This window comes from Wolbachia endosymbiont of Rhagoletis cerasi, assembly GCF_018454475.1.
Taxonomy (GTDB): Bacteria; Pseudomonadota; Alphaproteobacteria; order Rickettsiales; family Anaplasmataceae; genus Wolbachia; species Wolbachia pipientis.
Genome location: NZ_JADCNC010000016.1, coordinates 57,672 through 115,342, shown reverse-complemented (window position 1 = coordinate 115,342; position 57,671 = coordinate 57,672). Strand labels below are relative to the sequence as shown.

The window sequence follows — 57,671 nt, the reverse complement described above, 5'->3', positions numbered from 1 at the left end:
TCAGTTATCCAAGTTTGACATTGAATACTTAACACTTCCTCCATTAACGCCTTTCTGTAATGTTTATCCAGATGAGACATTATATCATCAAGTAGAAGAAGTGGTGCCTTATTGTAATGAATACACCTTGCTTTTACACTGGATAAAATAATAGAAAGCAGTAATAACTTTTGTTCTCCAGTGGAGCACAGATTTATTGGTACGTTTCTTTTTTGACAAAAAACCCGAAAATTATCGTTATGCACACCAAAGGTTACTCTACCAGTCAATGAATCTTTTTCTCTGTTTTCCTTTAGACGATTCTGAAAATATTCTGCAGTATCGTCCAAAGTTAGCTGGCTGCTGAATTTCAAACTTGCCTTCGGAAAAAACTCACTGGAATGGTTATCAATTGTGTCTTGTAGTGTCTTTAAAACAGACGATCGCATACGTAAAATACTAACTGCATTAACGGCCATTATGTTTTCAAGACTAGAGAGCCAATTTTCGTCCAAGGTGTTCTCTCTCAACAGTTTACTTCGCTCACGTTTAGCTTTTCTGTGTTTCATGTAGCAGCAAGTGTAATTTTCCTCAAACAGTGAGACTATACGGTCTAAAAATTTTAATCTGTCACTTGGAGAATTAAGAAGAACATAGTCCATTTGTGGAATCAGCCATATTACATTGGATATCTTATACAAAGATGAATAACTCGATTGCGTTTTTCCATCAATTTGTATTAGTTTCTTATCAAAACTCTTTGCGATACCAATTGAATTAAAATCCATTCCATTAAAAAAATCATAGTGCACTACCCAATCTTCACTACTGAATCTATTTTGTATCTCACTGGCTTTTGCTTTTTTCATTCCATTGCTTTTAGCAAGCAACGAGATTGCTTCAAGTATATTAGTTTTACCAATACCGTTTTTGCCAGTTATTACAACTGAGCTATCATCTGAATCCAGTTCAAAGTTTGAGTGGCTACGAAAATTATGTAATTTCAGCTTTTTTATGTAGCAATGGGTAGCCATTAACCTATTCTTTAGTTTATATTCTCTTTACTTCTTCCAGAACCTCATCAACATGTCCACTAACTTTTACATTTTTCCAGATCTTCACTATTTTACCTTTTTTATCTATTAAAAAAGTAGTGCGTTCTATTCCCATATACTTTTTGCCAAACATACTTTTCTCTACCCAAACACCATATTTTCCCAACATTTCAGCATTCTCATCAGAAACTAAAGAAAACGGCAGAGAATATTTTGCTTTGAAGTTAGTGTGACATCTAACACTATCTTTTGATATACCAATTATCACTGTGTCAAGGAAAGAAAAATCATCTATTTTATCTCTAAAGCCTTTTGCCTCCATTGTACAACCCGGAGTATCGTCTTTAGGATAAAAATAAAGAACTACATTTTTTTTATCAAAAAATTCACTCAGTGATAAATTTTCACCAGAATCTGCTGGCAAGCTAAAATCGGGTGCATTATTTCCTACTGCTAATTCCATACCTTGCTCCATTAATAACACTTCCATCTATAGTAGTATATTGTAGTCAGAGTATCAAATTTTATATATAGCTAACAGATAAGATTCTTGATGGGGGCTTATTGATGAATTTCTGCCTACCTTCTCGGCTTGCCGCTTTTGATAAAGTGTGGTTTTCGTCTGATGTAAGGCCATATCAAATAGATCCTATTAAAAATCAATCGAATCTTCACATGTTTGTTCTTCATAAAAGAAGTTCAATGTTATCGTAGTACCAAGTTTTGCTTCACTTTTAATGTCAAAAGTTCCACCCATTAACTCTACTAATTTCTTGCTTAGCGGCAATCCGATGCCCGTACCTTCGTTTCTATACCCCGAATCTGCTTGGCCAAAAACAGACATAACTTTATATATGTCCTGCTGCATTATTCCTATTCCATTGTCATGAAACTCAATAGTTAATAAGTTTTTTTCTATATTTTCTTTTATCACCATTCTTATTAAACCATCTTTGGGAGTAAACTTGATTGAGTTTGATAATAAATTTATTATAACTTGTTTCATTCTCTTGGGATCTGCAATGACTAATAATTGTTTATTAGTCATCTCTTTTTTTAAATTAATCCCGGCTTCTTTTAATTTAGGTAATAGCATATTTACGCATGAATCCATTATTTTGTTCAGGTTAAACTTCACTTTTTCTACTGTTAAACTACTTGATTCAGCTTTAGAAAAATCGAGCACATCATTAATTAAGGTAAGTAAGTGTGTTCCTGCATTATATATATCGTCTGCATACTCCTTGTATTGAGAATTATCCATTGAACCTAAAGTTTTATTTTTGATCAACTCCGCAAATCCAATAATAGCATTAAGAGGTGTGCGTAATTCATGTGTAACGCTTGCAAAAAACTTTAGCTTGTTTGCATTTTCTTGCTCTAATGTCTCTTTTATCTGCTGTAATTCAATGTTAGTTTTATGTTGCTTGGCTAGCATTTGGGTATTAGAAAAGTGCAAATAGAACATTATTAATATTAAGATTATTAATAATAGGCCCAAAAATGTTAAAAACAGGCCATATGCTATAACATAAGAATTATTGTAGTTTCGAAGAATCTTCAAAAAAAACGACGGTTTAACGCTATTTTCATGGAATATAGGGAAAATAGAAGTTAATGTATTTCCTGTAGTATAAAATATTTCTTGGTTACTTAATAGTTTATCAATTTCATCGTTTGTAAGTAACTGTTCATAATCATAATCTTGAGTGTTAAAATTACTGAATATTATTCTGCCGTTTTGATCATACAGTATTAAGCTGAAATCCTTTACTTTGCTCACTGATTGTAATAATTCAGCACGTAGTTTTACTAGTTGGTTTATGTAGTCAAAATTTTTGTATTTAATGTGATGCTTTTCTATTAGTAAATAATGGTATTTTTTTATTATGCCATTTTCCAGTACGCTTTTTAAGTTTACACTTGAATCACGGTAAGAAGAAAGGAAATTACTCCTTAGTAAATGATTACAATATATCACACTGAATAAAATCATAAAGATCGATGAGAGTAATACAATAACTTTTGTGTATTTGTTTTTCTTCAACGCAGAAAACATCAATTTACCTAGCTTATACATATCCTTCTTATTGTGAAACAACGGTTTTTATGTTATTAATAATAAAATTTAGCATATAATATTTTATGATAATTTCTCCTATTTTGCCAGTTTATTCTCCTGTTAATATAAATTTTTCTCATGGCAAAGGTATCTACCTATATGATGTTGATGGTGAGCGCTACGTAGATTTTCACTCCGGAATAGCCGTTAGTAGCTTAGGTCACACTAATTCGCGATTAATTAGTGCTCTTAAATTGCAAGGAGAAAAATTATGGCATATATCAAATACCTATAATATACCTGCTGCCAATAATTTTGCAGAAAAATTAATAAACAATAGTTTCGCTGACACTGTATTTTTCTCAAATTCTGGATCAGAGGCAGTAGAATGTGGACTTAAGATTGCTAGGATCTATCAAAATGGAAAAGGCAATAAAAATCGTCACAGAATTTTAACATTTCATGGTGCATTTCATGGAAGAACCTTTTTAACTTGTGCTACAAACGATAAACAGAAATTTTCTGAATTACTAAATCCCTACATTGATTGGTGTGATAACATCGAGCCCAATATTGAGAGCGTAAAGAAAGCAATTTCAAGTGGTATAGGCGTTATATTAATAGAACCAATACAAGGGCAAGGTGGTATCAAAGTAATGAATGAAGTCTTTATGAAAGAACTAAGAAAGCTGTGTGATGAAAATGACATATTGTTATTTTTTGATTGCGTGCAATGCGGTGCTGGCAGGACAGGAAAATTATTTGCATACGAACATATAGGAGTGGAACCTGATATATGTGCTCTTGCAAAGGGAATAGGCGGCGGGTTTCCGCTAGGGGCTTGTCTTGCGACTGAAAATGCTGCTAAATATATGGCGGTCGGTATGCACGGTTCCACTTTTGGTGGCAATCCGCTTGCAACCTCAGTAGGTAATGCTGTGCTCGAAGAATTGCTCAGCCCCGGCTTTTTGAAAAATGTTGAAATTAGAGGTAAATACTTAAAAAATAAACTAGAAGACTTAGCAAGTAAATTTCCAATAATAGAGGAAGTAAGAGGGAAAGGGTTAATGCTTGGAATAAAAGTGAAAGCAGACAATCAAAAGTTTGCAGAAGAGTTAAGTCATCGCGGCTTGCTTACTGTTGGGGTAACATCAGATAACGTTGTGAGAATTTTACCTCCACTCATTATCACTGAAAAAGAGATTGATGAAGGCATCGAGATTTTGACTCAATATTTATCTGAGAAATCTTCTGATTAGATACTTGCATTAATATGAACGACAATCTGGTATGCTTAGGAATTATTACCTCTCCTCACGGAATTAAAGGAGCTGTTAAAGTAAAAACCTTTACTGAAAAGCCTGAAAATATCTTCTTATATGGTAAGCTAATAAGTGGTGATGAGAATTATAAAATAGACTCAGTATCCGTCATAGGTGATAATTTAGTAATAGCTACAATAAGCGGAGTAAATTCCCGTAATGAAGCAGAGCTTTTAAGGAATAAGAAGCTATATATAGAAAGAAGCAAGTTACCAGAGCTAAATGATGAGGATGAATTTTACCAAAGTGACCTTGTAGATATGGAAGTAAGGCTGAAAAGTAATGAATTATATGGCTATGTAAAATCTGTGTATAATTTCGGCTCAGGGGATATATTAGAAATTTTAGTTATCAGCACAAAAAAACGTATTATGCTGTCTTTCACTAAAGAGATATTTCCACATATAAATATAAAGGGGAGGTATATAGTATTAAATATACCAGAATTTATTGACTAATAAAGACTTTGATATTTATATAAAGCTATTTATAATTGTAAGATCAAACTGAAAATGTAATTATGGCAGAAAGAGCTAACGATATTAGACCAGGTCAGGTGTTGGAACATAACGGCGGATTATTTTTGGTTGTAGGTATTATGCATACTCAACCTGGTAAAGGTGGTGCATACATACAAGCTGAAATGAAAAATATCAAGACCGGAGCAAAACACTATGAAAGATTTCGTTCTGATGCAACAATCAGAAGGGCAATTTTAGATGAAGAGGAATATGTTTACCTTTTCACTGAAGGAAACATTGTAAATCTTATGCATCCAAGTAATTACGAGCAAATCACTATAAATTTGGACTTATTGGGAGAAAAAAAAATTTATTTACAGGATAACATGAAAATTAAAGTTGTAGCTTATCAAGACAAAATAATTTCTGCGCATGTGCCTGATTATGTTACACTTGCTGTGAAAGAAACAGAGTCTGTTATTAAAGGACAAACTGCTACTGCTTCTTATAAGCCTGCAATTTTGGAAAACGGAATGCGCGTTAACGTGCCTCAATTTATAAAAGAAGAGGATAAAATTGTAGTATATACTCCAGGTGACAGCTATTATGAAAGAGTGAAAGAGTAAAAGGAAGAATGTCCCTCTCATCACCACGAATTAATGTGATGCTTGATTCTGTGCGTAGTGCTTCCAGGCAGCTTATGCGCGATTTTAATGAATTACAAATCTCTAATGTTAAATCAGCAGACTTTATCAATAAAACTTATTCAAAATCCAAGCAAACCATATACGATTGCTTGCACGACTACAAACGAGACTATGGGTTTATTTCCGAAGATGATACTGATCAAGAAGTAAAAGATGACACTTATACCTGGTTTATTATGCCTATAGAGGGCAGGGAGAACTTTTCCAGTTGTATGGTTTATTTTGCAGTATCAGTCTGTCTCATTCATAAAAATAAAGTTGTGGCGGCTGTAATTGATGCTCCGGCTCTTAGAGAAACTTTTTGGGCAGAAGAAAAGAAAGGTGCTTTTCTTGAGGACTTTAGATCTCGTCATATAAAAATGCGGGTGAAAAGCCGTGAAGGGGGTCTAATAGATGTAAGTGGTAATTTGTTAAATAAATTGCTGCCTGGCAATAGTAGTGTACGCTCCATCGGTTCAACAATTTTAGGCTTTGCATACCTTGCGGCAGGAAGGCACAGAGGAATAGTTTACTCTAGAGTTAACAAATATAAAACCTTGCTCGGTAGACTTTTTCTACAAGAAAGCGGTGGAAGGCTAACGGAAGACAACGGATTGATTATTGCTGGCGATATAAATTAGGATAAACAAGCGTATCCGTTCAGCGGAGTGGCAGAATAAGGTAGACAAGGTGATCTAAAAAGATAATCATAGAGCAAAAGTGAGGTAATGTGGTAAACCTTTTAGAACTTTGCAAAAATTTACAGCAAAAAATAGAAAAGTTAGAAGCAAAAATAGAAAGGCTGGAAAGAGAGAATGAAAGTTTAAAAGCAGAGAACAAGGCTTTAAAGATAGAGAACGCTGAATTAAAGGAGAGGCTTGGTTTAAACTCAAGAAATTCATCTCTACCAAGCTCTAGAGAGTTGTACAAAATAAAAAAGGGCAAGCCAAAGAGCGACAGAAACGTCGGTGGTCAGGTTGGTCATAAAGGAAGTTTTCGCGCCAAAATGGATGCAGATGAGGTGATAAAAGTAAAGTTGTCATCTACTTGCGAATGCGGAGGAGAGATTGCAATATGTGGGAAACCTTACATTCATCAAAAAGTTGATCTTCCGGAAATCAAGCCTTATGTAGTAGAATATCAATTAGAGCATGGCCGTTGCCGGAGATGCGGGAAAAGAAGAAGTAGTAAGTTACCAGAAGGTGTTACGTCAGATACATTTGGACCAAGGGTTAAGTCAATAATTGCGGCGTTCAGCGGGTTTTACAAAAATTCAAAACGCGAAATAGCGAGTGTCGTAAATGATATCTTCAATTTGAACATAAGCGTCGGTAGCATATCAAATAGTGAACATAGAGTTGCTTCAAAATGCAAAAAAATGTATGAGCAGATCGAACAAGAGATAAGTAGGAGTAAAGTTCTACATATTGATGAAACGAGCCATTATAACAAAGGTAAACTCGCTTGGTGTTGGATGTTTGCAAGCAATACGGCAAGTTTTGTAAAATTTACAGAGTCAAGAGGAATGAAAGTTTTACAAAGTAGTAAATTCTGCAATCGCAATAGCTTAGTAGTAACCGACAGGTACGCAGCATACAACTACTTTGCCGATAAAAACAGGCAAATCTGCTGGGCACATTTATCAAGAGATTTTGAAAGGTTAGCGCATAGTTGGAATATTAAAGTCAAAGTTCTGGGCTGTTACTTAAGAAACGTAGCCACTGAATTATTTGCACTGAAAAAAGCTTTACTAAAAAGTGAAATAGATGTTTTAAGATTTGCCAGACGCGCAAGAAAATTGCGAAAGCGTACACGATGTTACTTGAAGCCGTTTACCTGAAGCAATTGGAGCTTCTCGAGTTGCGAAAAATATTTTGAAATCTGAAAGAATGATGTGGAATTTTTTAGATGACTCAGAAAATATTCCATTGACAAATAATCACGCTGAACAACAGATACGACACTATGTCGTTTACCGTAAAAACTCATATTTTACACAATCACAGCAAGGAAACACATTCCTCGAACGGATAATTTCATTATACTTAACATGGAAACAAAAGGGGCTAAACCCTTTCCAAAATCTCCTATCTATTGTTTCTTAAACCACTCTGCTGAACGGATACAACAAGCTACAGAGATAGACAACTTTTCGAGAACTTTTACAAGAGATTCTGTCAAATGCTCTATCATTTCATCGGTATGATAAGGTGTAGGGGTAATACGGAAACGCTCAGTTCCTCTTGGAACTGTCGGGTAATTTATATGTTGAACATATATTCCATACTCATCAAATAATAATTTTGATGCTTTTTTGGATAACTCTGAGTTGCCAATTATTATTGGAATTATATGAGTTTCTGTTGGAATGAAGTTAATTCCTGCATTTCTCAGTGAGTTTTTTACTTTTTCAACGACTTGCTTTTGCTTTTCCCTTTCAATGTTGCTCGATTTTAGGTGCTCAACGCTTGCCTTTGCTGCCGCTGCTAAAACAGGCGACATAGCAGTGGTAAAAATAAATCCTGGAGCGGAACTTCTTATTACATCTACCAAGCTCTTTGAAGACGCTATATACCCACCCATCACTCCAAAAGCCTTTGATAGTGTACCTTGAATAACGGTTATTCTATCCATCAGGCCTTCTCTTTCTGCAATTCCGCCACCATGTGAACCATACATGCCAACTGCGTGCACCTCATCCAAATAGGTAATTGCATTATGTTGATCTGCAAGATCGCATATTGCTTTAAGCGGCGCTATATCGCCATCCATTGAATATACGGATTCAAGTGCTATTATTTTTGGTGTCTTTTTGTCTATAGACTTGAGTAACTGCTCTAGATGATTAACATCATTGTGTTTAAATATATGTTTTGGCCTTTTTCCTGATTTTATGCCTTCTATCATCGAAGAATGGTTCTTCTCGTCTGAAAAAATTACTACGCCCGGAATAACAGACGATAAAGTGCTAAGTGTTGTCTGGTTAGCGAGGTAGCCACAAGCAAAAGTTAAAGCAGCCTCTTTTTTATGCAAACAAGCTAAGGATTTTTCAAGTTCGACAACCTCTTTTGTTGTACCAGATATATTTCTTGTTCCCCCCGCACCAATTGATGAATTTTGAATAGCAGCAATAACTTTCTCATTTTGTGACATTCCTAAATAGTTATTACTGCACCAGACTATTACTTCCCTATTTCTTTCATAGTCCATAATGTGGGGGAGCCTACCTGGTAATGACGCAAAGTGCGTAAATTCACGGTAGCGCCCCTCATCTTTTATATCTTTTATTTTATTCAAGAATATTTCTTCGTAGTTTACCAAGTCCTTATTTACCGATAATTAACATAATTATAATAAATTATTAAATGGTAAACTACTATATTTATTATACATGTACGGCAGTAGGTACTTTCCCCGTGTTGAAAGATTTTTCAACCTCGTTGTTTTCAACTTGGCTTTTAGGTGTACAGTAGTATATAATTGCAGCGGCAACCAGACAACAAGCTCCAACTGCTATCCCCACTGCTAACATTTCTAAGTAAACAAAGATAGCTATCGAAGCTACTGCAGCCACGACTAGTGTTGAAACAACTATAGTAGACAATGTGCTTTTTTTGATATTCTGTGGAGAATCATTATCTTCTTCACTTGGATCATTATCATTTTCTATATCTTTCATGAGAGGCTTGTGATCATCCAGAGTTATAGTGGAAGCACTATTAGATTGACTTATCACCATACCTATAGACTGCACAGATACACTACTATCATCCACCCCTTTGCTATTCTGCTCTAGATTATCGGCAGGTAGTTGATCACTACCATTCTTTGACACTACACCTACACTACTATCACCTGCACTTTGCAAATTAGTATTACCTTTTTCACTTGAATCATAACTCTGTACCATAGGTTGAGCTTCCAGCAAAAGTACACCATTTTGATTACTTGCAACTTCATCAGTATCTTCACTAATAGTTTCAACCAGACAACTCACATCCCCTGAAACCTGCGCATCAACATGAATAACACGCTCTCTATCCACAAAGGATAATACTGTGCTATTGTCCACATAGCCGCTGCTTTGTAAACTCACACCACTTTTTTCCACTTTATTGTTTTCAGTATCACTACTCACAGGAGTTACCTGATCACTTATAGTAGCGCTAACATCTTGTATATCTTTATTGTTTTGATTATCAGACTGTCTACCATTACTTTGAACATTATTCACTTGTCCAGAGTTTTCGTTAGCTACTGAAGGCACTGGTTCTAGTATTGGTGCTGGTTTTGTATCTTGTTCATCAGTTTTAAACGTAGAATTCTTCTCACCATTTGTGCCATTATCTAAAGGATTATCATCATTCGAAGAACCTAGACCACCCGCTTGTTCTACATATCCAGCAGGTTGGACAGGAGCTTGTTTCCTCTTACTACTATCAACTTCAGTGATTACCTTCGAGCCATCATTTTTACCAACATATAGTTCTCTAAATTGCACTTCTTTTTCTTGTTCATTTTTCTTTTTTTCTTCTTTAGATCGTTTTATGCTCTCTTTACGTTTTTTAGCACTATTTTTACCCATTTCACCCTCCTCATAATTATTACCTATAGCTTCCTCTATTGAAGCCTCTTCATTGTTCATAATATTTTTTCCTCTGTCCACAATATTTTTTTCTGTCTGCTTACTGCCAGCACTTTCAAGTCCTGGATTTTCTGATAGAATGTCACTTGTTATAACTGGAATTTCTAATTCATCTGCAACGTTATTACTTCTTTTTCGTATTATAAAAGTTCCAGGAGTTTGGCACATTTCATCCCACAAATCTTGACGTTCATGACAGGAATATTTTTGCACATCAATAGAAAATTGCAGAATATTTCTAATTTGCATTAAACTTAATATAAGATCAGTATTCTCTTGACGTTTATTGTCTTTTGGATCTTTAGTGTATTCATCATACACTATGCAAGCAGTCTGAACTAATCCATTTACAATACCTGGAAGATAGCTGTTATTATATTCACGTAAAGCTTCAGATTGTAATAATTTATTTTCCTTTTCCAGATCTTCTATGCGCTTTTCTATGCTAGATTTAAAAATCTCACACTCCTCTCGAAAAATTATGTTAATTGCATCAATTTCTGTGCATAAGTAACATACTTCCTTGACTAAGGAGTAATCTTCTTGGCCTATTGAGTAGTGTGTTGCATTTTTCAGTATATTCTGTATGACCTGCCTAATCACTTGCTCATTATGTGATGCGTTTTGATGGATTTCTTTAGTGTAAAAAAGCACCTCGACTATAACGTCTGTGTTTGTGTTTTTAACATTAGACAATGCAACTAGAGTTGATTCGCATGTGTTATCAAATTCGTTATTTTTAAGTTTATGATCAAGATAATTAATAACATCATTGCTGCACTTAGCACATTCTTTGCATAGGTGCTCGATAAATGCAATATTACCAGCATCCAATGCAGTTTTCAGAATTAAATCATAAATTTCTTTTCTGCCACGAGCTCCTATGTTTTTCAGGATTTGTTGCCCTAGTATTGTAATAACTTTATCATCCGCAAATGCTTGTTCATATACATCGTAAATGGCATGATCTGCACTATTAGTGTATCGTTTGCACAGGTATTCAATGACAGATGTGTGTTCCTGGCTTATCGCAGTTTCTAATAAAGTAACAAAACTCTTTTTTAATAACTCTTCTGTTGAGGCTTTTTTAGTTAGCTTATTAATATATCTTTCAAATGCACCCAGCACTATCGTGATGAATTCTTCATTTTTGATCAGAGACGCTGTTTCAAGCACACCATACAAAGAATCAGGATTACTTGTTTTTAACACCTGTCCAAAATCTCTTAAAACGTATTCGACAAAAACTGCATTTAATAATTCTTGCTCTTTTCTTAATGCTATAACTGAGAAAAAACCAATCTTATTAGGTTCGACAAGTTGTATAGTTTGATCTTTTAATCTTCCATAAACTCCATCGGTACCATGGAATTTTTCTATAAAAGCTTCAATATATTTTTGACCACCAACAAGGAGAGGTAAAAGACTTAAATTTCCTTCAGCAAAAAGAAAATCCTGATATTGCTCTACTAGCTTGTCATTAGCTGCAATTGCCAATAGTACCAATTCTTTTACTGAATAATCATACTTGAAACCCTCTTGATCAAATTTATATTGTGATAGTACATTTGAATATATATGTTGATGGTTGCTTCCGTTTTGTAACTCCAAATTAAGTTGATTTGAACAGAAATCTTTGAGATTTTCATTATCCAGCGTAATAGACCTGCCTTCATAATCTTCAATATTTTGTACAACCTTGTCTAATTCTTCACAATTATCTTCTTGTATAGCTTGATTTAAGATATTTATAATCTCAGCAAAAGTTAAGTTTTTAGGAATGATACCATATGAATCTTCATCTTTTAACTCTACAGTAAACGACCTATCACAACCATCAGGAAAGTTTGCAAGTATTGCATTCTCTAAACTTAGATCTTCAGGGGATGTACTACATGGAGTAGCTGGTATCTCTTGACTTTCGCTATCTAAAACTTCAAACTCTTCTTCAATACCTGAATCTTCAGAATCTGGTTTTTCAAAACCATGCCAACTTTTGATTAATCTTTCCGAACTTGATTGGCCCTGTGAAGTTGCATCCTGTGATACAAAGTCTCTAAAATTGGAACCAAACATGTTTTACCCCTAATTAATAGCTGAGCTAAGTATAGCATTAAACAACAATCTTGTTAAGCAAATTATTAACTCTCTTAGCAAACAGACTTACATCATCCATCTCTTCGCCTTCCACGATGCAAGCTTGGTAAAATAATAAATGAATCATGTCCTCCAATGTTGGGTTTTCACCATTTTCAGCGTGAGATTTCATTATACTTTTTATTACAGGATGTTTAGTGTTAATTTCAAGCACCTTTGGCGTGCGGTAATTTAGCTGCTTTTGTTCACGCAAAAAACGCTCCATGCGAAGATCCATAGCACCTTCATCAACCGCTAGGCATACGGGACTATCAGTCAATTTTTTGGAAATTTTTACGCTTTTTACTGAATCTCCAAGCACTGTGGTAAAATATTGCAGTATAGTTTCCTCAGTTTTTTCTTCATTCGATTTATTTTCTTCATCTGTCTTATCTTCTTCTGAAGAGAATTTTTCCAAATCAACATCTGCACGGGTTACAGACTTGATTTTCTGATCTTTGTATTCATGAATTACACTAGTCCAAAAGTCATCAACTGGATCAACAAATAGGAGCACTTCTAGTCCTTTACTGACGAATCCCTCAAGTTGCGGACTGTTTTTCACTGAATCCAAGCTATTTCCGGTGAGATAATAGATATGTTCCTGCTCAGGCTTCATTCTGCTTATATAATCATCAATGCTGATCAACTTCTCATCACCGGTGCTATTAAATCTGCAAATTGAGAGCAGCGCTTCTCTCTCATCAGTTGGCATAGCTTCGCAAAGACCTTCCTTTAAAACTGCACCAAAATTGGTCCAGAATTTTGTATATTCCTCTAAATTCTCTTTTGCTTTTTTACCGAGCTCTGATATCACACGCTTAGTGAGAGATTTTCTGATCTGCTCAACAACACGATTATTCTGCAGCGTTTCTCTGCTGATATTAAGAGGCAAGTCCGGTGAATCAACCACGCCTTTCAGAAAACGCAAGTATTGTGGTATAATCTGTACGTTATCTTCAGTGATAAATACTTTATTTACATATAACTTCACAGAGCAACGTCTATCTGGATGGAATAAATCAAAAGGTTTTATAGAAGGAGCATAAAGCAAATTTGTATATTCTATTGCACCTTCATTTTTATTATGCAATATCATCCAGGGCTCCCCGCCAACGTGAGCAACACTGCGGAAAAAATCGTTGTGCTCCTCTTGAGTAACGTCATTTTTTGGCTTAGTCCAAATTGCAGCCTTACTGTTTAACTTTTCACTTTTTCCTTCTTCGTCTATAAATTCAACAGGAAAATTTATGTGATCAGAGTAAGTAGTGACAATATTTTCAACACGAAATTTATCTAAAAACTCGTTTTCTTCAGGATGCATAATGAGCGTAATTTTGGTTCCGCGAGGGACTTGATTATCTGACTTGCTGATTGAATATTCCCCATCTCCTTTGGATTGCCAGATCCAAGACTCCTCTTCTCCAGCTTTTCTCGATTCTACTATTACTTCTGATGCAACCATAAAGCTTGAGTAAAAACCAACACCAAACTTCCCAATCAGCTCCACAGTTTGGCTTGAATCCTTGCTATTCTTAATCGCATCCAAGAACTTTTGCGTACCAGAGCTTGCAATTGTACCAAGATTGTCTATTAAATCCTGTCTATTCATTCCAATGCCATTATCAGTGATATATAGCTCGTTCTTATCTTTATTGGAGCTGATAGTGATTTTTAATTCGTCACTCAAATCTAGCAAATTAGGGTTTAGTTGAGATTCATAGCGCAACTTATCACATGCATCTGATGCATTTGATATTAATTCACGCAGAAAAATGTCTTTATTGGTGTAAAGTGAATGAATCACTATATTCAGTACTTTCCCTACCTCAGCGTCAAATTTTAAATTTTCAGTTTCTTGTACATTATGCATTTTGAGCTCCATTATTTGCCTACTACCCTAATAATTTAAGTATTGAATCACGATCTTTCAAGGTCACGTACACCAAAATTAATGTGGGTGTAGTTATTATGACACCCAATTTATGGGATCTCTTGCATAACAAACTTTTGGCAGCGCATTGGATGAAACGAAAAACTTCCTTGACACCCTTCGCCAGCCCCCTTATCATGAAACTGAAGCTATTTATTTATCTTCGCAATCTCTGCAGTGGATTAATGACAAAAAAACTTAATGTATTTGGCGTAAATCATGCTTAATTTTTTGCACTATGTGCACCTCATGTCTTTATCAAATTTCTAGCTACACAAGCTGAAATACGCTATTTAAAACATCAAAAAACGCCAACTTAAAAAATGGATAGTGAATAATTAGCTACCCTAGGGTTTCTTTGCCTTTTTTTCTGTTTAGTAAATTTCTTAACGTTTATAATTTAGATTAGTTGCGGCTTAAAAGCGGCTGAGTCACGGTTATTAAGCGTTTAGAATAAAAAAACGCCATACTTGAAAGTATAATGTAAGTAACTAGCCAACCATCGGGCTTTTTTTGCCTTTTTTTTCGCTTGGTAAATTTTTTAATACTTAGATTAGTTGCAATTTAAGAGACCAGAAATGGTCAGTGCTTGGCACTGGAATAACGTCCTCCTTTGTTATCCCAGTGCCCAGACACTGGGATCCAGGAAACTTAATTGCAAGTAATGCATTGGATTTGGTGAGTATGGGTTTTATGTTATAGAATGAAACACTTTTGGTGAATTTGTAAAGAAAACTGGATCCCAGTGTTTGGGCACTGGGATGACACCATTCTTTTTCCTGGATTCCAGACTGGAATGACACCATTTGTTGTGTTTAACAAAGTTCGTACTTAGCTTCATATTAGCCGTAAATATTTAAGAAATTTACCAAACGAAAAAAAAGGCAAAAGAAGCCCTGGGGTTATTATCCGCTTTAAAATATTGGCGTTTTTTATGTTTTAAACGCTTGACAAGCGAGATTCAGCCGCTTTTAATTGCAACTAACTTACGCTGCAAATGTTTAAGAAATTTACTAAGCAGAAAAAAAGACAAAGAATCTCCGAGTTAGCTAGTCTTTTACTATCTCTGTCGAGTATTGGCATTTTTTGATGTCTTGTAACGCTTTATAAGCGCGTTCAGCTTATTTAGATAAAAATCTAGATGTAGATGAAGTTTTGTAAAGACATACAGTATCTATATACTGCAAAAAATTGAACATAAGACGCCGATACATTAAGTAATCCTTACCTTTTAATCTGCAGATTGGCGAAAGCAAATACAATAGCTTCAGTTTCATGATAAGAGGGCTGGCGGAGTTTGTCAAGCAAGTTTTTTCGTTTCTATTCCCAATAAAAGTTTGTTATATGGTTATGCAAGAAGTCTAATGAATCGCGGTATGACGTCTTAGCTATAGATGCTGGTCTGTGTGATTTCAAGAGAAGCTTAGTAGATAAGTTGTGTTTTAAACCAGATTCGGTATTTTAAACTGAACATTTTCAATAATACCACCTGGCATAACTGAAATTTTTACACTCAGGTTTACTTTTAGGTAGTCCATTAATTCATCAACCAATATGTCAGGAGCGGAAGCACCTGCAGTGATTCCTATCTTTTCTACGCCCTGAAACCAGCTTTTATTTACACATCTGTAATTATCAATCAAGTAGGCTCTTTTTCCTCTAGCAGTGCACAGATCTAATAAGCGGTTTGAATTTGAGCTATTTTTACTTCCTACAACTAATACCATGTCTACAATTTCAGCTAGCTTTTTAACAGCATTTTGTCTGTTTTGCGTTGCATAGCATATGTCCTTTAAATCTGGACCTGTTATGCCTGGAAACCTTAATTTCAAGGCAGCAATAATGTCACGGGTATCGTCGATGCTTAACGTAGTTTGTGTAACATAAGACAAATTATCTGGATCTTTAACCTTTAAATCATATACATCCTGCAAAGTTTGCACTAAAGTGATAGGATTGTTTACTCTTCCCCTAATTCCCTTAACTTCTGGATGGTTTTCATGCCCAATGAGAATTAATTCTTTACCACTGTTTTCATACCTTTTTGCTTCTTTATGCACTTTGTTGACTAAAGGACATGTTGCATCAATCACTTGAATACCCTTTCTTTTTGCCTCATCTTCTATATTTTTTGATACTCCGTGCGCGCTGAAGATCAGTATTCCTCCATTACCTTCAATTTCCTCGATACTGCTTACAAAAACCACTCCTTGTTTCTTAAAGTCCTCTACTATATATTTATTGTGAACAATTTCGTGTAGCACATAAACTTGGCGCTCGTTTTTGTATTTTTCTAAAGTAATAGCTAATATGTCCACAGCTCTTTTTACCCCGGCACAAAAACCTCGTGGTTCAGCTAAGATGATTTCCATTTTTGTCAAATCAAGTAAATATGCAAGCATTACTTAAAAATAAGCTCCGCTCACTGTGTTTTATAGTACCATTATTTATATTTTATATAATAATTATTTTTCGCATATTCTCTTTAACATTTGATCAACCTACTACTTCAGAAAATTTTAGAAAAGATAATATAGTACATAAACAACCTGATATTTTAGATAGAAATGGAGTGGTAATAGCAACAAATGTGCCCACAACATCACTATATATAGATGCAACCAAAGTAAAGAATCCGGAAAGTATAGCAGCACAACTGTGTTCTACTTTGCATGACCTCGAATACAAGAACTTATATAGAGTACTTACTTCAGAAAAGAAATTTGCTTGGATAAAGCGGCACTTGACTCCAAAAGAATTACTAGCGATCAAAAACGCTGGTGTACCAGGAGTAAATTTTTATGACGACATAAAGCGTATATATCCTCACAGTAATTTATTTTCACACGTGCTTGGTTACACTGACATAGATGGCAATGGTATTGCAGGAGTTGAGGCGTATATAAGTAAAAACAATGAGCAAGAAAAGCCCATAATACTATCCTTAGATACACGAGTGCAAAGCATAGTGCATGAAGAGCTAACTAAAGCTGTAAGCAGATATCAGGCACTTGGCGGAGTAGGAATTGTTTTAAATGTGAGAAATAGTGAAGTCATCTCGATGGTCAGCCTACCTGATTTTAATCCCAACTTACAGAATAAGGCAGAAGACATACAAAAGTTTAATCGCGCCAGTCTTGGGGTATATGAGATGGGGTCGGTATTAAAATACTTTACAATAGCCGCAGCGCTTGATGCGAACGCTACAAAAACTAGCGATTTATATGACGTATCAACACCAATCACCATTGGAAAGTATAAAATTCAGGATTTTCATAAATCTAAAATTCCAAAAATTACTGTGCAAGATATATTTGTAAAATCATCCAACATTGGTGCAGCAAAAATTGCAGTCAAACTAGGTATTGAAAAACAGGTAGAATACTTTAAAGCTATGAAGCTATTTTCTCCTTTGAAAATAGAAATACCAGAAAAATCCACACCGATAATCCCGGATAAATGGAGTGAAAACACTTTAATAACAGCATCTTATGGTTATGGCATAGCTGTAACTCCTATACATCTTGCACAAACTGCAGCAGCATTAATCAACAATGGGATATTTCATAACGCAACCTTGATGTTGAATAAAAGAAGTATAGGAGAGCAAATTATCTCAAGAAGAACTTCCAGGGAAATGAGAAAATTATTACGTGCAGCAGTAACAGATGGCACTGGCAGAAAAGCAAAAATAAAGGCATATTCAATAGGAGGAAAAACTGGATCGGCGGAAAAAGTTGTAGATGGTAAATATAGCAAAGATGCAAACATAGCATCATTTATAGGAGTGCTAACTATGCTTGACCCAAGGTACATAGTGCTAATTGCTATTGATGAGCCTCAAGGGATGCACCATACCGGGGGAGTAATTGCTGCGCCTATAGTAAGAAACATTATAAATAGAGTAGCACCTATACTAAATGTTACACCTGAGATGTAAAATTATGATTGCTTTACTATAATTTCAAATTTATCATTACCAAAATCCTTATTAATATACCAAGAACCATCATCTTTAGTTACAAATTCAAGACCTTTAAGGTCTTTTTTTATTGTCTTTCCATTTTGACCATCAATAGCGATATTAATATCGAATGTAATAATGTCTAGATTTATCATAGCTTCTTTCCCGCTGCACGAATTTAGACTGAACTTGCCTAACATGACATCATTAAAACTCACTTCCCCTGTATAGACATCACACTGACCGTCCACACAACACGTAGTTTCAATATAGAAAAGATCTGACATACAAAATACCTTTAAAAAAAGAACTAAACATATATGGCCACTACACCACACCGCTAACAAGTAGTAAAGCGTCGATAAACCTAAGTTACTTTAGCTACGTAGCCATAATACAGCTAGAAATGTAAAATTCAACAGTTAATTGTGTGATTAATAGAGAAGTCTTATTTAGTACACCTTATAGGAATGGCTGTTTAGTTTTTTTGTTAATCTTTTTTACCATGCTGTCAATCATATGCTTTATCCCTTGATATACAGAGTATGTACTTTCGTCGCTACGCATATAAGCAGAACAGGAAAATACATTATGTTCTTCGTCTTCTATTGATAACTCTGTATCGCATTTTATGTGCTCGCCGCCAAGCCTTTCTATCAACTGTTCTCTGTCATCTCCTATAGTTACCTTAACCTTACTTTCTTCTTTACCTATCTTGCTACTTAAAATTGAAACAATGATGGCTGGAGATATGCATATCGCTCCTATTGGCTTTTTTGTAACAAAAAATTCTGAAACTAATCTTTCAAATTCAGGCATTACTGTCACCATGTCTTTACTTTCAGCTAAGTCAGATAAATTTTTCGCAACCCCGTATCCACCAGGTACAACTAGCATGTCAAAATTTTCAGCTTTGGCTTCTTTTAAGTCATATATTTCGCCTCTTGCGATTCTTGCTGATTCTGCAAGCACATTCCTTTTTTCTTTCACTGCCTCCTTTGTTTTATGATTCATAACTTGTGTGATATTGATATCAGGTGCAAAGCATTTAACATCCACTTCCTGCTGATCAAGCACAAGCAAACTTAAAACCGCTTCTCTTACCTCTACACCGTCAAGGTGACCACACCCTGATAAGACCACAGCAGCTTTTAATTTTTTTTCACCCATAAAGTACCTTGATTTCATATAATCTAGATATTTTAATACAAATTCTATATTTGGAAAGGGGTATGTTATATCAATTATAATATAATTAATGATTAGTATGTATAATTAGGCATATTTATAATCAACGAAGCTGAATATGGAATCTAGCAATAGTATGTTTTTTGACACTGACTATCCAGAACTAAGAAAAGCTATTTCAGATATAATAGAAAGTATTGCACAATCCTCACAAGAGGGGAAAAAAGAGTTATTTACAACCCTATCAGAACAAGTTAAAGGGATGAACCTCAAAGATTTAGGTTTAGCAATTAATGACCAAGGCTTGCAAAAGGAGGTAAATAAAGAATTATTTATAAAACTCATTGAAGAAGCACTTAAAGATTTAACTTCTGAAAATGTTGACTCAAAAATAATAGAAGAGGCGTTAAAATCTGTTAACCAACAAGCAATAAGTAATGTTATAAATAATAATAAAGGTCCACTGGATAATCTAGTCAATTATTTTAAATCAGCCTCTGCAAATAAAAAAATTGGAATAGCTTCTGCCGTAATGGTATTAGGAGCAGCATTTTCTCCGCTTATTGTGCTTGCTACATTAATAGCGCTTGTGGCTATTGGAGCACGTTATGTAGGAATAGGTATAGGAAAGGCAGGGGAAAAAATAAAAGAAGGTGCGATTGATGCAGGAAAAGCAGTGAAAAGTTTATCTAAAAATTTAGGGGATAAATTGCCTGAGGTTGGGCCAAAAAAAGATAACTTTAGTAAATTATACAACAGTTTGGCTCAAGAGATTATAGGCTATAATATGTCCGAAGAAGGTGAAAAAATAAAAAACGCCCAGAGTAAAGCAAAGGTCATAGGCATGCTTCAAAATGAAGGGCAGCGATCTGCTATACAAGAGTTAGTAAAGAATGGAACTATTCAAAATTTTTCAGAAGATGATATGAAAAAGCTTAGAGAAAAAGGTACTAGTACTTATGAAAGTGATAAGGAAGCACTTGAGGAACTTATGGAGAAATTTCAATCTAAAATTATGGCCATTGGTGAGGGTAAAATAGAGGAGGTAGAAAAAATGGTTAATGATAAAGTTAACCAAATGAAGTCACCAGTTCCTCAATTAGATAGTCCAAGTTCTGAACAAGCGAGTACAGGAGAAACCAAAACCCTCTGATGGCTTGGAGAGGGAGGGAATGGGAAAGGTAGAGATCTATTCTTTTTTATCCACTTTTTTGAGCAATCCACTTCCACATCTAACACACATCTCAGTGATTATAATATCCAATTTTTGATCATGTTTTTCTACAGGTAAATCTTTACAATATTGTTTCTCATAGGCTACACCTATAAATATTTTTCCAAGTGGCCGCAGTTTTTCTATCATTGTATCATACCAACCACCGCCAAAACCCAATCTATTAAAATGATCATCAAAAGCAATAACAGGAGTAATGATTACGTCAGGAATTACATCTTCATTTGTTTTGTTCCATTCCTCAAATTTTAGTAACTTATTTTTATTAGGAATTGCTACTTTATAATCTAAATCGAGTAAACTATGCATCAAAGGCACAACATCTATTTCCCCATCCATTGGAATGTAAGCTGCTATTGTTTTGCCTTTAACGTAGCTTAAGTTCTGATTAAAGAGATTAATAAGGGAATTTGCCGCATAACTGGAATAACTTTCATCAATATCTTTTCTTATAGCTCTATATTGCTCTCTTATTTCCTTTTTGTGCTGTTTAATATCTTTGAACATGATCTATCCATTTCGCAGTAAGTTTTTCTTGTAAACTATTTTGCTTCAAGCGCTCACTTAAAAAATCAAAGTCAATAAATTCCATATCCTGGTCTTGATTACTGCAGCTATAAACAAAACTCCTTTCTCCTGTTTTCGCATTTATATGCTGCTGCACACACTGAGCGCAGATTTCTTTCATCATACACTGCATAGGAGAATTAACTGACGATATTGCTATATGACTTGACTTCAGATATGGCTTTAAAATTGTTTTTCTAGCTTCATTCACAGCTTTCATCATTTTATCAGAACCAATAGTGATAATTTTATCTATAACGTTCAAATTAATACCTAATCTTCCTTGTTGATAAGAGACTATTGCATCAACTATATTACCATGAAAGGATTTATCTTGATCTCTGCTTGTTTCTATCAATCCTTCTTCACATGCCCAAACTACTGCATTTGATGCACGCTCTATCAGTGCTCGTTTAAATACATCACTTAACTTCTTATAGCCAGCAAAGTACAAAACCTTGTTATTATTTTCAAGACATGCCTTCCCTATCGAAAATAACACTGCATTTCCAACTCCACCACCAATTAGCATTATATTCTTCATGTGCTATTTTAACTGCATTTGTTCAAATTTTTTGAAATTTTATAGAACAAAGTAATTTATATAGTTCTATACACAAAGACAAGGACACTCTCTGACTTCAACTATACCGATAACTGATAGCTGCATTTTTACGCATATCATCTAATAACAAGTTGCTTTGTATCATAATCTTTTGTTGGTACATTTTCTGTTTGATTGCTTCTATACCCGCTACATTACTCTTGATATCACACAACATCATCAACTTTGCAGTGCCATTTTCTCTCAATTCTACTATTTCATTCACACTTGTTTTACTAAATAAAATCTGTAAATCAGGATTTAAATCTCGCATTTTTATTTCAAATTCTTTTGCGTTTGGCAGCTTAAAATTATCTGCTAATTTATCAAAATTTAAACAATTAACTTTTTGCTCCTTGAGATTATCTAATAAACTTTCTGAACCTTCAACCACAATCTGTTTTAATTTTAAAGTGCTTTCCAGCAGTGCATGATTAAGTTGTACTTTATCTATTACTTTTATAACGGAGTAACTTTCACTGAAACTGAATGGACCTGCTATGTCGCTGGTTTCTAATCCTTCTAAAACGCTTTTGAGTTTTCCTTTTAGCTGACTTAAATTAACTGTTGCTTTACGCATCTTTATTGGAGATTCTGGGTTATTACTGTTGCGTAATTTTTTTACTAAATCTTCAGCTATACCATAAACGTCCTTGTCTTTTTGATCAGGAATTATAAACTCTTGGAACGTGATAAGATAATCCGGCTTTTCTGTTTGCCTTTTTACATCATCTACTTCTTTATCGCTTATATTAATAAATGGCACAATTCTTACTTCAATAATTTTGCTCCACAGTAACTGACATTTTATTTGTTTTCTTAAAATACCAAGATCTATATTATGCTTCTCTATGTATTGATCAACTTCATTAGCCTTAAGTTTAAAACTTTGGGTTAAAAATAACATAATAGCATTATCTAACTCCTCGTTGCTCAATTTTATATTCAGCCTCTGTGCTTCATTGATAATGATAATTTCGTCTATTAGCTCCCTAAGCACTTGAGGCTTTGCTTCTTTTTGATTAACACTTTGAGTGCCAAACAATGAATTTATAAAGTTGATGCGTTTTTCGATATCTAAATTTGAAATTGGTTCACCATTTACATCTGCAACAATTTCAATCTCGGTTGCAAGCAACCTAAGTGGCAACACTATCAACAGTAAAATTAGTATTTTATACATACAAGTAAAGTTGTTTAGTTAATAACCAATTCTATAATAAATACTGAGTCAATGCTAGCCAACTTTTTAATAGTGATCTCAGTGACAATGGAAATAAAAACCATTGCAACAAAATCAGGTACGCTGGTAAATAGGCTAAAAACATGCTAATATAGCGAATTTAAACCGTGCTAAAAACAGTATACGGAAGGAGAGGGATTCGAACCCTCGATACGACTTTTGGGTCGTATAACGGTTTAGCAAACCGCCGCCTTCAGCCGCTCGGCCACCCTTCCAAATTTAGAACCTAAAGATTATATAATACCAAGACCTCTACCACCTGTCTAATGCTTTTAATTGCAATATTTGTATCTGTTCAGATGCATGGCTAATGCTGAAACAAAAATTCCAGTGCTCCCTTTCTTGTCATCCCAGTGCCCAGACACTGGGATCCAGGATTTTGATTAGCACTAAGTTGGTGAGCATATAAGTGTTATGTTAAAATATAACGTTTTTACGAAAAGTCTGGATCCCAGTGGGCTTTGTTGCATCGCTAGCTATGATGGATTAAAGATAAAAAAGGTGGAGAATATCAGTAGCTTATTATTCTGGTATTTATAACAAGAACGGTCAGTGAATACCTAAATTTGAGTAAAAGAAATTTCACTACCACTCACTAATCCGGCTAAAATTCAAGAATTTCAATGCTTTAGCTATTTTCAATAGAATTAAATTTATTAATATAAATAACAAATTACTATTCTTAAATTTGATCAGATTGATTGCAAAAAAACAAGATTTTCAATAAGTTGCTTATAATCCTAATTATAGTTAGCCTTTCATAAGTAGCGATGCAACAAAGCCATCCCAGTGTCACGCACTGGAATGACATCGTTTACTATGTGCCATATTGCAATGTTCGTACAGTTGTGCGCGGTATAGATTCCGCTAACAAGTAGCGGAATGACGAATTTGTTGTTTTTCAAATTGTGGGCAAACCTAAGCCACTTTAGCTATAAATCAATAAAAACTAATTTCTGCTTTTTTCAATGATTTTCTTTGCTTCTTCCACACCAACCCATTCTCCAACTGCTACCGTTTTTCCCTTTTCTAGATCTTTATAATGAGAAAAGAAATGAGTAATTTTATCTAGTAGGCTTTTAGATAAGTCAGAATAGTCCTTTATATTGTCATAATAGCTATCAACACTGGAAACAGGCACAGCTAATATTTTCTCATCTTCTCCTTTTTCATCTTTAGTGAGTAATGCGCCTATTGGACGCACCGATATTAAAACACTAGATGCTAAGGGAAATTGAGTTAGCACCAAAACATCCACAGGATCACCATCACCTGCGCAGGTATTTGGTATAAACCCATAATTGCAAGGATAAGTCATTGAGGTAGATAAAAATCTGTCAACTTGTAACAACCCAAGCTCTTTATTAAATTCATACTTTACAGGCTCAGCATTTGCACTTATTTCAATTACCACATTCACCGCATTTGGCCCCGCTGTTATTTTACTTAAATCCATAAATTACCTCTTAACTTAAGAATAAGCATTATACAATATGTACTTTTAAGTTGCTACATTTATGTAGTTCTAAGCTTGTTTTGCATGGAGCGGTCCTAAATTTTCATTCGTCATCTTATTGACTGTTGAAAGTGGTGGTTCCTGTGATAATTGAAATAAAGCATATACTATTACGATAGTAAGCACTGCAGCAATTACTAGATTAACAAAATTATCCTGTGGTAGGACACCTTTTATTGGATTAAATAATTTTTGCTCCATAAAGAAATAATCAGCAACATATAACCCAACAGATAATACAAACATACCTAAAATAAGTTTACAGACTGTGTTTTTATGGTCTTTTTCTTTTTTCTTGCTGGTGATAGGATTTGGCCTACATTCATTCTCTTCTTGCAGCACTGAGTAGTATATATTATCAGGGCTCGTTATTAATTGTTCAAATTCATCACTATTTTGGTTTTTTAACAGTTGCTCTAGGGTGTTTTTTGTATTTATAGGATATATTAATCCATCCATTTTTAATTCTTTCTCTTGTCGATCCACATTCTCATGGTTGATTGTATATTTATCTCTACTTGATAATACGATCATGTGTAGTTTGCCAGCTAAGAACATTATATAGCTCTCTATTAACTGATTCTCACATATCTCTAATACTTCTCTTTTTACTGTTTTGTTAGATGACGAAAGTTCTTTATAGTGACCACCCAAAGAAAAGAACAATGCTATATCTTTATCTGCTTTTATGTCATGAATGGAATAATAGCTGCTGATAACGCACTTATTTAATGCAAATTCTCTGTCATATTTGTTTAATGTATTTCCTTCACTTAGTAACTTTCTAAGACCAATGAGTACTTTATTTTCAAAATCTTCTTCTGTTTTAAATATTGGTTCTCTCTTTGGATTTGCTAAGATGTTAAGTAAATCTAATTTTCTTCCATCTACTACTTCATTTATATATTCATTTAACTCAGATCCTTTAATAACTTCATATATTTTATCTATGACATCTTTAGTATTCAGGTTATTGTTTTCACTTAGAATTTGATAAGCTTGAGCATAAATTAAAAACAGCCCTTGTAGACTAAATTTTAAGTTAAAATATTTATCTAATGGTTCCTCTTTTTTTCTAATGAATTCAGACAAACCAAAATGATTTCTGTGATCCATAAAACGACCTAAGTCAGCATGTTGAAAGCTACCTAAAAAAATAAATAACGTCTCTAATAAATTACCCTTACCAACAATTTTTATTAGTTCTTCAATTTCTTTTATCATTGCTGAAACCTATAATGTTCTACTTTATAGTATAAGGGATACATGGCAAAATAGCAATAAATGTTATTAGACTTCTTGCATAACCCAAACTAAGTAGAAAAAGGTATAGCTATACCGCCGCGGCACTAACAAGAGATCCCGCTAACACGCAGCGGGATACTATCTACACCGTCATACCGCGATTCATTCGCGGTATCTCTCAACATAGATCCCGCTAACACGTAGCGGGATGACAAGGCTTATCGTCATGCCACCGCGAACCGTCATACCGCCGCAGCGCTAACAAGAGATTCCGCTAACACGCAGCGGGATGACGAGACTTATCTTTATGCCGCCGCGAACCGTCATACCGCGATTCATTCGCGGTATCTCTCAGCCACTAACAAGAGATCCCGCTAGCGGGATGACGGTTGTCGTTTAGCCATAAATATTTAAGAAATTTACCAAATGAAAAAAAAGGCAAAAGAAGCCCTGGGGTTATTATCTGCTTTAAAATATTGGCGTTTTTTATGTTTTAAACGCTTGACAAGCAAGATTTAGCTGCTTTTAATTGCAACTAACCTATACTGCAAACGTTTAAGAAATTTACTAAGCAGAAAAAAAGACAAAGAATCCCCGAGTTAGCTAGTCTTTTACTATCTCTGTCGAGTATTGGCATTTTTTGATGTCTTGTAACGCTTTGTAAGCGCGTTCAGCTTATTTAGATAAAAATCTAGATGTAGATGAAGTTTTGTAAAGACATACAGTATCTATATACTGCAAAAAATTAAACATAAGACGCCGATACATTAAGTAATCCTTACCTTTTAATCTGCAGATTGGCGAAAGCAAATACAATAGCTTCAGTTTCATGATAAGGGCGCTGGCGGAGTTTGTCAAGGAAGTTTTTTCGTTTCTGTTATATGGTTATGCAAGAAGTCTATTGTACGTTTACACTCTGCATTAGAGCCTTTAGTTAAGAGCATATCCATCCTCCACCGATAACTTGCTCATCTTTATACGCTACACAGGCTTGACCTGGACTGATGCCAAAGTAATCGTCGTTTAAAATGACACAGGCTTTATTTTTTTCGTCAGTTGAATGTATTGTTGCTAAACTTCCCGCATGTGATGATCTCAGCTTCACAGTTACTTCCATACCTTCCTTTGGTTGTTCTAACCAATTTAACTCTTTGATCAATATTTTTTTTTGCATTAATGCGTTGATCGGACCTACTATAACCTCATTATTCTCTGTATTAATTTTTATCACATAAAGAGGTTCATTGTGTGCGATACCCAAGCCCTTTCTTTGCCCCACTGTAAAATTTACTATGCCACTGTGCTCGCCTAGCACTTTTCCATTAACATCCACTATTTTACCTTTCTGTACAGATTGTGGAGCTAATTTAGCTATTGTTTTACTATAGCTTTCGGAAACAAAGCATATATCTTGACTGTCTGGCTTTTCAGAAATTTGTAAGCTGAAATATTCTGCTAATTTTCTTATATCACTTTTATAGAACCCACCTAGTGGAAATCGCAAAAGCTTTAACTGCTCCTCAGTAGTTGCAAACAAAAAATAACTTTGATCTTTACTTTTATCAATGCTTCTACACAACTTTACCTCACCATTTTTTTCTAACCTTCTCACGTAATGTCCTGTTACGAGCACATCCGCACCAAGATTTTTTGTAACTTGCAATAGATCACGAAATTTTACCGTTTGGTTACATCTCACGCATGGTATGGGAGTTTCCCCACGCATATAGGTACTCGCAAAATCCTCTATTACTTCCTTTTTGAATATTTCCTCATAGTTTAAAATATAGTGAGGAAAGCCAACACTTTCAGCTACACGCTTAGCGTCATAAATATCCTGTCCAGCGCAGCATGCACCCTTTCTTGCGTTAGCATTGCCATCAGTGCCATATAGCTGAAGAGTTACACCTATCACCTGGTACCCAAGGTTATGTAGCAGTGCTGCAGCAACCGAGCTATCAACTCCCCCGGACATTGCAACAATAGCCTTGGTCTGGTGCGGAGCTTTATCTTTTAGCAGAGGTTCAATTTCAAATTCTTTTAGCATGGTTATCCGAGTTTATTAATATAGCTAGCACAGCCCTACGTCATACCGCCGCGGCGCTAACAAGTAGCGGAATGACAAGTTTTACGCTTATCAAATTGCAGGTAAATCTATTACTCTAGCTATAGATATTGTACAGAACAATATGAAAATTGAAAGAGTTAGTGCAACTTATGCACGATTTCACAATAAGAAATATTTCTTGAGAACCTTAAAATTGAAAAATTTCAACAACCAAAATCGTGATCAATCTTGCTTGAATAAAACATGGCCAAAATAATCCATGTTTTCAAGCACTTTTCCGCTACCCAGAGCAACACAACAAAGTGGGTCATCTGCAACACGAACCGGTAATTTTGTTGTTTCACTGATAACTTTACCTAGATTACGTAATAATCCACCACCACCGGATAAAACTATTCCTCTATCGACTATATCAGAAGAAAGTTCAGGTGGAGTGCTCTCCAGCGCAGTCTTAATAGCAGAAATTATCTGATGTACAGGCTCTATTAAACTCTCTGCAACTTGGTATTCTGATAAAAGCATTTCTTTTGGCATGCCACTCACTAAATCCCTGCCCTTAATTATCATTCCCTCTTTGTTATTTTCACCTGGCAGACTGGCTGAACCTATGCTTTTCTTAATTTTCTCAGCGGTTGTTTCACCGATTAATAACTTATGATTTTCACGAATATATGATTTTATTGCTTCATCCATAATATCGCCACCTACTCTGGCAGAACGTGAATAAACAATTCCACCTAAAGAAATAATTGCAACTTCAGTTGTACCGCCTCCTATATCAACAATCATAGAACCCTCAGGTTCAGTAACCGGGAGCCCAGCTCCGATTGCTGCAGCCATTGGTTCTTCAATTAAAAATACTTCATTTGCACCAGCACTTTCTGCTGCATCTTGTATAGCACGCCTTTCAACTGGCGTGGATCCAGATGGAACGCATATGATAATATTAGGTTTATTAACAGTGAATTTTGTGTTTGCACTGCGTATGAAATATTTTAGCATTTCTTCCGCACTTTTAAAATCAGCAATAACTCCATCCTTTAAGGGCCTTATCGCCTCTATTTCTCCAGGCGTTTTCCCAAGCATCATTTTAGCTTTTTTACCAAAAGCATAAGGAACGTAACTTCCTTTTTCTTTTATTCTTGCTACAACTGAAGGCTCATCAAGCACTATTCCCTGATTTTTCTGATAAACTAAAGTGTTTGCAGTACCAAGGTCTATAGCAATATCGCTAGCAAACAAACCTTTGAAAGTAAAAAGGCTATAAAACTTTCCGGTTAATTTTCGAACAAAATTCATACATAACTCAAGAAAACCATTTATTAAGACAAATTATACTTTTCAGATAAGTAGTAAGTAACACACTCAACGTCTAAACCCTTACCTGTTACTTTTTTTAGCAGTTCCAGGCCACACTTTGCACTGTATATATTTTGAGATAACCAACTGATAAGTAAACTAAAATCTCCTTTTATTATAGCACTTAATGATTCGTAATGATTCTTTTTAACGCAAGAGAAAATCTGCACAGCAGCAATTAAAGCAATAATTTTTATAGGAAAGTAGCCCATAACACCGCTTGCCCAATATTCATCTTGAAAATAAGTGTTTAGCTCATTTTCAGCTTTTACTGGAATTTTATAGTGCTTCATACCTTCCAGCCACGCATCATGCAGATCTTTGACTTCCAATGTACCATTTATTATATCTTGTTCTAACCTAGTTCTCAACATAATATGAGCTAACAGACTAAATTCATCTGCATTTTTTAAAAAAGAAGAAAGGTTTATTTCATTGAAAATCAAGTACAAATTTTCAACACTGCTAACTTTCTCGTTAGTTTTGCCTTTTATAGCAAATTTCTCTTTTATGTGTGGTTGAATAAACCCAATAAATTCTCTGGATGTTCCAATCATCCTTTCCATGAATAACCCTTGAGTTTCATACATAACATGTCTCGTAATTGGACTACTTATAGAATTTTGCGCTAAACATTTTTGATAAATTGCATAACCACTATGCCGTAAAAGTGAAAATAAACCATAACAAAAATCAGATTCATCATAATCTATAGGGTAGTAATAAGAAGTACGAATCTCATTTAGTGCAATACCCATTTGCTGTAAACATAATGAGCCAAGTTCAATCTGTTTCTGAGTAGCAACTTTTTGTATATTAGTAACCTTATCCTTTTTCTGCTTTTCAATTATTTTATCTACATTTTCGCTAAAAAATTTGCCTACCTTGGGGAATACTTCCCTTATATTCTTTTCTGTGATATCAGAGTCATAGTCAGCAAGCAGTGAGTCGTATTTTGAGCATTTTAATTGCTGCGATTTTATAGAAGCTACTTCGCGAATGAGTGTGATTAAATCAGTAAAACGTTCTTTTAGTTTTTCTAAGTTACTGGTTTCAGAATGAGATAGCTTCCATAAATTTTGGCATTCAACCTTAGCTTTGGATAAAGACTTTACTAAATCAATAGGAATAGCACTGTTGCTTTTATGTATTCTCTCTATTAACTTTAGCTGCTGAGTATTTGCACTTTTTTTGTTACCAAGAGCATCTGCTAATGATTCCTTTATTGCGTCATGAGAGATAATTTCATGTCTGATTTCTTCTAGAAGACTCATTTGTTCAACTTTGTCCTCTATATTCAATTGGCTTTGGTTTAGTACTTTTAGCGTATTTTCGATATTCTTTACCCTATATAATACTTCCTCTAAAAACTTATAAGATTGCATATTTGTTCATTATTTTAGAAAACATCTGTTTAATACCGTAATAGATTAATAATAAAGTTAAAAGTATATTTGCTTAAAGTACAATAAAAAATTGTACTTTTTATTCTTTTATTGGATTTTTCTACTCAGAGTCCAGCATATTATAGGAAAATTAATTGTAAGGTTGTAGAAAAAGTATTTAGTATTTTATTTCTCTTGACTATATTACAATATGGAGAGATATTAGCTACTGAAATTAAAGTTACGCACTATTTAAAATTTATGGAGGTTTAGTAATGTGGAGTAGACTGGTTATAATGTGCTGTTTTTGTTTATTACTTACTGGTGTAAGTTCTTGCCCAAAAAAAGGAGCAAATACAACAAATAAAATAAATTCTGTTGTTAAGCAGATAGGTGATAAAAGAGTTTTCTTTGGTTATGATGAATCTAGTATTGCTGAAGTAAGTGCAGATGCATTACTTGACGTAATGGAGGTGTTACAAGATAACCCTGACGCGAAGGTTACTTTAACTGGTCACACTGACAACCGTGGTTCTCATGAATATAATCTTGCGCTAGGCGCTAGAAGGGCAGATGCAGCTAAAAAATTTATGGTTAGTTGTACACCCTACATAGAAAACAGAATAAAAACTGCTTCTAAGGGTGAAACTGAGCCTTTGGTTAATGTAAAAGATGATTCTAGAAATTCTAAGTATGAAAAAGAGCATGCTAAAAATCGTAGAGTGGAATTTTCATTTTCTGGAATAAAGAAATAGATTAAAACCTGGATCCCAGTGTCAAGCACTGGGATGACATAAAGAAAGGGCACTGGGGTGGACAAAAAAGGACAAACTTGTCATATTTCGTTGCTTGTTAGCGGGATCTATATATACCACAAATAAGTCGCTGTATGACGTAGAGACTATCTGGCCATCAAGAGGCATAATGGAATTAGAGTTATTATTTCAAAATGTGGTTAATAGTTTTGCTTTCTATAATAATCAAGTTGCAGTTGCAGTATCAGGTGGTGTAGATAGTATAGTCTTACTGCACTTAATGAATAACTGGGCAAAAAAAAACAAGCTTCCACTTCCTATAGCATTAACAGTAAATCATGGGTTACGTTCAGAGTCTCAAAAAGAAGCTGATTTTGTTATAAGTTATGCAAAAGAACTTGGAGCAAAGGAATCGTTCATATTAAATTGGGAGAAGCAAAATATTAAAGGCAATATTCAGTTACAGGCACGAAAAGCACGGTATAAGTTACTAGCAGAGTGGTGTAAAAATAATAATGTAAAATATTTACTTGTTGCTCATCACAAAGATGATCAAGCAGAAACGTTCTTGTTAAGATTAGAGCGAGGTAGTGGCGTAGATGGATTATCATCAATGGACTACAAGTCTTTCCTAAATGGTATTTATATATTTAGGCCATTGTTAAATTTTAGTCGTAGTGAAATAGAAAAGTACGCTAAGCTTCACCAGTTAAAATGGATCGAAGATAGAAGCAACTATGACTTAAAATACAGGCGAACTTTATACCGTAACTTACTTAAAGCAAGTGATAATCAAGAGATTTTAACAGAGCGAATATGCCTCACAGCCCTTCATATGAAAAGAGCTGCAAAAGCGTTGATGCACTACACACGCCTTGCGTTTAATGACTGCGTTAATGTGCATGATCTTGGTTATATTGAAATTAAACTAAGTGAATTTTATCAATTGCCAGAGGAAATAGCCTTGAGGCTTCTTCTTTACTCTATAATGGCAATTGCCAGTAAACATTATAAACCAAGGTACAACAGCCTTATCGTAATATTTAATAAAATATTGCAAAAGGATAGTAATGTTAACTGTACACTTTCTGGGTGTAAAATAAGAAAACATGGAGAAAATATCTTAATAATTAGAGAATCGTCAAGGATACAAGAAATTACCGTAAACCTACCTTTAAATGAACCTACTCAATGGGATAACAGATTTAGCTGCACAATACTCGGAAATCAAGGGTGTTCAGTTATCATCGCTCCATTAAAAAAAACACAAAAAGTTCCTGAATTTCTGAAGGATTACAACTGCTGCCCTGAAGTTTTCTACTCTTTGCCTACAGTACAAAAAGATGGAAAGGTGCTTGCTTATCCTGATGTAAATTATAACGGAAAAAATACCAATGACGATAAGGTTCAATGCATTATTAATAGCACGATAAAACAAAATTTGGTAAGCTTGATTAGTATTTAGTTAGAAATAGAAATGAAAAAATTTTTAGAAGGCTTATTGATCTGGTTAGTAATTATTGTTCTTATTTCAGTTGCTTATATTCAGTTCAGCGGAAATGTAGGTAAAAGTAAAACAATTATACCTTTTTCGGAATTTTTAACTAGACTAGAAGACAATGATGTAGAAAATATTGTCATAAAAAACCAGAGCATTGAAGGCAAGTTCAGAGATGGTTCAAGTTTCAATTCAAGCGGTGTCATATATAGCGACCTAATAAAAAATTTACATGATAGAAAAGTGAGATTCTCCTTTTCAACTGGAGATTCTGCCATGAACGTAATTGGTGGATTACTTATCTCATGGGTCCCAACATTTATCTTTATTGGCTTCTTGCTATTCTTTCTTAAACAAACACAAGCGGGGGGCAACAGAACTATAAGCTTTGGCAAGTCAAGGGCTAGACTCATGACTAGTGGAAAAAAAGTAACATTTGATGATGTTGCCGGAATTGATGAAGCAAAAGAAGAGCTAGTAGAGATCGTTGATTTTCTTAAACAAAGGCAAAAATTTCAAATATTAGGTGGAAAAATACCAAAAGGGTGCCTTTTGATTGGCTCTCCTGGAACTGGTAAAACTTTACTTGCTCGTGCAATTGCAGGAGAAGCTAATGTGCCATTCTTTAGTATTTCTGGATCTGATTTTGTTGAAATGTTTGTGGGTGTTGGTGCAAGTCGTGTTCGTGATATGTTTGATCAAGGCAAGAAAAATGCTCCTTGTATAATTTTTATAGATGAAATAGATGCGGTGGGTAGACATCGTGGCATTGGTCTTGGTGGCGGCAATGATGAAAGAGAACAAACATTAAATCAGTTATTAGTTGAGATGGATGGCTTTGAGTCTAATGAAGGTGTAATAATAATTGCTGCGACTAACCGTCCGGATGTCTTAGATCCAGCACTGCTTAGACCTGGTCGTTTTGACCGACAGATTACTATTTCTTTACCCGATATAAATGGGCGTGAAAAGATATTAAATACTCATATAAAGAAAATATCAATAGCACCAGATGTAAACGTGAAAACAGTTGCAAGAGGAACACCAGGTTTTTCAGGGGCTGATCTAGCAAATTTGGTGAATGAATCTGCACTTATCGCTGCAAGAAGAAACAAGAAGATTGTTACCATGGATGATTTCGAATATGCACGTGATAAAGTGATGATGGGCGTAGAAAGGCGATCTCTCATTATGACAGAAGAGGAAAAGAGACTGACTGCATACCATGAAGCTGGTCATGCGATGATTGCTGTTAATATGCCTGCTTCTGATCCTATACACAAGGCAACAATTATTCCACGCGGTAGGGCACTCGGTTTAGTTATGAGACTACCAGAAACAGATAGAGTGTCCCTCACAAGAGAAAAGATGCTAGCAGATATAACTGTTGCAATGGGTGGAAGAGTGGCAGAAGAGCTAATTTTTGGCTACGATAAAGTCACAAGCGGTGCATCTTCGGATATAAAACAAGCATCTGATTTATCACGCGCTATGGTAACAAAATGGGGAATGAGTGACAAAATAGGCCCGATCTATCACAATCGCGAACAAACCATACATGGTTCTGAGATAATTTCTGAAGATACGTTAAAACTTATAGATGAAGAAGTGAAGAAAGTTGTATCTTCTTGCTATGAAAAAGCAAAAGACATTTTGACCAAGCATAAGAAAGGCTTAGATCTCATTGCCGAAAATCTACTGGAGTTTGAAACTTTAACAGGAGATGAAATAAAGGACATATTAAATGGAAAAAAAATTGTTAGAGAGGAAAATGAGAAGAATGAGAAAATAAAAAAATCCTCTCTCTATGAGAGTTGACCTCATCTTAAAAATGCTAATCAGCTAACGCTGCAATAAAACATTCAGAATTGTAACTGTCAATATAAATTGTATTAAAATATTCATAATATTGCATTTTCATCACAATAATGCTATCATTCAGTTAGTATTAATGTTTAATGAGGTGTGAGTAATGATTGATATAGCTTCTATTGGTGTAAGTACAGTTATTGATCAGAATTATAGAAGAAAAGCACAATTATGTTTATCAGGATTATTTGTAACTGTGTCAATAGCAACTGTTACCTGGTTTATTTTCCCTGCGTCACAAAATGTATTAGCTCCGTTTTTACTTCCGGCTATGTTCTTGCTCTTCACTTTATCGATGGGTTATTACATGTTCATATTTAGTTGTGAAGAAAAATCTTTGGTAAAGAATGTTCTTGGTATGGTTGAACCGGCTGAATCGGTAAAGAGAGTGCATTGCCAAGAAAATATTAAGTCCTTATTAGCAGAAGTGAGAAGTACTACGAAAGATAGGTTTCGTAACGTGCTTGTTAATCTTTGTTTTGAAGATCGTAGTAAAGCACACAAACTTGCATTATATGTGAAAGAAATTGACGATATTGTGTCTTCAATAAAAAATAAAGACCTCTTAGACCATTTTGATCAATTTTTTACTATTACTGAAGTAAGCAATAAAAAAAATAGAAGTGAATTAATGAACCTCGCAAGGGCATATAAGATGATAAGTGAAGAAGATCCAGACAAAATACAGGATTTTTTAGCTACTCAAACAAAAAGTTATTCATATGAAATAATGTTACCTGAAATTGATAATTTTCTATCACAAGCTAGGTGATTTTATCAATAATTTCATTGTGTACGTGATTATCATTTTTTGTTTCAATTCCAGTGATAACACTGCACCTAACGGGCTCTTTTATGGCTATTTCCTGAAATCCTTTTCTGACCTTATTGTAAAAATTAACATCCATTTCTTCATATTTATTCTTGTCTTTTGCTCTATTTAACCCAACTTTAACATCAATATCTAGAATGAATGTAATATCTGGATATTTAATTTCCACTAGCTTATGTAAGTCCCTTATTAGCCCTAAGTCAACTCCAAACCCATATCCTTGATATGCAATAGTTGAATCAATAAACCGATCACAAATCACTATTTTTCCTTCTGCAAGAGCTGGTAATATTAATTTTTTCATATGTTCGCGCCTCATCGAGATAAGTAGCAAGAGTTCAGAAATAGAATCAATATTATTCGTTAACAATACTCCTCTTACCTTCTCTGCAAAGTTAGTGCCACCTGGTTCTCGAGTCAATACCACATTATTTTCGCCGCGAATTTGCTTAAAATGATTTGCAAGTAGCTTAGATTGTGTTGTTTTACCAGAGCCGTCTATTCCTTCGAAAGTTATGAACATAAGTTTTATAATTATAATACTAAAAAAGAATATGCAAACAGTATACATAGAAACCGTTTGACATTTAAATAATAAGACCGTAAATTACATGTGGTATAATAATAGTCTATGGTTGCTCTGAATACTCCTAAAGTCGATTTTAGTTTTACTGCAAAAGATTTTAATCTTTTGGGAGTAGACAATAAATATTATGCATTAAGTGACTGTTGTGGAAAAAATGGTCTTATTATAATGTTTATATGCAATCACTGTCCTTACGTTCAGTCAATTATTAGCAATCTGGTAAGCGATGTTGATCAATTGAAAAAAGATTATCAGGTAAACACCATTGCAATAATGCCAAATGATGTAAATGAATATCCAGAAGATTCCTTTGAAAATATGATTAATTTTGCCAAGGAAAATAAGTTTACATTTCCATATTTAATTGATAGTACACAGAAAATAGCTAAAGAATACGGGGCTGTTTGCACTCCTGACTTTTTTGGCTTTAATTCCAATTTAAACCTTTGCTATCGTGGACGTTTTAACGACGCAAAAAAAGAAAAGGTTCAAAGCTATGAAGTAGGAAGTAGTGACTTATTTCAAGCTATGAAATTTATTGCAGAAACTGGTAATTCTCCAATTGACCAAAAATCAAGTATTGGCTGCTCAATTAAATGGTCTAATTCTACAGGTTAAATATCATGCACAGTGGCTCTCAGCATTTGTTTGATATTATAATTTTGCTTTCTGCTGCTGTGTTTATAGTCATAGCATTTTGGAAAATGAATATTAGTCCAGTGCTTGGTTACTTCGTTGCAGGTGCAGTTATTGGTTCTCACGGATTTAATCTGATACACTCAGCTGAAGCAATGGATAATCTTGCAGAATTTGGTGTAGTTTTTCTATTATTCATTATAGGCCTTGAATTGACATTTGAACGCCTGATCGCTATGCGTATTCATGTATTTGGGTTCGGTTCTCTTCAAGTTATAGTTACCATGGTAGCAATATGGTGCATCGCTCTTGCTTTCGGAGTGAATACGAATATAGCAACAGTTATTGGTGGTGGGCTTGCGCTATCCTCAACAGCAATAGTGTTGCAGGTTCTGCAAGAAAAAGGTTCTCAAGCAAGTCAGGTTGGTAGATTGTCGATAGCAGTGCTATTAATGCAAGATTTTGCAGTGGTACCATTAATAGTGTTGGTACCTTTACTTGCTGGCAATTCTGAGCACAGCCTGATAAGCTCATTGGCAGGTTCATTGGTGCAAGCAGCTATTGCATTAGTGCTGATATTTATAACTGGTAGATTATTGCTTAGACCTTTATTTTCGGTTATTGCTAAAATGGAAAGTAATGAGGTCTTTATATCAACAACGCTTTTAATAGTATTAGGAGCAGCATTTATTACTGAGCAATTTCATTTATCGTTGGCATTAGGTGCATTTGTCGCTGGATTGTTAGTTGCAGAAACAGAATATAGACACTCAGTAGAACACGCGGTATTGCCATTTAAAGATTTGTTTCTTGGCTTATTTTTCATGACTGTTGGTATGTCCATCAATACCGAACTTTTACTCAATAAGTTACCACTAATTACTTTATTATCGATTATCCTTATCGTTTTAAAAACATCTATCATATATATATTGTGTAGATTTTTTGGGTTTAAGAGTGCACCTGCTATACAAGCTGGGTTACTGCTTTCACAAGGCGGTGAATTTGCGTTTATTTTATTTCGCTTAGCAGATGAGCTAAATGTGCTACCAAGTGAAATCGCTCAAGTACTTATGATGGTAACTACAGTAACCATGGCTTTCACTCCTCTTTTATCGGGGCTTGGAGATTGGATAGCAAACTCATTTAGCACTGAGAAAACAATATTAGATGATGAAGCTGTTGAAACAGATACACAAGATCTCTATAACCATGTAATAGTTGCTGGATTTGGTAGAGTGGGATATATGGTAACAAAAATGCTTACTGCAGAGCATTTAAGTTACGTTGTTGTAGATATTCAATCGAAAATAGTCAAAGAAGGAAAAAGTGATAGTTTTCCTATATATCTTGGAGATGTTACAAGATGTGAAATTTTAAAATCAGTAGGAATAGAAAGAGCTCAAGCTCTCGTTATTTCAATAAAGAATGAAGTTACTATAAAAAAAGTTGTTTCTTTAGTTGCTGCAAATTTTCCGCATGTAAATATTGTAATACGCTTACCAGATCTGAGTAATGTGGAGGTTTATAGAGATCTAGGAGCTAGTAAAATTATTCCTGAAACATCTGAGATAGGATTGCAGCTAGGTGGAGCTGCACTGAGCCTTAGTGGTATTAGCGAAAGTGGAGTTACGTCTTTAAAAAGTAGATTCAGAAAAGGCAATTATAGTATGTTAAAAGACCTTGGTAGTGATAAAGATGAATAACTACTTCTCTAATTTTATGTACAGAAAGCTTCAAGCTTTATTGAGGTTTTGCCTATAGTAAATTACGCACATAATCAACCAAATTAAGGAAAGTGCAAACCAAGTGATTGCATATTCCAAATGCTTCATTGGCTGTATAGCTACTTTGCTGCCAAAATTGTTCGGCCACAATACACACTTCTCTAGCTTAATACCTAACTCATTGGAAATTTCTTCTGTACTCAGGGTAAACCATGTATTCGAAGCAGTATCGTTCTTGATAAACCAATTTTTACTTTTATTGCTATCGCAATATAAAATTCCATCTGCAACTACTTTTTCAATTTTTACTTTTTTCTCCTTTTTTTCTCCGACTATTCCTTTATTCACCAACATGTAACGTCCAGTGGTGAGCAACATAGGAGACAGCACGTGATAGCCGTGTTGCCCTGCAAAAACATATAGTTCTATGTCACTTAGAATCCCATCAATCTTGACATGCCTATAGTTAAATTTTTCAAGGTCGTTATTGGGCAATAGATGAACCACTGGAAGACTCATACTTTTAATAATATTATTCTTCCAGTTCAATCTGAATATTTGCCATAACCCTAATAAAAAAAGAAGTGAGCAAGGTATAATTAAAATAAATACTATTTTTTTTAACACTCTATATTTGTGTTCTTAAATAGTTTTCAACACCCATTAGTTCAATAAGGTCAATCTGTTTCTCAATCCAATGGAAGTGCTCTTCTTCATTTTTTAACATCTCTTCTAATAACATTACACTAACAAAATCCTTTTCTTTCTCAGCGATAGAAATCGTTTCTTTGATATCCTTAATACCTTTTCCCTCTAATTTCAAATTAGCTTCTAAGATTTTCCGTATTGTGTCTTTTGTAAACTTTCCATCATGCTTTGATATTTCATTTGTATCTTGAAAATTTGGTACACCTTTAAGCAACAAAATCCTTTCTGCCAACTTGTTTGCATGTTCAAGTTCTTCGTTAAGCTCATTTTTTACCTTTTCTGCAAATCTATTAATTCCATTGTTTTTGAGAACCGCAAAATGTAAAAGATACTGGCGTACAGAAGTCAGCTCATTGGTCAATAATTTATTCAAATGTTTTACTATCTCTTCATTCATAATCTTCCCTTAGTTCAATTCATCAGCATAATTTATATGATAACGATAGTTATAGCAACTCATTTAATATTTCCTTTGATAACAACCGTATTAAATAGCATGTCGTGGTATGTCTGTTTTTTCTTAGAGAAGCAAGCAACTAGATACCAGCAGAGAGTGAGCAGCACCGTTAATATAGTGAGTAGCACTATTAATATATCGAAAGCGTTTATTAACACGTCCTGTTCTTGGAAAAGCTCGATGAGGATAACTATTATGTTATATAATAGAGAAAGAAAAAACTGAGAAATGCTTCTATCAAATGCTAAACTCAAATCTATTTTAGAACCGTCCAAGCTTATGGTATGTATGTTCATTAATTGCTGACCAGGAGTTGCTTGGACTTTTGAAGATATAAAATATGTGAAGTAACTGCAATCTATACACATAGATGAAATTAACGGAAAATTCTTTAACAATAGTCTGATTAATAAGTTTGGAATTAATAAAATTGCTCTATCTATCAAATATGCGCAAAAGCGCCTTTTTATGCTGGCAATCTCTGTCATTACCTATCTTCTAAATACTTTATTATAAAATCTGTAAGTTTATCAAAATGTTGAAAACATAACAAATCTTCATAACCGCTTATTGATTGACCGTATATAATAGGTAAACAATTGGCATTTTGTGCACACAGAACATCTGTGATGCTATCACCAACGAAAAACACATTTTCTCTATTTATAGGCAACGTACTCTCTTCTAGTGCAAATAGCAGTGGGGTTGCAGATGGTTTATCTTCCGCGGTATCGCATGACCCAACCACTCTTTCAAAGTAAGAATCCAGTTTAAAATAGGTAACTTCTTCACGTAAATTAGTATTTTTCTTATTACTTACTATTGCTAGATAAACATTGTGGCTTTTCAGTGTCTGCAACATTTCCTCTACTCCTTGATTCAAAGCAATGTTTTGCAATAGTGCATCATCTAAATATTGTTGATATATCTGATTTGCTTTTTTCCACTGATCGCCAAATAAATTGACCATATAGCTCTTTCTCGACTCATGGGAATTTCTATCAGCAGCTTTATTACTATACCCCATTGAGTTTATGGTATGCTTAATAGCATTAAAAATATTATCTTGAGTGTCAACTAAGGTATTATCCCAATCGAATACTACTGCTAATGAGCTATCTTTCATCTCTTATATAATTATACATTTTAACTTAATAAGTAAATAGCATTTTAATGAAAAAGATATAAATAGGACGCCCTTGATAAACACTTTTTACCACAAGTTATGTTAACTGTTTTTTATATAATTAGCTAATATACTGGTTATATGATATGTTTTAATAGGTAACAGGTATGGCCCAGACATCTAAAGAAAGTGTTGAAAAAAAGTTTAAAGATGTTTTTGAACGTTCTCCAGGTGCTTTTCCAGAAGGTACCTCATTAGAAGAGAAGGTTAATTATATCGCAAAAGGAACAGAGGCTCTAAAAGCTGTGAAAAGTAAGGAGCTTGAGAACAAAATGAAAAACGTTGCAGAATTGAGTCAGAAATTTGAAAGTCAAAAAGGACGTGCAGATGAAAAAGTACGTCAAGATTTTGAAAGAATTGCTGAGCTTGACCAACAATATAAAGGGAAGGGCATCTTCACAAGTGAAAAAGTTGCAGAATTAAAAAATGACAAAAAATTTCAAGAAGCAGCTAACACTCTTAGAGAAACTACAACAGAAGGTAAAAGTGTTGAACAGAGTGGACAAAAAAAGACTTCTGAGGCTTCTGTACAAACAGATACACAGCCATCAGAGCACATCGTTAGTCCCTCAGTGAGCAAGAGTTCTGTAAAAGAGAAGCTCAACACTGAGCCGGACAAAAAAGATACCACGCCTCAACCACAAGAAAATCAAAAAGAAGAAGGGTTTTTGAGTCTTCTGAAGCGCTTTGTTAAGAAAATATTAGAAAAACTTTTAGGTGAGGATGAAAAGAGTGTGGAAAATGCTCGTGGCATAAAAGAAGATGCTCAAAGAGATACGTCAAATAACGAAGAGCAACAAAAGAGTAAGCAGCTTGATGAAATTTTAAAGGACAAAAGTGTAAGCGAGGGTTTGAAGCAGGCAACAAAGCTTGAGAACCCGGCAATAACGCCTGTTAATACTCCTAAAGTGAATGAAGTAAACACGGGTCGTGAAAGGTGATCCGCTTTCAAGCTTCATTATACCGCCGCGAACCGTCATACCGCCGCGGTATCTCTAGATCCCGCTAACACGTAGCGGGATGACGGTTGTCAGGGTGTCATCCCAGTGTCCCTATGATGTCATCCCAGTGCCCTGACTACTTGGATCTAGCAAGCTTTGCTTGCAAATAAGTCTAATACGCGTCGCGTTTTATGCCAAAACACAATTGGAGTTACATGCAAAATAGATCCCAGTGTCAGCTACTCGGATGACAAAAAAAGGAGCACTGGGATGACACCATTTGTTGTATTTAACAAAGTTCGTACTTAGCTTCATGTTAGCTATAAACATTAAGAAATTTACCAAGCGAAAAAAAGGCAAAAGAAGCCCCAGCTAATATCTATTTTAGAACATTGGCGTTTTTTAAGTCTTAAACACTGCAATTTAGCTGCTTTTAAATGCAACTCACCTTAGTTTAAATGTTTAAGAAATTTACTAAGCAGAAAAAAAGGCAAAAGAAACCCCGTGTTAGCTAGTTGTCACTCCCTAATCCTGCAAATTGGCGTACTATACTGTCTTAAACGACTTATAAGCGCGTTTCAGCTTGTGTAGGTAAAAACCTAGAAATATTGTGAAGACATAAGATGCACATAGTGCAAAAAATTAAAAATAAGACGCCAACTACGTTGTTTTCTTGCTGTTTAATCTGCACAGATGAAGATAACTGAATACCTTCAGTTTCATGATAAGGGGGCTGGCGGAGTTTGTCAAGTAAGTTTTTTCGTTTCTAACGGTTGTTGCCAAAAACTATGCAAGAAGTCTATTGACAGGTGATTAAATTATAATGTAGCCTATCGCCGTATATCCGGGGGTGGGTTGTTGTGAGGCTTTTTCACTTTTTATTCTTGTTAATGTGTTTTTCTCTGTATTACTATGCGGGTTTTATATTTTCGCCCTGCCCAAAAGCTACGGTTTGCTTTTCACCTGGAGAAGATTGTGCTGTACCGATAATCAACGTAATAGATCAGTCTAAAAAATCTATCTTAGTTCAAGAATATACATTTACTCTTGGAACAGTTGCAAAATCTTTGATTAATGCTAAAGAACGCGGTGTTGATGTTAAAGTCATCTTAGATAAATCGCAACTCTACTCAAAATATAGTGTTATAAATGAATTATTTTCAGGTGGAGTACCAATTTGGATCGATGATAAGCCAAAGATTGCTCATAATAAGATAATGATTGTTGACAATCAAAAAGTCATCACAGGGTCATTTAACCTTAGTAAGACAGCTAAAAAAGGAAATGCTGAAAATTTATTAATTATTACAGATTATCCTGAATTGATTCAGCAGTATGTGAAAAACTGGAAGGCACGAATGTCACAATCTTACAAATACGCTCCCAACTAATCGAGAGCGCTTGCTCAAAATCAGTTTTAAAAACAGCAAGGGAGAGCTTTTTTGATTGATTGGCATAATGATTATGATATAATGAACTAAAAATTTAAGGAATAAAGTAATGGATTATATAAATGATGCTGCTGGTAGCTACACTGCTATTCATGATTTTTTTCAAAACAACGGTGTTGGAGATTACAAAGTTCAATGCAATTATGGTGGGGTGCCGTATGCTACTGATGAGTACGTGCATTCTGGCGATAAATTTTGGAGTAATAATTTCATAGACTCACATTTTGGCAGGGAAATAAAAATGTATCCTCAAAGTGAACTTTTAGCTAAAGAATATGCTGGAAATACGTTGCCAGTTTCAATATCACTAGATAAGGATTTAATAAAAATGAAGGAATGTCAGAAAAAAACGAAATTTGTGGAACTAGAAAGGGAGTCAGGTGATTTAGTGCATGATAAGCAAAAGTATGTAAAGTGTTACACAACAAAGCTATCATATGATGATGTACATATTTACAATAACGATAAAGTTTCAACATTTAGCATAAAATACGACGTGCCAAATGATCCGAAATACAGTTTAAATATAACATTTACAAAGGTTAATGATAATAAACCAGGATTTTGGCAGAAATTTAAAAATATGTTTTAACGTGACCATTCACTGGTTTTTACTCAATCAACCAACAACAGTTAATATCAAATTTTTATAATTAAAAAATATGCTATTTTTTAAAACTTTCATTCTCCTTAACTCTGTCAACTTCACAAAACAACTCTTGGACCAAATGTATCTGGCATAACACCTTTTGGTAACTTGCTACTTCTTTTTTTCCGCATCTCCGACAACAGCCATTGATATTCCACTACATAAGGCTTGATTTTTGGTAGATCAACTTTTTTATGAATAATACTATGTTTCTCCTTAAATTGACCATTTCCCCTAAACGCTATTAGCTTCCTTAAAACTTACATTAATGCCTATTTTGCCTAAACTGAAGCGCCTTTTCCAATTTTTTCTAGCATCAACTCAGCAGCTTTTTGTTCAGCAATCTTTTTACTAGAAGCGCATGCAGAAACTTTACCATAATCTTCTATGCAAACTGATATAGTAAATTCAGGATTGTGCGCTGGTCCAGTTTGTTTTACAAGCTCATACTCTGGTAAAGGCAATTTGTTTTTCTGAGTCCACTCTTGCAGTGAGGTTTTAGGATCTTGAGGGGGGTCAAGCATGCTTTTAGCTAGTTTTTCCCAATATTTGGTAATAAATCTTTCAACATTTTCAAGTCCGCCATCAATATAAATTGCACCTATTAGTGCTTCAAGCGAGTTTTCTAAATTTTTTAGATTACATCTTCCTCCATTGCAGCGTTCACTATTATTCATGATGATAAAGCTGCCTAATTTTATTTCTTTAGCAACATTAGCAATGGTGTTGCCACAAACTAAATCCGTTTTTCTCTTTGCCAATGCTCCTTCTTTTTCTTCAGGAAATAGTTTAAACAGTATGGCAGATACGACCATATTCAAAACACTATCGCCCAAAAACTCTAGTCTTTCGTAGCTTACAATCTGGTTTTTGCTATTCCTTTTATTTACGCTTGGGTGAGTTAGTGCCTCTTCTAATATTGCATAATTTGTAAATTTATAATCAATGATCTTAGATATTGTATCATTCAAACTCTCCATACCCATTATTTAAAAGAAAAGCACTTTCTACCACCTTTATACCAGAGAATTAGTTTTATTTTATTAAAATAATATCACCAACTTCCAAAATTAATGTATACAACCCACCACCTCACTAATGTTACTAAATCCATCTCTCCTTATTAGTTCTGCAAGTTCTAGATTAATTTTGTTTACAACTTGAGGTCCGTGGTATATGAGAGCAGTGTACAACTGCACCAAAGAAGCTCCTGCCTTTATTTTTTTATATGCATCAGCACCACTTGAGATTCCTCCGCACCCTATCAATAATATTTTGCCCTTAGTAAATTTGTACATATCGCCCAATAACTCGGTTGAAAGTTTAAACAGCGGTTTGCCACTCAACCCACCACTCTCATTATGGTGAGAATGCAGATTATCTCTACTTACCGTAGTGTTGCTTACTGTTAATCCGTCAATCTTATATTCCAACGCAAGCTCAGCGATATTTTCTTTCGTTTGCTGATCTACATCTGGTGAGATTTTTAATATTATTGGTATGGATTTAGAATTATCAATTGATTTCCGGATGGATTTCAACAATTCCGATAATTCTTGCTTATTGTGCAGATTGCGTAAATTAGGCGTGTTTGGGGATGAGATGTTCAGCACTATATAATTGCTCTTTCCATATACTATCTTTATTAAGTCAACATAATCGCTGATTTGGTCCTTTGATGTACTGTTTTTTCCTATGTTGATGCCAAAAATGCAGTCATCAAGCTTGGTTTCATCTATTTGTTTAAGAAAATAGTCTATTCCTTTATTGTTAAATCCCAATCTGTTAATTACCCCTTGATCTTTAATTAACCGAAAAATTCTTGGCTTTTTGTTTCCATATTGTGGATTACGAGTTACAGTACCAGTTTCAATAAACCCAAAACCAAATGAGAGCATAGGCCTTATAACTTCTGCATTCTTGTCAAAACCTGCAGCCAGGCCCACGGGGCTTCTGAGCTTATTACCAAAAAAATTCACACTCAAAGATTCTGGTAGCTCTATAGGATTCTTATAAGGTATTTTCTTTAATGCCATAATTGCCAAAGAGTGAGCAACTTCGGGCGGTAGTAAAAATAGTAAATTACGTTTGTAAAACACTTTGCTTATTTTTAGTTTATTTTTTACCATGAAACGCTATAAGAGTATAACCATAACTTGAAAAGAAATTGATTTTACTATGGACAAGCTTTCTCTATAGGTTACACACTTAAAGCTACTGTTAACTTTTACAAGATATAGAAAATGAAAGAGGCCGGGACCGGAATTGAACCGGTATAAAAGGATTTGCAGTCCTCCGCATAAGCCATTCTGCCACCCAGCCGTTTTTTATGTGTAGATATCCATTATATCTTTTAGCATAGATAAAGCTTCCTCCCTTTTGCGTTGAAAAGTGTTACGTCCAATGATTGAACCATTACCACCACCTTGCTTAATTTCTTTTGCCTCATTGCATATGTCATCTACTTCCTTCGATTCACCACCAGAAAAAACTACTATTCTTTTTCCTGCAAAACAAGATTTTTTAACATATTCAATTCTTTTAGATAATGATTCAATATTTTCTGTTTCTATTTTTTCTTTTTCCAAATATCTAGTTGGAAGTTTTACTTTGATTATATTAGCGCCAAGCAAAGCTGCCATGTGTGCAGCATAGGCAATAACATCAACTGCTGTTTCACCTTCTTTGGAAATCCCTTCACCGCGTGGATAAGACCATAGCACTACTGCAAGCCCGTAAGATTTGGCTTCAGCTATGATTCCACGGGCTTCCTCCATCATATCGAAACACTTAGCAGAACCAGGATATATAGTAAATCCGACAGCTAAGCAGCCCAAACGCAGCGCATCTTTCACAGAAGAGGTTATTGCCTGATCAGAGGTTAGATCCTTTGAATGTAAAGAGTTGGAACTATTAAGTTTCAAAATAAGTGGGAGCATTCCAGCATAAGTTGAAGCACCAGCTTCAATCATACCAAGTGGAGCAGCATATGCACTTACTCCCGAATCAACCGCAAGCTGAAAATGATAATGTGGATCATAAGCATCAGGATTAACTTCAAAACTTTTAATTGGACCATGCTCAAATCCTTGATCTACTGGCAGAATCACTAACTTGCCAGTGCCGCCAAGCTTTCCATGCATGAGAATACGAGTAAGATTTGCTTTTACCCCAGGGTTTTCACTTTCGTAGTAGCTTAGGACTTGTTTTACTTTATCACTTATCACTATAATTCAAATTGAATTTAAGTTATAGATTGTAACAAAGATGAAGTTCAATACAAGGATTTTAAACTATATCAAAAGCAATTTTATTTTCTACTTTATTCATATAGATTCTTAATTTCTTTCCTTTTATTAATTTACGATTCAGTATTTCTTCCGCTAAGTAACTTTTTATCTCTTTTTCAATAAGTCTCTCTATCGGACGTGCTCCCATTTCCTTACTATAACCCATTTGTACAAGATAAGATTTCACTTCATCCTCTACCAAGCAGTTTATGCCTTTTTGTGTCAGTTGCTTTTTCAGTTCTAGGACAAATTTATCCACAATATGCAAAATCACATCCGTACTTAAGTCGGAAAAAGAAATAATCGCATCAAGACGATTACGAAATTCAGGGCTAAAAACCTGTTCTATTGCTTTTTCGCTATCACCAATGTTAAAATTTTTATGCCCAAAGCCAACAAAACTTTTGCTGCGTTCAGCTGCTCCTGCATTAGTTGTCATAATTAAAATTATATTGGAAAAGTTAACTTTACGTCCGTAAGTGTCTGTAACACAACCATAATCCATAATTTGTAGCAATATATTATAGATATCGCTATGGGCCTTTTCAATTTCATCAAGCAGCACAACACTATATTGATTGTTAGATACAGACTCTGTGAGTAATCCACCTTGATCATAACCTACATATCCAGGAGGAGAACCAATCATCCTTGATATCGTATGAGATTCAATATATTCGGACATATCAAAGCGTATAAGATTCATGCCCATGCTTTCTGCTAATTGTTTTGCTAGCTCGGTTTTACCAACACCGGTTGGTCCTGCAAAAAGATAATTTGCTAAAGGCTTATTGTAATTTCTCAACCCAGATTTAGCAATTTTAATAGAACTAACAAGAGATTCTATTGCCTGCTCTTGGCCAAAAATCACCTTCTCTAGATTAGCTTTTAAAGACTTTACTTTCTGCAAATCATCAGATTCAGATCCGCAAGGCACATTTGTAATTCTAGTAATGGTATTCTTAATATCTCTACTATTTACAATTTTACCCCTGTTTCTTAGCAATTTACAATATGCCCCTGCTTCATCAATAACATCAACCGCTTTATCAGGTAATATTCGCCCAGTAATATACTTATGCGAAAGTTCAGCCGCAGACCTAACGGCATTTTTTGTATAATATACTCCATGATACCCTTCATAGTAGTGCTTTATACCATCTAGTATCTTTATCGTTTCATTAACAGAAGATTCTTTAACATTAATTTTTTGAAACCTTCTCGCTAGTGCTTTATCTTTTTCAAAACTAGCGCTGTATTCTCTATATGTGGTTGCACCTATACAACGCAGTGTACCTCTTGCAAGCGCAGGTTTGAGCAGATTACCGGCATCAAGAAAGCTACCACTTGTAGAACCTGCTCCAATGATAGTGTGTATTTCGTCAATAAAAAGGATAGCACCTGGTTTTGCCTCAATCGCTTTTATTATAGATTTTATTCTCTCTTCAAAATCACCTCTATAGCGTGTCCCTGCAAGGAGTGATCCTAAATCCAAAGCATAAATTATACTGGACCTGAGCACACTCGGAACACTGCCTTCAATGATCTTGAGTACCAAACCCTCAACTATTGTTGTTTTACCAACACCTGGGTCTCCAACATACAAAGGGTTGTTTTTTCTACGCCTCAATAATATTTCTATAGTGCGATTTAACTCATAATCACGACCAATAACATAATCTATTTTTTTGCTTCTTGCATAGTCATTTAAATTTTTACAATAACTTTGTAGAATTTCCTCATCTTTTAGTAGCTCACCTTTATTTACTGTAGTAGGAGCGTCATTATTTTTATCAAGTTTTACTTTATGATTGGTGGTGTATTCATCTATATCGCTCAAGTATTTCATATTAGATATATGGTAAATCAAATTGGAATCTTTCGCATTTTGTTTCTGCAATAGATTTTCAACGTATAAGTCTTGCCTAGACAAAATTTCTACTAGAACATTTGCTCCATTTATTTCTTTTTTTCCCAAGCTATGAGCCCGTATTATTGCTCTGTGTATTATGCATTGAAACATTGAGCTAGGTTTAACTCCACTGATAATCAATTCAGCACTGCTTTGTAAAAACCCTTTTATATTATTATTATAATCATTAGCCTTAATATTGCACCTTGATAGAATGTTATCCATATTTATGATTTCATCGGCTCTGATATTACATCTTGATAAAACGTAATTTACATCCACGTCTTTAGTTAACGCCAGCAATAAATGTTCTACCTTTGCATATTTAAGATTAAAATTAGAAGCAATGAGTAGCGCTCTATTCAAACTTGCCTCCAAATTTTTGGAAATCATCTCCTATTCTCTTTAAAAGTGGGAACTCATATATTCATATATAATGAATAGCACACAATTATTAAAAAAATTGAAATCTAGCAGTTCGCTGTAGCCAATTTGAATCCCACTCTGGATCTACGTCATAGCACCGCAATATCTCAGCATAGATTCCGCTAATGAGTAGCGGAATGACGAGTTTTACGCTTATCAAATTGTAGGTAAATCCTATTTAATACGCTTTTTCTAGTACTCTGCTTTTCTTCTTAAATGCATTGATCTTTTTTCTACCGTATTTAGTCTTTAACGTACTTGGCCTTTTAAAGACCTTTTTGCTGTTACGTTTTTTAAATTGCACACTACAATCAAAATTTAGCTCTCCTTCTTTGTCTGCCAGTGCAGGCAGTCTTCTCTTATCTTGAGGTGTAACAAAAGATAGCGCATACCCTTCAGCTCCAGCGCGTGCAGTTCTACCTATACGATGAATATAGTCAGCTTGCGATTGTGGTGCATCATAATTGATAACATGTTGAATGTGGGGAATATCAAGGCCGCGAGAAGCAACATCTGTTGCAACCATGATTTGATTACGGCCACGACGAAAAGAATTAATGACCCTTTCGCGCTTGTGCTGCCTTAAATCACCATGAATTGCTAAAGCGCTATAGTCATCTTTGTGCAATCTGTTAGCTAGCTGATCCGCTCCTCGCTTTGTTTTGACAAAGATAATGATTGATCCTTCGCGCTGACATAGTTGTGTAACAAGCTTTTCATATTTTTCTGATTCTGATGCATAAACAATTTCTTGCTTAATTTTTACAGAAGTTGTAACCTCACAATCAACAGAAATACGTTCTGGTCGATTAAGGTACTTCTCAGCAAGTTTTACTATATCTCCAGGAAGAGTTGCAGAAAACATAAGAGTTTGCCTTATTTTAGGCAAATGCTTCATAATTTCTTCAATCTGAACTCCAAAGCCCATATCAAACATACGATCCGTTTCATCAAGCACAAGAACGCTAACATTGCGAGTAATCAAAGTTTTACGCTCAATATGGTCTATAATACGACCAGGAGTACCTATTACAATTTGTGGTTTTTTCTGAAGCTGATTTAGCTGCCTAAAAATAGGCTCACCACCAATCAACAAAGCGACCCTTAGTGCAGAATTTTGAGATAAGAGTTTTCTTATCTCATTTGTTACCTGATGCGCAAGCTCTCTGGTTGGCACGATGACTAAAGCTGAACCAGTGTTAGGCTCATTCAGCAACTTAGCAACCAACGGAATAGCAAATGCTAAAGTTTTTCCAGTCCCCGTTTGAGCAGATCCGAGAATATCTTTACCTTGTAGCGCTAAGGGAATCGCTTGTATTTGAATCGGAGTTGGGACGAAAAGATTATTTTTATCTAGAGCTTGTCTAAGCGAAGCTGGGAGACCCATCTCATGAAAATTATTCACAATACGTTAATCCTGTTAAAAGACTTCATAATAGATTAATCTTCCAATCTTAAATTTATTGCAGATTTTTTATCTTCTCCGTTTCTACCGCGCTCCTCTTTAACCTCATAACTCACCCTTTCTCCTTTTATTCCCTTCTCTTTATTCTCTCCTTTAAGTGCCTCAGGTCTTATTCCCGAACGTTCCAATGTGCTAATATGTACAAAAACGTCACCCCCTTTACCTTCTGGCTTGATGAAACCATAGCCTTTTTCGGCATTAAACCATTTTACATTACCAAATTCCATTTAAACAACTCCTAAATTATTAACTAACATTACTAATGTGATGAAAAACTTTGAAATTACGATTGAGAATGCTTTAAGCTTAGCTATTGAAACTAAACCTTTATACTCCATAGTCTATTCTTAACATTACATGACAATAATACACAATTGTTGTACTTGATGCAAATAAATTTTTTAATCGTTAAGCGAACCTGCAACCGTCATTTCGCTAACTTTAATCGTTGGTGAATTAAATTGCCCACAAAAAGTTAGATCATCTGCAACGACTAAATTGCTAAACATATCCTTCAAATTGCTAGCAATGGTAATCTCATGTATTGGATACGTTATTTTTCCATTTTCTATAAAAAATCCGGAAGCGCCTTGGCTGTAATCGCCATTGATTAAATTGACACCAAAACCAAATAAATCAGTTACATATATTCCCTCTTTCACTTCCTGAATTAATTCTTCAAACGATACATCACCATTCTCAATGTAGAGGTTACTAGCTGCAGGAATAACTGCAGCATTACTTGCACGAGTTGCACTTCCGGTTGTTTCTGAGTCTAATTTTCTAGCCGAGTATAAGTCTAAAATCCAATTTTGTAATATTCCGTTTTTTACAAATATATTTTTCTTGCTAGTTATCCCTTCTCCATCAAATGGTCTCGATGCTATGCCTCTTGGCAACAATGGATCATCGATAATATTAATTCTATCGTTGAAAATCTGAGCGTTTAAACTACCCCTCAAGAAAGAACTGTTGCTTATAATACTGCTCCCATTTATAGCAGAAGCAAAACTTTTTACTAGCCCTTTTGCTGCTCTTTTTTCAAAAATAACTGGAAATTTACCAGTTTTCATTGTACGTGAATTCAATTGATCAACTGCTCTTTTTGCTGCTTCTTTTCCCATTAACTCTGGCAACTTTAAATCACTAAAATTACATGCTATATCATAATCGTAACCAACCTTCATTTCACTTTCTCTTCCAGCAACAACAGAGACCTGATTAGCAAAGGTTGATTTACTAAACGAGCCAATAAAACCAGAAACAGTCGATAATACTGTATTCACTAAAGCGTATGAAGAAGAGGCTCCTTCAGAATTAGTGATACTCTTATGTGCAAGGGCTGAATTTTCTGCAGCTTCAGCAATTTCTTTTAGGTTATCAACGGTTACAACATTATTATCTGAGATACTTAAATCTGCAGAAGAGATATAATTACTACCATTTACAGCAAAATTAATGCAAGGATCTTCTGGCGCATTCTTTGCCATTTCTACCACTTGGCTTACTGTATCACTCAGATTATTCAAATCGTTTGTAGAAATATACGCAGCTTTGTTTTTACCTGCTATAGCTCTGATTCCTACAGTGCAATTTTTAGATTGTGATATTTGCTCAATTTTTGATAGACGCTGAGAAACTGAAGTCTTATTAGTTTCATATATTGTAACTTCCGCATCTTGATTTTGCTTTTTTATTAGTTTAGTAATATCTGCTGCAATATTTAATATATTCATTTTCTATTCCTTAGATTTCTATAAAGATTCTGCACCACCTATAACTTCAATTAAATCAGTCGTAATCGCTGCTTGACGAGAACGATTATAAAGCAATGCTAATTTGTTCAGTATCTCTTTAGTGTTTCTGTTTGCTGATTCCATAGCAACCATTCTAGCACTATTCTCACTCGTTGCACTTTCAAGTAAAGCAGAGTAAAGAGCAATTACAACGTAATCTTGAACCAAAGATTTTAAAATAAATTCAATATTTTGTGGTTCATACTCATAGCCGTAATCTGTTGTTGGACCAGCCAGAGAGCTATCAATCAAGGATGAGTCTTTACTCCATGGTTTTATTGTTTCCAACATTGGTTTTTGCGTGAAGGTATTATAGAATTTACTATAAAAAACTTTAACTTTATCGTATTTACTTAAATCTATACCATCAACCAAAGCTTCTACGTGCTTTAACGTGATTCCCTTACTATTTTCAATTTTTAAGATACTTTTAGAGTCAAATCTATTTTTACCTACATCAAAAGCTTTTTTACCAAGAAATACAATATCTACTTTTTTGCCATTTGCGATTGACTTATTTACACGCTCTTGACTAAATTTGACAATAGAAGAGTTAAAGTTGCCGCACAAGCCACGATCAGACGCAATAATGAATACTAGGTAAGAACCGTCGTTACTGACATTTAGAATTTTTGCCAGTAATTCTTGATCAACTGATAGCATTAATGAAAAAATAATGTTATGCAGCTTAGATACATATAATTTTGAATTTAATAACTTCTTTTGGCTTTGTAACAACTTTGCTGCAGAAACCATTTGCATTATTTTCGTGGTTTTCTGTACAGACCTAATATTCTTAATTCTTAAGGATAATTCCTTTAAGCTCTTCATTTTGTATACAACCCTGATTTATTAAAATATATAACTGTTAGTGTCTAAAAGCAAGTTTTTTTGACATTAAAACCAAGTCTAGCTAAGAAACTTGCAGGTTTATTGTTTGGAGATAAGGATTATATTAAGAAAGTGCTCTAACTTCAGCAATATCAATGTGAAAGTAGCCTAATGGTAATTTCTACACTTTGTGGAATTTTATAATATATAATAAACACAATTAAAACTATTACAACTTGAACACTTATGATCCCATTGTTCTAGTTCCCTGTTACAATTTTTACATTTCCAGCCTGGATCAGGCAAAGCTTCTGAGCCCATCTTGTTTAGCCAATAAATTACCTTGTCGTGTTCTTGCAATGTAACCTTGAGTTGTATTACAATAAAGTAGATTGACATGTAATTAGCTTTTTTCATAGCAGTGTCTAAATATTGACTTGCAAGATCATATTTACCTGAACTCATTGAGGACAAAGCAAGTAAACAGTAACTAAAATAATAATCAGGGCGTAAGTTGTATAGTCTTTCAGCACCTTTACTATTTAAATTGATGTACATTTTAGCTGACTGAGGAGTAGGATTTACTGTATACTCTGCCTCTAGCACTGCAGAAGCTTTTCTGATTTTTCCAAGTTTAATATATAATTCTGCCTTTAAATAATTGATGGGCTGAAAAATTGCACTATAACGTTGTGCTCTAAATAAAGACTTTATAGCCTCCTTAAAATTTCCTTTACTTTCATATTGCTTTGCTAAAGCGCAATAAAACACTGCAAACATTTCTTTATGATCAAAGGGGAGAAAAATATTGGACTTAACTGCTTCCTTCAACCTCAAAATTGCATTAATCCAATCTTCTTTCAATATGCAATGCTCTATTTGAAAGGGAATAGATAGCATTTTATCGTTAATTGAACTAGAGCAATATTCTATAAATTTTTGAAAGACTACTTTTTCTTGTTTGAGGTGGACAATCAGCTTATTGGCTAGAAGTAGAGCTAAGTTACGATTTTTATTTGCAATATTTGTTAAACCGTTACTGAAAAAGCTGTAATTTCCCGTCTTACCTGAGTTAAAGAGCTTTATTAAAGACAACCTATCGCTCTCCTCACTCAGACTTTTAACTAGCTTTTGGGCATTCTCTATATTGTCTAAGTCTATGCTAAAGAAAGCTTCAAAGAGAAGCAATTCTTCCCTATCCCTTCTTCTATTTCTTATGTTGGCAAATGTTGATGAAATGGAGGAAAAAAAGCGTACAAGTGTAATTAATAAAAATAATAAAACTACACAAGTAAAAATAATGAAATATAGATCAATACTTATAGTGTAATTGCCTAATTCCAATTTTATTACTTCACCACTTACCTTGACCCATATACCAAATAAAAACGAAAAAGCGAAAATTATAAAATAAATCATGAGATATATTGTAATAAGTGATGATATATTGTTGAAATATTCTTAGAAGCTACAATAAAACCATTCAATTTATTCAGCCATGGCTTGAATTCTGAATGCGTTAAATTGCTTACTGTAACAGTTATATTTTGCCAATCATTATCATTTATTGACTCCTCAATTTCTGCGAATTTTACTCTTAATGGATCATTTCGGTCGTCTACCTTTATCCAGTTTGAAATGATTTTTTTAGACAATGTACTTTTGTTGTAATCGATAGTATCAATAGTTTTTTCAAAAGATAACTTCAATTCGTGTAAGGTATTTATCTCTTTCAAATTTTCTAATTCATCTACTGCATTTTCTATCTCTGGATCGTCAAGCTCTGATATCAAAGGCTTTATTGAATTTATATGGTTATCAAATTTTGCTTCTCGCAATAACGAATTCTTCATTTTAACCACAAGTAATAGCAATTTTGCAAGGTTCTTACATCTTGAGTTATTATCACCTTGCTCACATTGAGTATGCTGACTTCTCTTGAGGTCAAATATCTTTTTTTCTATTCTAGATTGATTAACTTCAAGCAACATTCTAAATTCATCCATGTTTTCCGTTAAAGCTTTCACATTGTTTTCACTCTCTTGCTGATTTATTTTTAAAAAGATTATGTTATTTATTGTGATGTAACCGGTAAATAACAATACAATTAAGAACCAACCTATGTACTTTTGCTGAGTATCATTCATAACGTAGTATCTCCGCAGGATCTTGTGCAGCTGCCTGCAACGCAGGAGCAATTGTCGCTAAAAATGATAAGAGTAACGCAAGTGCAGAAATATTTACTACGTCTTGGGGTACTAATATCACTGGCAAACTTGAAAAAAAGTATATCATAGGATCAAACAGCTTGACGTTAGTAATGTTTTCTAAAAACACTCTAATGCTTTCGATATTGAGAGAAAAAACGACACCTATAATACAGCCAAGACAAGTTCCCGTAAAACCGATTAATAGACCACAAGCGCAAAATATACGCATAATGCTTCCACTTGTTGCACCAAATGTACGCATAATTGCAATCGCGGATTTCTTTTCTTGCACTATCATCATTAAATTTGAGATAATATTAAACGCTGCTACAACTATAATCAAAGTGAGAATTAAAAACATCACATTTCTTTCAGTTTTTAAAGCACTAAAATAATGGCTTTGCTGTGATTGCCAACTTTCAGCTTCCATTCCTATTTCTTTTTCTATAGCATCTGCCAGCTTATCAGCTCTAGTAACGTCGTCTACAAGTACTTCTATATTTTTTATGCTATTTTTATAATTAAAAAAGGCTTGTGCTGATTTTAGAGGCATATATATCAAGGTATTATCATACTCAAACATACCCATATCAAATATTGCTATAACTTTATATTTTTTCATTCGCGGCATTTCACCAAGTAATGCATCAAATTCTTCAGATGATATAAACGTAATTTCGTCGCCATAGTCAATGTTCAAAACTTCTGCTAAGCGTGCTCCTATTATTATCCCTTCATCAAATTTTTTTACATCACCTATAATTACATTATTTGTAACGGCAGTACTATCAAGCAAATCTTTAGTTGACACACCTCGCACTACGCTACCTGCAATTTTACCATTTGCTACAATAATAACTTGATCATTGGTCATAGGAGTAGCTTTTAATATACCAGGAATTCTCTCAATAGATTTTGAAACTGCGTAGTAATCTGAATTTATGTTCCTATCAAAATAAACGTTAATATGGCCATCAATGCCAAGTATTGAGTCAAGCAACTTTACTCTGAATCCGTTCATCACAGACATCACCACTATTAGTGTTGCAACTCCAAGGGCAATGCCGATAATAGAGAACAAAGTCATTATAGAGCAAAATCTGGCATTTCTTGCTCGCAAATAGCAAGCAGCCATAGTAATTTCAAAGGCAATGGACATTACAAAATATTTTGAGGTTAGACATTATATTTTTGAAACTTCGTATAATTGTAGACTTTTCTTTATTTAAAAACTAGAGATTTTTGCTTCCTTAAATTTAGCAGACTTATAGAGTATCTTTAACATTAGAATTTCAAAATCTTCCATATACATCATCCAACCTCACTATATCATTATCAGATAAATGCTCTCCTATCTGAAATTCAACTATTTCAAGTGGAGAGCTTGTGCTTTTATAACATAGAAAAAATCAAGAATATTATTGGGTTTATTCAATAAGTTATAATTCTTTCCTTCCATAATTTTCAAATTGTACAACTAGTTGCTTTACATTTACATCTGTGAGAAGAGCATTTTTGCTAACATGAGGTCTCGGATCAGATTTTGCTGATAAGGGATTCATCTGAGATATTTCATCCCTCATTGGAAATAAGCGAGATTGGGAAGCAACTTTTGGTGATGGTCTAGTTTTTTTCTCCACATCTATATTCACTTGTGCAACAGGAGGGGTCCTGCTTTCAATAGTTTGCGCATTAGGACTTTCTTTTGCTTGATTTTGTTTGAATTTTTTTCTTATCTCTTGTACTTTAATATCGATATTATAATTAATTTCTTTTTCCATAGAAGATACTACC

52 protein-coding genes, 2 tRNA genes and 1 pseudogene (2 of these 55 cut by a window edge) are annotated in these 57,671 nt (G+C 34.4%); 16 read left to right on the top strand and 39 right to left on the bottom strand.

All coding sequences use genetic code 11. The features are described from left to right. The 3 genes from recF to INQ25_RS06235 all read right to left on the bottom strand — a co-directional run. Positions 1–1,013: the 5' portion of a DNA replication/repair protein RecF gene (gene recF / locus INQ25_RS06245; RefSeq protein WP_213863332.1), read on the bottom strand. It extends 67 nt beyond the left edge of the window; only the first 1,013 of its 1,080 coding nucleotides appear in the window; its start codon is at positions 1,011–1,013; its stop codon lies beyond the left edge, outside the window. 16 nt (positions 1,014–1,029) lie between these two features. Continuing rightward, positions 1,030–1,497, bottom strand: coding sequence for a thioredoxin-dependent thiol peroxidase (bcp, locus tag INQ25_RS06240; RefSeq protein WP_213863331.1), 468 nt, complete (start codon positions 1,495–1,497; stop codon positions 1,030–1,032). A 189-nt stretch (positions 1,498–1,686) separates the two neighbouring features. Beyond that, a complete protein-coding gene (locus INQ25_RS06235) occupies positions 1,687–3,114 on the bottom strand; it encodes a sensor histidine kinase (RefSeq protein WP_209473279.1) in 1,428 nt (475 codons plus the stop codon). Between the two features lie 65 nt (positions 3,115–3,179). Here INQ25_RS06235 and INQ25_RS06230 point away from each other — a divergent pair, with 65 nt between their 5' ends. From INQ25_RS06230 to tnpC, 5 genes and pseudogenes are all read left to right on the top strand, one after another. Further along, a complete protein-coding gene (locus tag INQ25_RS06230) occupies positions 3,180–4,355 on the top strand; it encodes an aspartate aminotransferase family protein (protein WP_213863330.1) in 1,176 nt (391 codons plus the stop codon). A gap of 14 nt (positions 4,356–4,369) precedes the next feature. Continuing rightward, a complete protein-coding gene (rimM, locus tag INQ25_RS06225; RefSeq protein ID WP_038250708.1) occupies positions 4,370–4,876 on the top strand; it encodes a ribosome maturation factor RimM in 507 nt (168 codons plus the stop codon). A gap of 62 nt (positions 4,877–4,938) precedes the next feature. After that, positions 4,939–5,505, top strand: coding sequence for an elongation factor P (gene efp / locus INQ25_RS06220; RefSeq protein ID WP_006279719.1), 567 nt, complete (start codon positions 4,939–4,941; stop codon positions 5,503–5,505). A gap of 8 nt (positions 5,506–5,513) precedes the next feature. Then, positions 5,514–6,206: an inositol monophosphatase family protein gene (locus tag INQ25_RS06215; RefSeq protein WP_213863329.1), complete on the top strand. Its 693-nt coding sequence runs from the start codon at positions 5,514–5,516 to the stop codon at positions 6,204–6,206. 89 nt (positions 6,207–6,295) lie between these two features. Continuing rightward, a pseudogene (gene tnpC, locus INQ25_RS06210) lies at positions 6,296–7,670 on the top strand (IS66 family transposase). On the opposite strand, the gene hemA reads toward tnpC, so the two are convergent. The 5 genes from hemA to ispH all read right to left on the bottom strand — a co-directional run bounded on the left by hemA (position 7,657) and on the right by ispH (position 16,651). Further along, the gene (gene hemA / locus INQ25_RS06205; protein ID WP_213863328.1) at positions 7,657–8,886 is read right to left on the bottom strand and encodes a 5-aminolevulinate synthase; all 1,230 of its coding nucleotides are present in this window, start codon (positions 8,884–8,886) and stop codon (positions 7,657–7,659) included. The pseudogene tnpC and the gene hemA overlap by 14 nt on opposite strands. Positions 8,887–8,950: 64 nt before the next feature. Then, positions 8,951–12,286: a host RNA manipulator TomO gene (locus INQ25_RS06200; RefSeq protein ID WP_213863342.1), complete on the bottom strand. Its 3,336-nt coding sequence runs from the start codon at positions 12,284–12,286 to the stop codon at positions 8,951–8,953. 37 nt (positions 12,287–12,323) lie between these two features. Beyond that, the gene (gene htpG, locus INQ25_RS06195) at positions 12,324–14,219 is read right to left on the bottom strand and encodes a molecular chaperone HtpG (protein WP_213863327.1); all 1,896 of its coding nucleotides are present in this window, start codon (positions 14,217–14,219) and stop codon (positions 12,324–12,326) included. Positions 14,220–14,827: 608 nt separating this feature from the next. Then, a complete protein-coding gene (locus INQ25_RS06890; RefSeq protein WP_065095159.1) occupies positions 14,828–15,085 on the bottom strand; it encodes a hypothetical protein in 258 nt (85 codons plus the stop codon). Positions 15,086–15,721: 636 nt separating this feature from the next. Next, positions 15,722–16,651: a 4-hydroxy-3-methylbut-2-enyl diphosphate reductase gene (ispH, locus tag INQ25_RS06185; RefSeq protein ID WP_213863340.1), complete on the bottom strand. Its 930-nt coding sequence runs from the start codon at positions 16,649–16,651 to the stop codon at positions 15,722–15,724. Between the two features lie 20 nt (positions 16,652–16,671). Between ispH and INQ25_RS06180 the strand changes: the two genes are divergently transcribed. Next, on the top strand, positions 16,672–18,219 hold the full coding sequence (locus INQ25_RS06180; RefSeq protein ID WP_213863326.1) for a peptidoglycan D,D-transpeptidase FtsI family protein: 1,548 nt from the start codon (positions 16,672–16,674) through the stop codon (positions 18,217–18,219). A 2-nt stretch (positions 18,220–18,221) separates the two neighbouring features. Here the strand turns inward: INQ25_RS06180 and INQ25_RS06175 are convergent, their stop codons facing one another. Next, positions 18,222–18,530 (bottom strand): hypothetical protein, encoded by a 309-nt coding sequence (locus INQ25_RS06175; protein WP_039963709.1) that lies wholly within the window; start codon positions 18,528–18,530, stop codon positions 18,222–18,224. Between the two features lie 175 nt (positions 18,531–18,705). Beyond that, entirely contained in the window at positions 18,706–19,413 is a 708-nt protein-coding gene (gene elbB, locus INQ25_RS06170) for an isoprenoid biosynthesis glyoxalase ElbB (protein WP_213863325.1), read from the bottom strand. 136 nt (positions 19,414–19,549) lie between these two features. Between elbB and INQ25_RS06165 the strand changes: the two genes are divergently transcribed. Beyond that, positions 19,550–20,584: a hypothetical protein gene (locus tag INQ25_RS06165; RefSeq protein ID WP_213863324.1), complete on the top strand. Its 1,035-nt coding sequence runs from the start codon at positions 19,550–19,552 to the stop codon at positions 20,582–20,584. Between the two features lie 36 nt (positions 20,585–20,620). Here INQ25_RS06165 and INQ25_RS06160 read toward each other — a convergent pair whose 3' ends face one another. From INQ25_RS06160 to INQ25_RS06115, 10 genes are all read right to left on the bottom strand, one after another. Further along, positions 20,621–21,172, bottom strand: coding sequence for a 5-formyltetrahydrofolate cyclo-ligase (locus tag INQ25_RS06160; RefSeq protein ID WP_213863323.1), 552 nt, complete (start codon positions 21,170–21,172; stop codon positions 20,621–20,623). Further along, positions 21,156–21,776: a ferredoxin reductase domain-containing protein gene (locus INQ25_RS06155; RefSeq protein ID WP_155968434.1), complete on the bottom strand. Its 621-nt coding sequence runs from the start codon at positions 21,774–21,776 to the stop codon at positions 21,156–21,158. Before INQ25_RS06155 ends, INQ25_RS06160 begins: the two co-directional genes overlap by 17 nt. A gap of 97 nt (positions 21,777–21,873) precedes the next feature. Beyond that, positions 21,874–23,019, bottom strand: coding sequence for a SurA N-terminal domain-containing protein (locus tag INQ25_RS06150; protein WP_213863322.1), 1,146 nt, complete (start codon positions 23,017–23,019; stop codon positions 21,874–21,876). 184 nt (positions 23,020–23,203) lie between these two features. Beyond that, positions 23,204–23,294: transfer RNA gene (locus tag INQ25_RS06145), tRNA-Ser, on the bottom strand. A 543-nt stretch (positions 23,295–23,837) separates the two neighbouring features. Continuing rightward, positions 23,838–23,984: a hypothetical protein gene (locus INQ25_RS06140; protein ID WP_213863321.1), complete on the bottom strand. Its 147-nt coding sequence runs from the start codon at positions 23,982–23,984 to the stop codon at positions 23,838–23,840. 44 nt (positions 23,985–24,028) lie between these two features. Beyond that, positions 24,029–24,535, bottom strand: coding sequence for an inorganic diphosphatase (gene ppa, locus INQ25_RS06135; RefSeq protein ID WP_151807542.1), 507 nt, complete (start codon positions 24,533–24,535; stop codon positions 24,029–24,031). A 69-nt stretch (positions 24,536–24,604) separates the two neighbouring features. Then, positions 24,605–25,819, bottom strand: coding sequence for a WD1261 family protein (locus tag INQ25_RS06130; RefSeq protein ID WP_213863320.1), 1,215 nt, complete (start codon positions 25,817–25,819; stop codon positions 24,605–24,607). A 955-nt stretch (positions 25,820–26,774) separates the two neighbouring features. Continuing rightward, positions 26,775–27,887, bottom strand: coding sequence for a tRNA 2-thiouridine(34) synthase MnmA (gene mnmA / locus INQ25_RS06125; RefSeq protein WP_213863319.1), 1,113 nt, complete (start codon positions 27,885–27,887; stop codon positions 26,775–26,777). A 243-nt stretch (positions 27,888–28,130) separates the two neighbouring features. Continuing rightward, entirely contained in the window at positions 28,131–29,207 is a 1,077-nt protein-coding gene (locus INQ25_RS06120; protein WP_007548791.1) for a rod shape-determining protein, read from the bottom strand. Between the two features lie 23 nt (positions 29,208–29,230). Next, entirely contained in the window at positions 29,231–30,652 is a 1,422-nt protein-coding gene (locus INQ25_RS06115; RefSeq protein WP_213863318.1) for a gluzincin family metallopeptidase, read from the bottom strand. Between the two features lie 275 nt (positions 30,653–30,927). Here INQ25_RS06115 and INQ25_RS06110 point away from each other — a divergent pair, with 275 nt between their 5' ends. The 4 genes from INQ25_RS06110 (at position 30,928) to INQ25_RS06095 (ending at position 35,546) form a co-directional block, all read left to right on the top strand. Beyond that, positions 30,928–31,407, top strand: a complete 480-nt coding sequence (locus INQ25_RS06110) for an OmpA family protein (RefSeq protein ID WP_010081889.1) — start codon at positions 30,928–30,930, stop codon at positions 31,405–31,407. A gap of 169 nt (positions 31,408–31,576) precedes the next feature. After that, a complete protein-coding gene (tilS, locus tag INQ25_RS06105) occupies positions 31,577–32,872 on the top strand; it encodes a tRNA lysidine(34) synthetase TilS (RefSeq protein ID WP_213863317.1) in 1,296 nt (431 codons plus the stop codon). Between the two features lie 12 nt (positions 32,873–32,884). Continuing rightward, positions 32,885–34,723: an ATP-dependent zinc metalloprotease FtsH gene (ftsH, locus tag INQ25_RS06100; RefSeq protein WP_012673393.1), complete on the top strand. Its 1,839-nt coding sequence runs from the start codon at positions 32,885–32,887 to the stop codon at positions 34,721–34,723. Positions 34,724–34,877: 154 nt separating this feature from the next. Beyond that, positions 34,878–35,546, top strand: coding sequence for a hypothetical protein (locus INQ25_RS06095; RefSeq protein ID WP_010081999.1), 669 nt, complete (start codon positions 34,878–34,880; stop codon positions 35,544–35,546). Here the strand turns inward: INQ25_RS06095 and tmk are convergent. Further along, on the bottom strand, positions 35,539–36,129 hold the full coding sequence (gene tmk, locus INQ25_RS06090; protein WP_010081998.1) for a dTMP kinase: 591 nt from the start codon (positions 36,127–36,129) through the stop codon (positions 35,539–35,541). The genes INQ25_RS06095 and tmk overlap by 8 nt on opposite strands. Before the next feature lie 108 nt (positions 36,130–36,237). Here tmk and INQ25_RS06085 point away from each other — a divergent pair, with 108 nt between their 5' ends. Together INQ25_RS06085 and INQ25_RS06080 are read left to right on the top strand one after the other, a co-directional pair. Beyond that, complete coding sequence (locus tag INQ25_RS06085; RefSeq protein ID WP_213863316.1) at positions 36,238–36,810, top strand: thioredoxin family protein; 573 nt, start codon at positions 36,238–36,240, stop codon at positions 36,808–36,810. Between the two features lie 5 nt (positions 36,811–36,815). Continuing rightward, on the top strand, positions 36,816–38,534 hold the full coding sequence (locus INQ25_RS06080) for a monovalent cation:proton antiporter-2 (CPA2) family protein (protein WP_182319809.1): 1,719 nt from the start codon (positions 36,816–36,818) through the stop codon (positions 38,532–38,534). Between the two features lie 30 nt (positions 38,535–38,564). On the opposite strand, the gene INQ25_RS06075 is transcribed toward INQ25_RS06080, so the two are convergent. Genes INQ25_RS06075 through INQ25_RS06060 form a run of 4 tightly spaced genes read right to left on the bottom strand, consistent with a single transcriptional unit; the run spans position 38,565 to position 40,846 of the window. Then, entirely contained in the window at positions 38,565–39,182 is a 618-nt protein-coding gene (locus INQ25_RS06075; RefSeq protein WP_213863315.1) for an SURF1 family protein, read from the bottom strand. 1 nt (position 39,183) lies between these two features. After that, on the bottom strand, positions 39,184–39,660 hold the full coding sequence (gene bfr / locus INQ25_RS06070) for a bacterioferritin (RefSeq protein ID WP_213863314.1): 477 nt from the start codon (positions 39,658–39,660) through the stop codon (positions 39,184–39,186). A 59-nt stretch (positions 39,661–39,719) separates the two neighbouring features. Beyond that, complete coding sequence (locus tag INQ25_RS06065; RefSeq protein ID WP_213863313.1) at positions 39,720–40,208, bottom strand: RDD family protein; 489 nt, start codon at positions 40,206–40,208, stop codon at positions 39,720–39,722. Beyond that, positions 40,208–40,846, bottom strand: coding sequence for an HAD family hydrolase (locus INQ25_RS06060; protein ID WP_213863312.1), 639 nt, complete (start codon positions 40,844–40,846; stop codon positions 40,208–40,210). The genes INQ25_RS06065 and INQ25_RS06060 overlap by 1 nt, the downstream gene beginning before the upstream one ends. Positions 40,847–41,013: 167 nt before the next feature. On the opposite strand from INQ25_RS06060, the gene INQ25_RS06055 reads away from it, so the two are divergent. Further along, positions 41,014–41,847, top strand: coding sequence for a hypothetical protein (locus INQ25_RS06055; RefSeq protein ID WP_213863311.1), 834 nt, complete (start codon positions 41,014–41,016; stop codon positions 41,845–41,847). A 189-nt stretch (positions 41,848–42,036) separates the two neighbouring features. Here INQ25_RS06055 and INQ25_RS06695 read toward each other — a convergent pair whose 3' ends face one another. Continuing rightward, positions 42,037–42,162, bottom strand: coding sequence for a hypothetical protein (locus INQ25_RS06695; protein WP_255511221.1), 126 nt, complete (start codon positions 42,160–42,162; stop codon positions 42,037–42,039). A gap of 545 nt (positions 42,163–42,707) precedes the next feature. On the opposite strand from INQ25_RS06695, the gene INQ25_RS06050 reads away from it, so the two are divergent. Both INQ25_RS06050 and INQ25_RS06045 read left to right on the top strand, forming a co-directional pair. Beyond that, the gene (locus INQ25_RS06050) at positions 42,708–43,238 is read left to right on the top strand and encodes a phospholipase D family nuclease (protein WP_213863310.1); all 531 of its coding nucleotides are present in this window, start codon (positions 42,708–42,710) and stop codon (positions 43,236–43,238) included. 109 nt (positions 43,239–43,347) lie between these two features. After that, positions 43,348–43,890, top strand: coding sequence for a hypothetical protein (locus INQ25_RS06045; protein WP_006279913.1), 543 nt, complete (start codon positions 43,348–43,350; stop codon positions 43,888–43,890). 338 nt (positions 43,891–44,228) lie between these two features. On the opposite strand, the gene rnc is transcribed toward INQ25_RS06045, so the two are convergent. The 13 genes from rnc to INQ25_RS05975 all read right to left on the bottom strand — a co-directional run. Beyond that, positions 44,229–44,927, bottom strand: coding sequence for a ribonuclease III (gene rnc, locus INQ25_RS06035; protein WP_213863309.1), 699 nt, complete (start codon positions 44,925–44,927; stop codon positions 44,229–44,231). A gap of 90 nt (positions 44,928–45,017) precedes the next feature. Then, complete coding sequence (locus INQ25_RS06030; protein WP_213863308.1) at positions 45,018–46,076, bottom strand: quinone-dependent dihydroorotate dehydrogenase; 1,059 nt, start codon at positions 46,074–46,076, stop codon at positions 45,018–45,020. A gap of 121 nt (positions 46,077–46,197) precedes the next feature. After that, a tRNA-Cys gene (locus INQ25_RS06025) sits at positions 46,198–46,269 on the bottom strand. A 5-nt stretch (positions 46,270–46,274) separates the two neighbouring features. After that, positions 46,275–47,171, bottom strand: coding sequence for a class I fructose-bisphosphate aldolase (locus tag INQ25_RS06020; RefSeq protein WP_213863339.1), 897 nt, complete (start codon positions 47,169–47,171; stop codon positions 46,275–46,277). Between the two features lie 64 nt (positions 47,172–47,235). Continuing rightward, the gene (locus INQ25_RS06015) at positions 47,236–49,542 is read right to left on the bottom strand and encodes an AAA family ATPase (RefSeq protein ID WP_213863307.1); all 2,307 of its coding nucleotides are present in this window, start codon (positions 49,540–49,542) and stop codon (positions 47,236–47,238) included. Between the two features lie 211 nt (positions 49,543–49,753). Then, on the bottom strand, positions 49,754–50,980 hold the full coding sequence (locus INQ25_RS06010; RefSeq protein WP_038199603.1) for a DEAD/DEAH box helicase: 1,227 nt from the start codon (positions 50,978–50,980) through the stop codon (positions 49,754–49,756). A 35-nt stretch (positions 50,981–51,015) separates the two neighbouring features. Further along, a complete protein-coding gene (locus tag INQ25_RS06005) occupies positions 51,016–51,267 on the bottom strand; it encodes a cold-shock protein (RefSeq protein WP_006279919.1) in 252 nt (83 codons plus the stop codon). A 174-nt stretch (positions 51,268–51,441) separates the two neighbouring features. Next, positions 51,442–52,776 (bottom strand): TldD/PmbA family protein, encoded by a 1,335-nt coding sequence (locus INQ25_RS06000; RefSeq protein WP_010081974.1) that lies wholly within the window; start codon positions 52,774–52,776, stop codon positions 51,442–51,444. Positions 52,777–52,794: 18 nt separating this feature from the next. Next, complete coding sequence (atpG, locus tag INQ25_RS05995; RefSeq protein WP_010081973.1) at positions 52,795–53,667, bottom strand: ATP synthase F1 subunit gamma; 873 nt, start codon at positions 53,665–53,667, stop codon at positions 52,795–52,797. A 198-nt stretch (positions 53,668–53,865) separates the two neighbouring features. Beyond that, entirely contained in the window at positions 53,866–55,086 is a 1,221-nt protein-coding gene (locus INQ25_RS05990) for a hypothetical protein (protein ID WP_007548692.1), read from the bottom strand. Further along, positions 55,083–55,814 (bottom strand): hypothetical protein, encoded by a 732-nt coding sequence (locus INQ25_RS05985; protein ID WP_038250643.1) that lies wholly within the window; start codon positions 55,812–55,814, stop codon positions 55,083–55,085. The genes INQ25_RS05990 and INQ25_RS05985 overlap by 4 nt, the downstream gene beginning before the upstream one ends. Continuing rightward, a complete protein-coding gene (locus INQ25_RS05980; protein ID WP_213863306.1) occupies positions 55,807–57,036 on the bottom strand; it encodes a lipoprotein-releasing ABC transporter permease subunit in 1,230 nt (409 codons plus the stop codon). Before INQ25_RS05980 ends, INQ25_RS05985 begins: the two co-directional genes overlap by 8 nt. Before the next feature lie 280 nt (positions 57,037–57,316). Then, positions 57,317–57,671: the final stretch of a hypothetical protein gene (locus INQ25_RS05975; RefSeq protein ID WP_070357004.1), read on the bottom strand. It continues 854 nt past the right edge of the window; the window shows 355 of its 1,209 coding nt (coding positions 855–1,209); its start codon lies off the right edge, out of view; the stop codon is at positions 57,317–57,319.

Coding starts and splice junctions, on each gene's coding strand:
- INQ25_RS06000 (WP_010081974.1), bottom strand. CDS start 52,776: ATGAATATATTAAATATTGCAGCAGATATTACTAAACTAATAAAAAAG.
- INQ25_RS05980 (WP_213863306.1), bottom strand. CDS start 57,036: ATGTCCATTGCCTTTGAAATTACTATGGCTGCTTGCTATTTGCGAGCA.
- mnmA (WP_213863319.1), bottom strand. CDS start 27,887: ATGCTAAAAGAATTTGAAATTGAACCTCTGCTAAAAGATAAAGCTCCG.
- INQ25_RS06085 (WP_213863316.1), top strand. CDS start 36,238: ATGGTTGCTCTGAATACTCCTAAAGTCGATTTTAGTTTTACTGCAAAA.
- INQ25_RS06215 (WP_213863329.1), top strand. CDS start 5,514: ATGTCCCTCTCATCACCACGAATTAATGTGATGCTTGATTCTGTGCGT.
- htpG (WP_213863327.1), bottom strand. CDS start 14,219: ATGCATAATGTACAAGAAACTGAAAATTTAAAATTTGACGCTGAGGTA.
- INQ25_RS06065 (WP_213863313.1), bottom strand. CDS start 40,208: ATGACAGAGATTGCCAGCATAAAAAGGCGCTTTTGCGCATATTTGATA.
- INQ25_RS06175 (WP_039963709.1), bottom strand. CDS start 18,530: ATGTCAGATCTTTTCTATATTGAAACTACGTGTTGTGTGGACGGTCAG.
- bcp (WP_213863331.1), bottom strand. CDS start 1,497: ATGGAATTAGCAGTAGGAAATAATGCACCCGATTTTAGCTTGCCAGCA.
- INQ25_RS06110 (WP_010081889.1), top strand. CDS start 30,928: ATGTGGAGTAGACTGGTTATAATGTGCTGTTTTTGTTTATTACTTACT.
- INQ25_RS06030 (WP_213863308.1), bottom strand. CDS start 46,076: ATGGTAAAAAATAAACTAAAAATAAGCAAAGTGTTTTACAAACGTAAT.
- ispH (WP_213863340.1), bottom strand. CDS start 16,651: ATGGAAATCATCTTAGCTGAACCACGAGGTTTTTGTGCCGGGGTAAAA.
- INQ25_RS05985 (WP_038250643.1), bottom strand. CDS start 55,814: ATGAATGATACTCAGCAAAAGTACATAGGTTGGTTCTTAATTGTATTG.
- ppa (WP_151807542.1), bottom strand. CDS start 24,535: ATGGATTTAAGTAAAATAACAGCGGGGCCAAATGCGGTGAATGTGGTA.
- INQ25_RS06115 (WP_213863318.1), bottom strand. CDS start 30,652: ATGCAATCTTATAAGTTTTTAGAGGAAGTATTATATAGGGTAAAGAAT.
- INQ25_RS06005 (WP_006279919.1), bottom strand. CDS start 51,267: ATGGAATTTGGTAATGTAAAATGGTTTAATGCCGAAAAAGGCTATGGT.
- INQ25_RS06180 (WP_213863326.1), top strand. CDS start 16,672: ATGCAAGCATTACTTAAAAATAAGCTCCGCTCACTGTGTTTTATAGTA.
- INQ25_RS06060 (WP_213863312.1), bottom strand. CDS start 40,846: ATGAAAGATAGCTCATTAGCAGTAGTATTCGATTGGGATAATACCTTA.
- tilS (WP_213863317.1), top strand. CDS start 31,577: ATGGAATTAGAGTTATTATTTCAAAATGTGGTTAATAGTTTTGCTTTC.
- ftsH (WP_012673393.1), top strand. CDS start 32,885: ATGAAAAAATTTTTAGAAGGCTTATTGATCTGGTTAGTAATTATTGTT.
- INQ25_RS06165 (WP_213863324.1), top strand. CDS start 19,550: ATGGAATCTAGCAATAGTATGTTTTTTGACACTGACTATCCAGAACTA.
- tmk (WP_010081998.1), bottom strand. CDS start 36,129: ATGTTCATAACTTTCGAAGGAATAGACGGCTCTGGTAAAACAACACAA.
- INQ25_RS06130 (WP_213863320.1), bottom strand. CDS start 25,819: ATGATAAAAGAAATTGAAGAACTAATAAAAATTGTTGGTAAGGGTAAT.
- INQ25_RS06890 (WP_065095159.1), bottom strand. CDS start 15,085: ATGGTGTCATTCCAGTCTGGAATCCAGGAAAAAGAATGGTGTCATCCC.
- rimM (WP_038250708.1), top strand. CDS start 4,370: ATGAACGACAATCTGGTATGCTTAGGAATTATTACCTCTCCTCACGGA.
- INQ25_RS05990 (WP_007548692.1), bottom strand. CDS start 55,086: ATGATTTATTTTATAATTTTCGCTTTTTCGTTTTTATTTGGTATATGG.
- atpG (WP_010081973.1), bottom strand. CDS start 53,667: ATGAAGAGCTTAAAGGAATTATCCTTAAGAATTAAGAATATTAGGTCT.
- elbB (WP_213863325.1), bottom strand. CDS start 19,413: ATGGGTGAAAAAAAATTAAAAGCTGCTGTGGTCTTATCAGGGTGTGGT.
- INQ25_RS06160 (WP_213863323.1), bottom strand. CDS start 21,172: ATGTTCAAAGATATTAAACAGCACAAAAAGGAAATAAGAGAGCAATAT.
- INQ25_RS06080 (WP_182319809.1), top strand. CDS start 36,816: ATGCACAGTGGCTCTCAGCATTTGTTTGATATTATAATTTTGCTTTCT.
- bfr (WP_213863314.1), bottom strand. CDS start 39,660: ATGAATGAAGAGATAGTAAAACATTTGAATAAATTATTGACCAATGAG.
- INQ25_RS06120 (WP_007548791.1), bottom strand. CDS start 29,207: ATGAATTTTGTTCGAAAATTAACCGGAAAGTTTTATAGCCTTTTTACT.
- INQ25_RS06200 (WP_213863342.1), bottom strand. CDS start 12,286: ATGTTTGGTTCCAATTTTAGAGACTTTGTATCACAGGATGCAACTTCA.
- INQ25_RS06055 (WP_213863311.1), top strand. CDS start 41,014: ATGGCCCAGACATCTAAAGAAAGTGTTGAAAAAAAGTTTAAAGATGTT.
- INQ25_RS06045 (WP_006279913.1), top strand. CDS start 43,348: ATGGATTATATAAATGATGCTGCTGGTAGCTACACTGCTATTCATGAT.
- INQ25_RS06150 (WP_213863322.1), bottom strand. CDS start 23,019: ATGTATAAAATACTAATTTTACTGTTGATAGTGTTGCCACTTAGGTTG.
- INQ25_RS06095 (WP_010081999.1), top strand. CDS start 34,878: ATGATTGATATAGCTTCTATTGGTGTAAGTACAGTTATTGATCAGAAT.
- INQ25_RS06155 (WP_155968434.1), bottom strand. CDS start 21,776: ATGAAGAATATAATGCTAATTGGTGGTGGAGTTGGAAATGCAGTGTTA.
- INQ25_RS06695 (WP_255511221.1), bottom strand. CDS start 42,162: ATGAAGCTAAGTACGAACTTTGTTAAATACAACAAATGGTGTCATCCC.
- INQ25_RS06235 (WP_209473279.1), bottom strand. CDS start 3,114: ATGTATAAGCTAGGTAAATTGATGTTTTCTGCGTTGAAGAAAAACAAA.
- efp (WP_006279719.1), top strand. CDS start 4,939: ATGGCAGAAAGAGCTAACGATATTAGACCAGGTCAGGTGTTGGAACAT.
- INQ25_RS06230 (WP_213863330.1), top strand. CDS start 3,180: ATGATAATTTCTCCTATTTTGCCAGTTTATTCTCCTGTTAATATAAAT.
- rnc (WP_213863309.1), bottom strand. CDS start 44,927: ATGGAGAGTTTGAATGATACAATATCTAAGATCATTGATTATAAATTT.
- INQ25_RS06015 (WP_213863307.1), bottom strand. CDS start 49,542: ATGATTTCCAAAAATTTGGAGGCAAGTTTGAATAGAGCGCTACTCATT.